We start from the raw sequence: 57671 nt of genomic DNA on the forward strand, positions 1-57671 counted from the left end.
ACGGAACGCAATATATAAGGCCGTCTGAAACTTGATATTTTTGCTTTCAGACGGCGTCAGGTTTAAGAGGATTGTTTTTTCGTATGGGCGCCGAACTCGGCCAGCGTCATGTTCAAGGTTTCCAAGCAGGGCTGCATGATGTGGTCAACCGTTTGATTGACCTTGTCTTTATTAAGCGTTTGCGGACGGTAGACAAAGAGTTTAAACAGCTCCGCCAAGTCGATGGACTCCGCCCCCATTTTCAAGACCCAGCCCTGACGGCCGAAATAGACATAGCCGTGTCGCGCCAGTTTTTCCAAAAGCTCGCCCAATTCATCGTAGCCCATATTGATATGCCGTCTGAACTCCTGCACCGGCAATGCCTTACCGTTTTGTTGGGCAGAATCGAGCAGCAGCAGGATTTTCAATACATCGTCAAAGCGGCCGCGCGCATCCAGACTGCGGCGGAACGCTTCGCCGCGCCAATAGGACAGGGACGAGGTCAAAACCGCGCCGCCCAATACCAGCGTCCACAACAGGTTGAGCCACAACAGGAAAAACGGTACCGCGGCAAATGCGCCGTAAATCGATTTGTAGCCGTCAAAGTTGCCCATGTACCAAGCGAACAAAAAGCGTGCCGTTTCCAAACAAAACGCCGTTACGGCCGCGCCGACCAAAGCATGGCTGGCAGGTACGAAACGGTTGGGCACAAAGCGGTATAAGCCCCACAGCAGTATCGTAATAAATGAAACCGTGGTTATGACCCTCAGCCATTCCGAGCCGCCCACTACTTGCACCTGACCGATTACGACCGACAAGCCCACGCCCAAAGACAAAGGTCCAAACGTCAGCAACGCCCAATACACCAAAAACTGCATCATCCAAGGCCGTTGCGAATTGACGCGCCAAATCCGGTTGAACGCATTGTCTATCGTCCGAATCAGCATCAGCGAGGTTACGACCAACATTACACTACCGATCGCCGTCAGCTTGGTGGCCTTATCGCGGAACGCATTGATGTAGTCAAACACCATGTCCGCGCCCTGCGGTACGATGGTGCGGTTGATGAACGAGACAAACGCCCCCGACCATTGGTCGAAAACAGGGAAGGCCGACGCGATGACGATCATCACCGTCAACACGGGCACCAAAGCCAAAAGTGTCGTAAACGTCATGCTTGCCGCTACCTGCGGCACACGCTCCTCATCAAAACGGCGCACGACAAACCAAGCGAACGCCACGCCTTTACTCTTTAAAAAACCTTGCCACCATTGCGAAAACGGCATAACCTTTTCCCACTTTTAAATTGAAATTTTTTCTTTTCAGACGGCCCGAGTATTTAAAAGGCCGTCTGAAACCTGACAGCATTGTAACGGAAACCCCAAATGAACCCAAATCCCCTGAAAATCCTCGTCCTCTTTTATTCCCAAAACGGCAGCACGCGCAACCTTGCCCGCCAAATCGCACGCGGCATCGAAAGCGTGGACGGTTGCGAAGCCGTATTGCGTACCGTGCCCAAAGTTTCCACCGTTTGCGAAGCTGTTGAAAAAGCCGTTCCAGACGAAGGCGCGCCCTATGCGACTGCCGACGACCTCAAAAATTGCGCCGGCCTCGCGCTCGGCAGCCCGACACGTTTCGGCAATATGGCCGCCGCGATGAAATACTTTATCGACGGCACCATTCCCCTTTGGCTCGGCGCAGAACTCGTCGGCAAACCTGCCACCGTATTCACCAGCACATCTTCTCTGCACGGCGGCCAAGAAACTACCCTGCTGACCATGATGCTGCCCCTGTTGCACCACGGCATGGTCATCAGCGGCATTCCCTATACCGAGTCCGCGCTCAGCAATACCCAAAGCGGCGGCACGCCTTACGGCGCAAGCCATGTTTCCGGCCACGACAGCAAGCCGACCTTGACCGCCGAAGAAAACGACATTGCCTTTGCACAAGGTAAACGTTTGGCAGAATTGGCACGAAAATTGGCAGACTGATTTTTTGTGATAAAAAGATTGAGGCCGTCTGAAAACCTGATGATTCAGTTTTCAGACGGCCTTTTTAGTTATTTATAACTAGCAAACAAATAAATATTTCTAATTAAACAAACTACTTAGAGAATAGGGATTAGAACATAGTTTCATCGGACTACATCTTTTTGATAGAATCTGCCACCAAATTAAAACATCAGCTAACTGGAGAAGCTATGTCACTACCCGTATTTCCCTATGGCAAATTAAGCTTTGCCGTCAGTCTGGCTTTGTGTTCGGCGTATTCTTTCGCAACCGAAGTAGAAAATAGCCAGCCGCAAGAACATGTCGATTTGCCGACAGTTACCGTCCAAGGTGTTGGAAAACAGACTACTTCCAACTACACCATTCCCGCATCTTCCGCCGCAACAGGCATCCGCCTGACCCAGCGCGAAACGCCGCAGTCCTTGTCTGTCGTTACCGAAAAACAAATGGACGACCAAGGTTTGGATACCTTGCAGGACGTGTTGAAACAAACGCCGGGCGTGTTCCACAGCAAAATGGGCAACAACGTCTCCGGCCACAGCCAATTTATTTCGCGCAGTCAGGCGATTGACAGCATTTCCGTGGACGGCGCGCCCAAATTCCTTTACGACGGTAAAGCCATCCGCCGCGGCACCAACAATCTGGACAGCGCATTGTACGAACAAGTCGTAGTAGTGCGCGGCGCAAGCGGTTTGTCCAACGGCGGTATGGGCGAGCCGGGCGGTACAGTTGCGTTGGAACGTAAAAAACCGACTGCCAAGCCAGCCATCAGCGTGGAAGCCGGTGTCGGTTTGTGGAACCACTACCGTTTCGTCCTTGATGCCAATCATCCTCTGAATGCCGACAATACCTTGCGCGGCCGCGCCATTTTGGTCAGCGACCACGGCGGCGATTACCTGCCGAACACTTCGCGCCACAATCACACTTTCTATGGCATTTTGTCTTACGAGCTCACGCCGCAAACCCAATGGCGCCTCGGTACGGAAATACACCGTTTCCGCAATACCGGCAGCTCGCGTTTCAGCTATCTGACAGCAGCAGGTAATCGCAAAGACGGATTCAAACCGTTTGAATCTTCGCCACGCAGCAATTCTTCCGCACGCTGGGCATACGGTAAAGACAACAGTGCCGAAGTATTTACTTCCCTCAGCCATGAGTTTGACAACGGCTGGAAACTGACAGGCGATTACAGCCATGTTTCGGGTAAAAACGACATCGTTTCAGGCATTGCCGGTACATTTGAAATCAATCCCGATTACTCTGCACTTTTCACTTCAGACCGCGACCGCAGCAAATACCGCGATCAGAATTTTGCGCTGGCCTTGGACGGCAATTATCCAGCGCTGGGCCGCTCGCACGAGTTCAATGTCGGCATCAGCTATCAGGACAACAAAGAAAATCTGTCTTTCTATGAAGAAGGCGAATCGATGATTCCTGACTTGCGCCTCTTTAACGGCAACATCGCTAAACCCGATATGCCGTATCTGCGCGATGGTTTTTCACGCATGAAAAACCTGTCGGTTTACGGCTCGACCCGTTTCAAACTGACCGACAAGCTCGCCTTTATCGGCGGCGGCCGTTTTGTGGATTGGCGTTACCGTTACAGCACCAGCCGTAACAAATTCGCACACAGCAGCCACAAACAAAACGTTTTCATTCCTTATTTGGGCGTAACCTACGACATAGGAGACAATCTGACCGCCTATGCGTCTTACACCACCATTTTCCGTCCGCAAGTGCGTTACCTGACCAAAGACGGCGCAGCGCTCAAACCGCAGCGCGGCAAAACCTACGAGACCGGTTTGAAAGCCTCATGGTTTGAAGGCCGTCTGAATGCTTCCGCCTCCGTCTTTATGAACAAACGCGACCATTTGGGCGTTGTCGCAGGCAAATTTGCGAATGGCGAGGAATACTACCGCGCAGCCGACAACACCACGACAAAAGGCGTGGAGCTCTCTGTCGGCGGTCGCCTGAGCGATAAATGGCTGTTGAATGCGTCTTATGCACGTTCCAAAATCAAAGACAGCGAAGGGGTTCAACTGCATCCGTCTTATCCGGTTCATCTGTTCAAACTCTTTACCGCGTATGACGTGACCGACCGTTTGAACCTGGGTGCCAACGTCAACTGGCAAAGCCGTAGCCACACGCTCGACGAATACCCTGCAGACATCAATCCAGCCGCCGCGGCCGCGTTGACCCAACGTCCATACGCAACGCTCGATTTGACCGGTCATTACAAAATCGGCAAATCCACCCGCATCAGTTTGGACTTTGAAAACGTGTTCAACAAACGCTACCGCACCATGCCGGATATTCACGTTTACGGCACGCCGCGTAGTGTGACTGCAACGGTTAAACACACGTTTTAATTGAAAAGAAAAGTAGTAGAGGCCGTCTGAAAACCTGAGTGATCGGGTTTTCAGACGGCCTGAATATTTTCTGATATATTGTTTTGATGTTAAACCTGACTAAAATTTGCTCGGTATCTCGAGCAAAGAAATCAAAATGACAGACACAAAAAAGACCGGCATATATCCGGTCTTTTAAATGATGTCGCACTTACGCTTGGTAACCTTTCGCTTCGGCAAGCAGGGCCAGCAATTCTTCAGTCGTATCCCAACCGATGCAGGCATCCGTAATACTTTGACCGTAAACTTCAGGCTTGTCTTGGCGGCCTTCAACCAAGTGGCTTTCCACCATTACGCCCATAATGTGTTTTTCACCGGCCCTCAGCTGCGCCGCAACATCGCGCGCCACGTCCATTTGTTTGCGGAAGTCTTTACGGCTGTTGGCATGGCTGCAGTCCACCATCAGGTTGCTGCTCACTCCGGCTTTTTGAAGCTGCGCTACCGCGTCTTTAACGTGTTCCGCGCTGTAATTAGGCTCTTTACCGCCACGCAAAATCGCATGGCAGTCAGGGTTGCCGCTGGTGTGGACAATCGCAGAATGACCGGCTTTGGTTACAGACAGGAAGTGGTGCGGATGATTGGCGGCGCCGATGGCGTCGATGGCGATTTTCAGATTGCCGTCCGTACCGTTTTTAAAACCAACAGGGCAGGAGAGGCCGCTGGCCAATTCGCGGTGTACCTGGCTTTCAGTCGTGCGCGCACCAATCGCGCCCCAAGAAATCAGGTCGGCGTAGTATTGCGGCGTAATCATGTCCAAGAATTCAGTCGAAGCAGGCATGCCCATTTCGTTCAAAGTCAGCAACAACTGACGCGCTTGGCGCAGGCCGTAGTTGATGTCAAACGTACCGTCCAAGTGCGGATCGTTAATCAGACCTTTCCAGCCAACGGTTGTACGCGGTTTTTCAAAATACACGCGCATTACAATCAGCAGCTCTTTCTCATATTTTTTGCGCAAGGGCAGCAATTTTTGCGCATATTCAACCGCCGCCTTAGTATCGTGAATCGAGCATGGGCCGATGATGACCAGTAAACGGTTGTCGCGGCCGTGAACCAAATCCGAAATCTCATGACGTGTTTTATAAACCAAATTGGCAACCTGAGGCGTAACAGGCAGCTCATACAAATGCGCGATTGGAGGGAGTAACTCTTTGACTTCTTTGATCTTAATATCGTCAGTAGGGTGGTGTTGGGACATGATGAACTCTCTTGTTTATTTTTGATACAGGTTACAGGTTTTAGCAGAATTAAACAAGGCTTGATTTTTTGTTTTAGCAATTTTATTCTAAAATTTCTTTATTTTAATTATTTTATAGAATTTAAAATCAGTTTATTTTTTTAAATTGATATTTAATGCTGTTATAAAATTTCGTTTATACAATGGAAAATTTGAGGGTTTATCAAAAATATGGGCCGTCTGAAAAGGTTCAGACGGCCTTGTGAGTTTAAAACAGTCAAAATAGAGATTGCATCACAGTGTGGGCAATATGGCTTTGGTTTCTACTTGTCAGAACGTTTTGCTCAATTCGACAAACATTTTGGTTTTGCCGTATTCGTAGAACTTGTCGTTGCTCCATGTTTTGTTGTGGGCAATGGTCAGGCGCGGGGTGATGCCTTTGAAATGGAGGGCGCGGTGCCATATGCTCAGGGAGGCGGAAGCTTCTTTGTCGCGGCGGTTTTGTTCGTTACTGAAGAAACCGGGGGCTTGGTAACGGCGTTGGGCGGCGCTGAGGCGTAGGATGGTGGAGAGGCCTTTGGGCCACTCTTGTCCCCATGTGGTGCGCAGGGCGTAGCGGTTGAAGCTGTCGCTTTTGTCGTCACGGTTGCGTTCGCGGTAGAGGTCGATACCGGCTATCCAGTATTGGCGCGCGTTGCGGTAGTAAATGATGGAATTGCTGAGCAGTTGGCTGGTGTTGTCGGAATGTTCGCGGCGGCTGTTTTTCAGACGGCCTGCTTCAAATGCGCTGAGGGTTTGCAGCTTGGGCTGCCACCAATGGTTGTAGTGGAGGCGTGCGCCGTTGGTGTAGGTGTAGGGGTCGTTGCCATAGAAGCGGCGTTCGTGGAACGGGGTAATGCCGATATCGCTGCGCTGGTCGGCATAGCCGATGCCTGCCGAGAAGCGTGTGGTGAGGTCGTTGTAGTTGGTGTGTTTGGGGTAGATTTTGCCGTAGTGGTCTGCGCCTGCAGTGGCATAGAAGCCGCGGGGCAGCGACCATTTTTTTTCTGCACCGATTTGGTAGTGGACGGCGGTAGCATCGATGGGTTCTGGGAATGTCCAGCCTCGGAAGCAGTCGTCGTCGGGATAGGCAAGGCGCACGGTGCGGCATTGTTCGTCGCTCAGGTGGTTGCCCAGACGGCGTTGTCTAGGGGCTTGGTTGATGTTTTGTTCGCGCGTGATGTTCAAGCCGGCGTCGAATTGCCATGAGTCGCGTTCACGCAGGGCTTTGCGGTAGGTTTCGATGCGTTCTTGCAAGGCGGGCGGGAGGGATTCGGTTTGCAGTTTGTCGAACTGGTCGGCCGCGGCTTCGTTTTGTTTGTCTTCAAACAAGGCGGTTGCAAGCTGCCAGCGGACGGCGGAGGCATCGGGCTGCTCGGCGATAAAGCGGCGGTAATGGCCGATGGCTTCGGCGGCTCGCCCTTCGGATTGGGCAAGCAAACCTTTGGCATAGCGCGCCATGGCGCGGTCGTGTTTTGGCCATTGTTCGTAAATGGGCAAAACGGCTTTGATGCCGGGGATGTTGTGGGCGACGACGGCGGAATACATGGCGCGTGCCAGTAGTTCTGTGTTGGCAAGCAGGGTGTCGGCATCGACGTTGATGATTTTTTCAGACGGCCTGTTTGTCTGTTCGGCAGGGATGTTGTGCGCTTCGGGTTGTTGAGGTTCGGCAGTGTTGACTTGAAGCTCGGGTTTTACGTTGGGCGGCACATCGGCGGCGTGAAGGGAAAGGGGCAGGATGGTAAGGAGGAGCAGACGTTTTTTCATGGCAATGTTGGGGATGTTATCGGTATAAGTGGGCAGATTGTACAATGTTTTGAGTTGGAAATTTTGTAAACCGACGGCCATTTTATCTGATAAAGACGACAAAAGGCCGTCTGAAACCCGATGGGATTTCAGACGGCCTTTGTTTGCGGTTTGGATTTAGTTTTTGTCCAAGTCCAAATCGGCTTTGTATTCGATGCGGCCTTGGCCTTTGTCTTCGATGGAAACGTCCAGCTCTTGTTTGCCGCGTTTGAATTTCAGATCGGCATCGTCGTGTTTGATTTCAGACTCGACCACATGGAAACCTTTGCTGCGCGCGTGGGCGATCACTTTTTTGTCCAGGGAAGGAATGGAATTGTGTCGGCCGGAAAGCTCGGCTTCGTATTCAAACTCGCCGTCACCTTGATGATCAGCTTTGATGGTGTGTGCGCCTGCCGGACGGTAGATTTCGGAAGGCAGCGGGGAGGCGAATGCCGTGGCGGAGAAAAGAGTCAAAATGCCGGTGGCCAGTAACGATTTTGCTTTGGTCATCGGTTTTCCTTTCTGAAAAGGGTTTGGAGAACGACATCATCTTATCGGCATGACTGAGGGGCGGCAAGCGGATAAACTCGATTTTACGCGCGGCTACATGATTTGTTTGGAGGGCGTTGATTCTTTGCTTTGGACCGGTGTTTGCTTGCAGAAAAATACTGAAAGTAAAGGCTTAGCCGAGAAGGAACAATTCGCCGCCGTGTGCCTTCAGCCATTGTTTGGCTTGATCGACATGCGGTGTGAACGAGTGGGTCAGTGCCCAAAATGCAGGGCTGTGGTCGGGGTGGCGCAGGTGGGCGAGTTCGTGCAGGCAGACGTAGTCGGCGACATATTCGGGCACGCCGATGAGCCGCCAGTTGAGGCGGATGCCGGTGGTGTGGCGGCAAACGCCCCAGAAGGTTTTGGCGTTGGACAGGGAAATGGCGCTCGGGGTCAGGCGGGTGCTTCGGATATGGCTTTCGAGGCGCGGCAGCAGATATTCGCGCGCACGCTCGTGCAGGAAGCGGCGCAAATGGGTGAGTTGGGCGGCGGTTTCTTTTTCGGGCAACAGGATTTCAGACGGCCTGATTTGGATGTGGTTTGCTGTGTGGACGGACAAGGCCGTCTGAACGCCTTGATACCAAATCCATTCTGGAAGCGTGTCGGTGGGTGTTTGCCGGGCTGGTGTTTTATTTAGGGTACGGCGCAGGATGGCCTCGTTGTCGGTCAGCCATTGGGTAAAGTTGCGCTGGGTCACAAACGGCGGGATATTGATGCTGACGGTATCGGCGGAAACGGGGCGCAAGATGAGGTTTTTCTTGGCACTGCGTTTGAGCTGGATATGAATGGTCAGGCCGTCTGAAAGGGTGTGTGTATGGAGGCGGGGCATGGTGTTTGAGGGAGAGGGGCGGGCATGGCGGCCCACCCGATGGAATAATTTATTTGGTTTGTGGCGCGAACGGACCTTGTCCGGTAATCATGGGCTGTTGGCTTTCTATCCATTGCTCGCATTGAGCCATGAGTTCGGCTTCGTTGCCGCTGCCGTAGGCAATGGGTTTGCCGATGATGACGCTGACGGTGCCGGGGTATTTGAGGAAGGAGTTGCGCGGCCAAAACTCGCCGCTGTTGAGCGCGACGGGGACGATGTCCATCTCAAACATTTTTGCCATACGCGCGCCGCCGAGCTTGTAGCGGCCTTTTTCGCCGGGCGGCAGGCGTGTGCCTTCAGGGAAAATGGTAATCCAGTAGCCTTCGTTTTTGCGCGCAAGGCCTTGTTCTATCAGCTGCCTGTTGGCTTCGCGGCTGTTGCTGCGGTCGATGCCTATGGTTTTAACCAGTTTCAAGCCCCAGCCGAAGAAAGGGATTTTGAAGAGTTCGCGTTTGGCAACATAGACTTGAGGCGGAAAAATTTCTTGCAGGGCGAGGGTTTCCCAGCCGCTTTGGTGTTTGGCGCAAATGATGGCCGGTCGGTCGGGAATGTTTTCCGCGCCGCTTAAGGTGTAGTTCAAACCGATGATGCGTTTGAGCGACCAGTTGAGGATGCGTACCCAAACTTGTGCCATTTTGTGCGCGCCGCCTTGGAAGGGCAGGGCAAGCAGCATAAAGGGGAACAGCAAAATAATGCTGGAGGAAAGGATGAACCAGTAAATCAGGTTGCGGATAATCAGCATATCGGGAAATAGTCTGTCGTTGGAAGGCCGTCTGAACGCCGGTGTGATCAGGTTTCAGACGGCCTTGTCGTTTGTTTATAAGATGGCTTGCGCGGTTTCTTCGATTTGTGTGTTTTCGCGCATGATGTATTGCGAGAAAGCGAGCAGGTTGTCGAAGATTTGGGTGTGTTCGGGCAGGTCTTGTTCGTGTTGGGCCAGCGTTTTTTTGCCTTTGCCGGTCAGGACGAGCGCAGATTTGCCGCCAGCGGCATCAATGGCCTGCAGGTCGCGCAGGCTGTCGCCGACCAGCCAGGTTTCGGCGGCATCGGCCTTGAAGCGTTCGATGATGTCGAGAATCATGCCGGGTTTGGGTTTGCGGCATTCGCAGTTGTCGACGGCGGTATGCGGGCAAAACCATATGCCGTCGATGGTGCCGCCGGCTTGAACGGCAAGGCGGTGCATTTTCGCGTGCATTTCGGTCAGGTCTTGCACGGTAAAGTATTTGCGGCCGATGCCGGATTGGTTGGTGGCCACGGCAATGGTGTAGCCTGCCTGCGTTAAAAAGGCGATGGCATCCATGCTGCCTTCGATGGGAATCCATTCGTCAACGGATTTGACGAAATCGTCGCGGTCTTGATTGATGACGCCGTCGCGGTCGAGGATGATGAGTTTCATGGTTCGGGCCCTTATTTTTTTGCTTTCAAACTGCTTTGCCATTTTTCAAAGGCCGTCTGAAAAACGGGTGTCAGTTTGGCGAAGGTTTCCGGGGTGTTTTTGACGTGGTAGAAGCCGCCGAGCGAGGGTGTGTCGAGGGCGAGGACGTAGTCTTCCATAAATGCGCCGTAGCCGTCTTCTTCGTCGGTGTAGTAGAACTCGGTAAACCGTTGGCCGAGTTCGGTAAAGTCGTCCGCCGTCAATGCGCCGTCCATGTGTTTGAGCAGGAAGTGCCGTCCGCTGATTGTACCTGCGGTCATGGCGGCGAAGTCGGCCGCAGTTTCGGGGGCGGTTTGCCAGACGGGGTTGACGAGGCCTGCCTGCGCCGCCCACTGCCAATACATACCGATATGGGTGGCGGCGTTTTCGGGCGGGAGCTGGTCGGGGTAGTCTTCGTCGAGGTGGAAACGGATATTGTCGTACATGGACGGGGTTCGTTGGGGGAAAGGGGGTATTGTAGCGGAAAATAATGAATTAGGCCGTCTGAAAGAGGGTGTTTCAGACGGCCTTAAGGGAATTTAACCTTTAAATACGGGAACAAGCTCCATTTGGCTCAATATTTGGGCGGCAATGTTGATGATGCCGAAGAGGAAGACCCAAACCATCAGCCAGAATCCGCCGTAAACTTTGTAGTTTTTGCCGGCACCGAATTTATGGCGCGAGCGGTAGAGCAGCATGGCGGGGATGATGCCTGTCCAGATGGTTGCAGCCAGGCCGACGTAGCCGATGGCGGTAACGAAGCCGGTAGGGAAGAGCAGGCAGGAAATCAGGGGCGGCAGGAAGGTCAGCGCGGCGGTTTTGGTACGGCCGGAGATGCTGTCGTTCCATTTGAAGATGTCGGCGATGTAGTCGAACAGGCCGAGCGTTACGCCGAGGAAGGACGTTGCGATCGCCATGTAGGAGAACAGGGTCAACACTTTGTCCATATTGCCGGTTTGGGCGAACTTGGACAGCGTTTCGATCAGGACGGAAACTTGTCCTTCTGCGGCGATAACCGGTGCAAACTCGCTGCGCGGCAGGTTGCCTTGGATGGCGATTTGCCAGAGGACGTAAATCACTAAGGCAATCAGCGTACCCGACCACAGGGATTTGGCTACTTTGGGCGCGTCGCCTTTAAAGTATTTGAGCAGGCTGGAGACGTTGCCGTGGAAGCCGAATGACGCAAGGCAGACGGGCAGGGCGGTGGCGGCATACATCCAGTAGCTGGTGCCGGCCGGGGCTTGGGTGTCAAACAAAACAGGCATTTTGGCGTCGGCAATCAGGCCGCCGGTTGCCCAAATAAAGGTCAATACCATGCCGCCGATAAGGATGCTGGTGAAGCGGTCAACCAAGCGTGCGGATGCCCAAACGCAAAAGGCGAGGATGCCGAAGAAGACGAGTTGGCCGACGGAGAGCGAAATTTCGCCGCCTACCGCGCTGCCGATGCCTTTGGCGGTCAGGTCGCCGCCGACGAAGATGTAGGCGTAGGTGAGCAGGTATAAAACGAAAGCGACGGCAACGCCGTTGATGATGTTCCAAGCCGGGCCGAGCAGGTCTTTGACCATGGTGTCGAAGCTGGCGCCGTGCGGATAATGGGTGTTGACTTCCAAAATCATCAGGCCGCTGGAGAGCATGGAAAACCAGGTGTACAGCAACACGGCCAGCGAGCCGGCAAACCATACGCCGGACGTGGCGGTCGGGTTGGCAAGCATGCCTGCGCCGATAACCGTACCGGCGATAATCATCGCGCCGCCGAATAGGGAAGGGGTTTTGGTTGACATTGTTTGTCTTTCTTCTAGAAATGTGTGGTTGTCATTATGCCGTAAAGTGTAAGAAAAGGTAAAGCAAAGGCCGTCTGAAAACCCGATTGTCGTTTTCAGACGGCCTTTTGTGTGTATAAACGCAACTGATTAAATCAATTTTCGCAGTTTCAATTCGTTTTTCAAATAGGCGTAATAAACCGGCGCGACGATGATGCCGCCGATGCCGAAAATGCGTTCAAAGACGACCATCGCCACCAGCAATTCCCACGCGCTGGATTCGATTTCCGAGCCGATGATTTTGGCGTTGAGGAAATATTCGAGCTTGTGGATGACAACGAGGAACACCAGCGAGGCGAGTGCGACGTAAAGCGATGCGCCGAGGCTCAAAATAATGATGATGGTGTTGGAAATCAGGTTGCCCGCCACCGGAATCAGGCCGACGATAAAGGCGACGATCAGGACAGTCATTTTAAACGGCAGCTCAACACCGAACAGCGGTAAAACCAAGTAAAGGTACAGGCCGGTCAGGAAAGTGTCGATCAGCGAGATTTTGACTTGGGCGAGGAACACGCGTTCAAAGCTGGTTTCAAAAGTGACGATGCGTTGCACCAATTCGGCTTTAAACAATGGCATTTTACGGCGGTTTTTACGCATTTTCAGGCGGTGGAAGCTGAGCATGGCGCCGATGATGATGCCGATGAGGATGTACACGAAGGACGTGATGCTGTTTTTACTGATGCGGGTCAGCGCGGCGCGGTATTCGTCAATCAGCTTGATTGCCGAGGCTTTGATTTCGGCCATATTGTTGGGCAGCATATTGAGAATGGCCGCAGGCAGGTCTTGGCTGTTTTTGGTGTCTTCCAAAATCGCCGCCAGCTTTGCCAGCATAAAACCGACATGGCCGCCGTGTATCAGGTGGTAAATGCCCAAAGACATCATCGTGATGATGCTGAACACGATGGCCAGCGTCAGCGTAGTGGAAATCAGGTTGATATTGTGCGCGTTGAGCGATTTATGCAGCCGCGTGTTACGCGGCAAAACACGGCGGCGGAGTTTGAGGATGACGCCGTTGGTGCGCGTAATAAAGATATAGGTCAGGATAACCGACAGCAGCAGCGGCAGCAGATGGTAGTGCAAGACAATCAGCAAAGCCAAACCCATCAGGATATAGGAAGCGTTGCGGAAAGTCGGGTTGTCGGTGTGGGAAGCGAGTAAGGACATGTGAAGCCGATAAGGTAAAAAAACAAAAAACAGGTCAGGCCGTCTGAAAAACCATGTTCAGACGGCCTAATTTAATGACGGCGGTTAATCGTGCAATGAGGCCGCGTGTAGCGTGTTTTCCAACAAAGTGGCAATCGTCATCGGGCCGACACCGCCGGGAACGGGCGTAATCATGGAAGCACGTTCTTTGGCAACGTTAAACTCCACGTCGCCGCACAGGCTGCCGTCGTCCAGGCGGTTGATGCCCACATCGATAACGACGGCGCCGGGTTTGACCCATTCGCCTTTAACAAAATTCGGAATGCCCACGCCGACCACCAAAATATCGGCGGCGGCAACTTCATCGGCAAGGTTTTGCGTGGCGCTGTGGCAGATGGTTACCGTCGCGCGGGACAGCAGTAATTCCAACGCCTGCGGACGGCCGACAATATTGGACGCGCCGACAATCACGGCTTTTTTGCCTTTCGGGTCGATGCCGTAGGCTTCCAACAAAGTCATCACGCCTTTGGGCGTGCACGGGCGCATCAGCGGCATTTTGACGACCAGGCGGCCGACGTTGTAAGGGTGGAAGCCGTCCACATCTTTATGTGGCACGATACGTTCCAAAACCGCCTGGCTGTCGATGTGGGCCGGCAGCGGCAGTTGCACCAAAATACCGTCGACGGCAGGGTCGCCGTTCAATTCGTCCACCAGTTTCAACAAATCGTCTTGCGTGGTTTCAGACGGCAGCTCGTAAGAGCGCGATTCAATGCCGCTTTTTTGGCAGGCCAGTTTTTTATTGCGTACATAAACCGCGCTGGCAGGGTCGTCGCCGACCAATACCACCGCCAAACAAGGCGTGTGCAAACCTTTTTCCTGACGCGCCTTTACCGCCTGCGCGACCGCCTCGATGCGTTGCTGGGAGATTTTTTTTCCGTCTATAAGTTGAGCAGTCATGATTTTCCTTCTAAATAGGGACAAATATTGCGTTCAAATTATCGCATTTTTCAGACGGCCTGACACAAAAGAGTGGACCTGATGACGAAACATAAAAATAAAAAATGATTAAAAATAATAAGATAAATAAAAAATAGAAAAATAAAGCAAAGTAAGTGTTGACCGGGATGAAAAGGGTCTGTATAGTTCGGGTCTTCAGTCGGGGCGTAGCGCAGCCCGGTTAGCGCATCTGCTTTGGGAGCAGAGGGTCGTGAGTTCGAATCCCACCGCCCCGACCACAAAATTCTAAGCACGAATCGGCATGAGCGCCCGTAGCTCAACCGGATAGAGCACCGACCTTCTAAGTCGGGGGTTACAGGTTCGATTCCTGTCGGGCGTGCCAATTTTTACGGTGGCTGTAGCTCAGTTGGTAGAGCCCTGGATTGTGATTCCAGTTGTCGTGGGTTCGAGCCCCATCAGCCACCCCAGATGAAAGCCTGCATATTGTATGCAGGCTTTTTTCCGTTTATGCCCTGAATTTTACTTCAAGTTTATTGGGTTTCAAAAACAGTATTCATCAAACCGTTCCATCATGGCAGCGGCAAAAACGGCGTCTGCGGTGTCTGTCAAATGCCGATGAATACGCAGTCAGGCCCGAATATCGTACCGTTCGGTATCTTTTTATGGTGTTTCGCCGTTATCCTTTATAATACCCCGATTATTTTCTGTTTTATTCCCAAAGGAACCGCATCATGTCCGAATGGTCAGCTCCAGAATTCGAATCCAAAATTTGTCCGCCCGAAAAGCTGGCGGAGCGTTTGGCGGCATTGCCCCGTCCGCTGGTGTTTACCAACGGCTGTTTCGATATTCTCCACCGAGGCCATGTAACGTATCTGGCGCAGGCGCGATCGGCAGGTGCGGCTTTGGTATTGGCGTTGAATACCGATGCTTCGGTGCGCCGTCAGGGCAAAGGGGACGACCGCCCGATTAATCCTTTGGAAAACCGCGCGGCAGTGGCAGCGGCATTGGCGAGCGTGGATTTGGTTACATGGTTTGATGACGATACGCCGGCCGCGTTGATTGAAATGGTCAAACCCGATGTATTGATTAAAGGCGGCGATTGGCCTGTGGATAAGATTGTCGGTGCGGCCGAGACGTTTGCGCGCGGCGGCAAAGTATTTTCGATTCCGTTTTTACACCAGACTTCGACCACCAAAACGTTGGCGAAAATCCGTGAAGCCGGAGGAGGCGCATGACGGATTTGAACAGCCGCCATTGGGCCTTGCTCGCCGCGCTTTCAGACGGCCTGCCGCAACACGTTTCTCAGCTGGCGCGTGCGGCCGGGATGAAGCCGCAACAATTAAACGGATTCTGGCAGCAGATGCCGGGCCATATCCGCGGTTTGCTGCGCCAGCATGACGGGCAATGGCGCTTGGTGCGCCCATTGGCTGTGTTTGCCGAAGAATCTCTGCAACAAATGGCCGGGAAACATGGTTTTCGCGCGCAGTTGAAACACGAATGCTCGTCCAGCAACGATGAAATCATGGCGTTGGCGCGCCGGTCGGCAGGTTTGGCGCACAAGGCCTTGTGTGTGGCGCATTTTCAAACCAAAGGGCGCGGACGGCAGGGGCGAAGCTGGGTCAACCGACAGGGCGAATGCTTGATGTTCAGCCTGGGCTGGGCGTTTGACAAGCCGCAGTATGAACTTGGTTCGCTGGCGTTGGTGGTGGCATTGGCTTGCCGCCGCGCGCTTGCCGATATCGGTTTGGACGTGAACATCAAGTGGCCGAACGATTTGGTCGTGGCCAACGATAAATTGGCCGGCGTGTTGATTGAAACGACGCGGGTAGAGAATAAAACCGTCGCCGTCATCGGCATCGGCATTAATTTTGTATTGCCGAAAGAAGTGGAAAACGCTACTTCCGTGCAGGCTTTGTTTCAGACGGCCTCTAAGCAGGGCGTAAGCGTCGAAGCCTTATTGAATGCGGTATTGGCGCAACTTGATGCGCTGTTGAACGAATACGCGCAAAATGGATTTGCATCATGTGTCGGCGAATACGATGCCGCCAACCGCGACACAGGCAGGCCGGTCTTGCTGCTTCAAGAAGGGCGCGTTGTCCACGAAGGCGTGGTCAAAGGCGTGGACGCGCAAGGCGCGTTGCGTTTGCTGACGGGCGAGGGTGAGAAAACCATTGTCAGCGGCGAAATCAGCTTGCGCCCGGATAACCGCCCAGCACAACCCGCCACCGCCAAGCCGGAACGCTTTTTGCTGCTGGACGGCGGCAACAGCCAGTTGAAATGGGCATGGGTGGAGAACGGCACATTTACCGAAGTCAGCCGCGCGCCGTATCGTGATTTGGCCAAGCTGGGCGAAGAATGGCTGCGATTTGCCGATGAAGATGTGAAGATTGTCGGTTGCGCCGTGTGCGGTTCGGTCAAAAAAGCGATGGTGGAAGAACAATTGACCCGTCCGGTCGAATGGCTGTCTTCCATGCCGCAGGCTTTGGGCATCCGCAACCATTACCGCCGCCCTGAAGAACATGGTTCCGACCGCTGGTTTAATGCGCTGGGCAGCCGCCGCTTTACGCAAAACGCTTGCATCGTCGTCAGCTGCGGCACCGCCGTAACCACCGACGCGCTGACGGAAGACAATCATTATCTCGGCGGCACCATCATGCCCGGTTTCCACTTGATGAAAGAGGCGATGGCACTCAAAACCGCCAACCTCAACCGTCCCATCGGCAAGGTATATCCGTTCCCAACCACAACGCCGAACGCCATTGCCAGCGGCATGATGGATGCCGTTTGCGGCGCGTTGATGATGATGCATGGCCGTCTGAAAGACAAAACGGGCGGGGGCAAACCGGTCGATATCATTATCACCGGCGGCGGCGCGGCCAGAGTCGTGCAGGCCTTGCCCGAGGCATTTGTTCATGATAATCAAGTGAAAATCGTCGATAATCTCGTGATTCACGGGCTCTTGCATTGGATTGCCCATCGCAACGGACAATAAAAAGGAAAACGCATCATGAAATGGCTGTTTGCGGTCTTGGTCGCACTCAACATCATTGTTTTTGGCAGCATGGTTGCCTATCGGACACAACATAAAACCGCCAAACCCGAATCGGCCTTGGAAGGCGGCACGCACGAATTATTGCGCCCGTCTTCTTTGGACGCACCCAAAGCCGAGCCTCAGCAGGCATCGCAGCCCGATTGGGTGGCGGATGAATCAGACGGCCTGATCATGGCAGAACCCGAATCCGAAGAAGCGGAAGCTTTGCGTAAAAAGCAAGAAGCGCAGCAGTTGAAAGAGAAAAAAGAAAAAATGCGCCGCGAGAAAGAGGCGCAAGAACGCCGCGCAGCCGAAGAAGAGATGGACGCGGCCGGCGTGGAACGCTTGTGTACCAGCAGCGCCACCGTGGTGATGGATGAAGACGATTACCACCGCATCAAAGGCCTGTTGGGCAAATGGCCTCATGCGGCCAGCCGCAGTATCGAAAAACGCAACGGCGCATCCGGTGGCGAAACTTCTTCCAAAACCTTCCGCGTGGTCTTGCCTGCAGACGGCGACACTTCTGCCCAGCTTGACGCCTTAGGCAGCCGCGGCTTTAGCGGCAGCATTCACAACGGCGAAATCAGTATTGACGTAACACGCAGCCGCTCTTCCGCCCAAGTTTTGATTTCACGCTTGTCCAGCGCAGGTTTCGGCGGCGCGCGTATTGTCGAACAGGAAGACAGAAGCGCACCCGATACCGGTTTGAGCGTAGCGCGCATGACCGTGGTCTTTATGGCGGTTGACGAGCGCGATGCCCAAGACATCAGAAACATTGTCGGCCGTTATGGCAAATTGAACATGAAAACCTGCCGATAATCAGGTCTATTCAGTTTCAGACGGCCTGATCAGCAGTCGGCCAAGCCTGATAAACCGAACGCCACAAAACACGAAACCCACTGTATCGGCAGTGGGTTTCATGTTTTTCGGTTTTGAGTATCTGATATAAAGGGGAACAGGTATGTTTCGTATATGCGCACTCCGAGTATCAAGAGATAATGGGGAAGAGGGGGATAAAATCTGTCGTTTAATGGCTCGGATTAGGACGTCTTCCGAGTGGGTTTGATTATACGCTAATAATAACTATTATCAATAGTAAAACTAAAAAAATAAGGAATTTTTTTGCAGTAGATTGTTTTGTATGGGAATTAAGTTTTGGTGTTGGTTTTGCTGTGATTGAAAAAGGCCATCTGAATAAAGACGGCCTTTTGACTATTAGAATTTAGGCATTGAGCAGCCTTCTGTTGTGGTAACTTTACATTGGGAAGTTCCAGAAGCCTGACACTTCCTTAAGGCTGCTGGTTCAGAGAGGCTGGGAGCTTCCATTCCATAAAATAGTCTACCATCTTTTCCTTGAGCAACGGCAATACAGCCGTTTCGAATCCAAGCCCCAATTTTACACGGCTTATTCTGCCCTCCTCGTTCACAGGTCTTAATAGCTTCTCTTTTTGCAGCAGCAAGTGAATCCATCTCAAGTGCTCCACCTGATATACCTGTTTTAGGATTGATTGCCCAAGCCCCATATTTTGAAGGAACATCGATATTGACAACCCTTGGTTGGCTCTGAGCCGAACTATTATTAGAAGATTGAGGTCTGCCAACGTTATATAAAATTTGTCTGCCCGAGCTGTCAATAATTCGACAGGTACCAGTCGCTGGTTGGTATTCACCGCCACAGCCGTTAGCATAAACATTAAGGCTTGCCAGTCCTAATAATACAAAAAGCATTTTTTTTCATTTTAAGTCCAATTTATTTATGATTTAAATCTTTATCAGCCTGCCGCTGCATCAATCATACGATGATTTGTTATCTTCTTTACGCGGCTGATGTTGAAATAGGGCAAGGCAAACATTTCAACCCTATATTCCTATATTTCAGACGGCCTTTTGATTTGTTTCAATCACTCATAAACCCAAGCAATCAACATATCCAAAGCCATATAAAATACCGTATAATCAAGGCCAAATTAACTTTGCCTGCTTGTCGGGCCGTCTGAAAAATTATGCAACAAACCTACGCCGCCGTACAGCGAGATTTGCTCGAAGCCAACCACCTTTCCCCCGATTTGCTCGCCCAAAGCCTGAGCATTATCGGCGCCAACCATGTCGATTATGCCGACATCTATTGTCAGCGTACTGCCTATGAAAGCTGGCATTTGGAAGAAGGCATCGTCAAATCGGGCAGCTTCCAAATCGATCAGGGTGTGGGCGTGCGTGCCGTTTCGGGCGATAAAACTGCTTTTGCCTACGCCGACAGCCTGTGTATCGATTCGATCAACCGCTCTGCCAAAGCCGTGCGCGTGATTGGTGCGGCCGGCGGCGAGGCCAGCGTCAAAGTGCCGACACCTGCCTACGGTAAGCCTGTCCACGTGGCGATTGATCCTATTGCCAGCCTCGAATCCGCTGCCAAAGTTGCGCTGTTGAACAAAGTCGAAACGCTGGCCAAAGCTGCCGATCCGCGCATCGTGCAAGTGATGGCCGGTTTGACCTGCGAATACGACATGGTGTACATCGCCCGTTTGGACGGTAAACACGCTGCCGACATCCGCCCGATGGTGCGCATGAACGTTACCGTCATTGCCAAGCAGGGCGAGCGTCGCGAGCAGGGCAGCGCGGGCGGTGGCGGGCGTTATGATTTGGCGTATTTCGATGAAAACTTGGTACATCGGTTTGTCGATTCCGCCGTCAAACAAGCCCTGACCAATCTCGAATCCCGTCCTGCGCCCGCAGGCGAGATGACCGTCGTTTTGGGCAACGGTTGGCCGGGCGTGTTACTGCATGAAGCGGTCGGACACGGCTTGGAAGGCGATTTCAACCGTAAAGAAACCAGCGTTTTTTCCGGCCGAATCGGCGAGCGCGTGGCCGCCAAAGGCGTTACCGTTGTGGATCAAGGCGATATTGCCGACAGACGCGGTTCGCTCAATATCGACGACGAAGGCAATGAAACCCGCCGTACGGTATTGATTGAAGACGGTATTTTGGTCGGCTATATGCAGGACGAAACCAATGCCCGCCTGATGGGTACGCAATCGACCGGCAACGGCCGCCGCGAAAGCTACGCCTCCGCCCCTATGCCGCGTATGACCAATACTTTTATGGAAAACGGCGGCTATGAGCCGGAAGAAATCATCGCGTCCATCGACAAGGGCATTTACGCGGTCAACTTCGGCGGCGGACAGGTGGACATTACCAGCGGCAAATTTGTTTTCAGCGCATCCGAAGCGTGGTGGGTCGAAGGCGGCAAACTGCAATATCCTGTCAAAGGTGCGACCATCATCGGCAACGGCCCCGAAGTGTTGAAACATGTTTCCATGATAGGCAACGACTCCGCGCTCGACAGCGGCATCGGCGTCTGCGGCAAAGAAGGGCAGAGCGTTCCTGTCGGCGTCGGACAACCGACCCTGAGGATTGATGCCGGACTGACCGTCGGTGGTAGCGAAATTTAAACGGCAGGCCGTCTGAAAGGTTTCAGACGGCCTTTTACATTAGGATAAAACCATGCAGGAACAGAATCGGAAATCAAGTTTTCCTATAGTGATGTTGCTGGTGTCGGTTGCCCTGTGGATAGCGTCTTTGTCCAATGTTGCATTTTATTTGGGCAATCATGAAAGCATGAAGGGTGTAACCGTTTTGATTTTGGGGTCGATATTTGCTTCTTTGGATATCAGGTATTGTGCGGCCTATGCGAATTATGTTTGGTTGGCGGCCATTGTTTTGCTGGCGTTACGGAAGAAGGTCGTGCCTGTCCATGCGGCACTTTGGGGCTTGGCGCTGGTGGCTTTCAGTGTGAAAGCCGTACACGTCGATGAAGCCGGGAATACATCGGATATCGTGCGTTATGGTGCAGGATTTTATTTGTGGTATGCCGCATTTGCGGTTGCCACCATCGGCACGTTTGCCGGAAAGAATAAGGAAAGAAAAGCCACAACGCTGGCAGATGGGACGAAAAATGACGCTTGATGAATGGTTGCGCCAATCGGCACTGCCCAAAAACGAAGCGCGGATGTTGTTGCAATATGCGCTGGGTTATACGCGCGCGCAGTTGGTGACGCGCGGTACGGACGATTTGGCAGACTCCTCCCTGCAAACCTTGGAGGCTTTGGCTCAACGCCGTCTGAAAGGCGAGCCGATGGCCTATCTGTTGGGCGAACGCGAGTTTTACGGAAGACGCTTTGCCATCAATCCCCATGTGCTGATTCCACGTCCTGAAACCGAGCATTTGGTGGAAGCCGTGCTCAAACGTTTGCCGCCGCAAGGCCGTGTGTGGGACTTGGGAACGGGCAGCGGCGCCATTGCTGTGACCGTCGCGCTTGAACGCGTTGATGCCGATGTTCGCGCATCCGACATCAGCGTCGGTGCTTTGGATACCGCCCGTCAAAATGCGGCAGAATTGGGCGCAAAAGTCGAATTTGCACAGGGTTCGTGGTTTGATACCGACAGGCCGTCTGAAGGCCGATACGATGTGATTGTTTCCAATCCGCCGTATATCGAGGATGGCGATGAACATTTGTCGCAGGGCGATTTGAGGTTTGAACCGCAAAACGCGCTGACCGACTTTTCAGACGGCCTCAGCCATATCCGCCACATTACCCAAGAAGCCCCCAAATACCTGAAAGCCAACGGCTGGCTGCTGTTTGAACACGGCTATGACCAAGGCGAAGCGGTGCGGAATATTATGCTGGAGAACGGTTTTGCCGAAGTGGCAACAGAGCAGGATTTGGCAGGATTGGACAGGGTCACGCTGGGGCGTTTGCCTGCTTAGCGGGCATGGTTAGTCGGAATATAAAAAAGGGCGTGTTGATCACGCCCTTTTGGTTTTTTGGTTTAGCTGTTCAGACGGCCTGGTTTAACGCCAAGCAGCGACAAACTCCGCCCAGTGTTGTTTTTCTTCGGCTTGTACGGCCAGATAGTGTTTGATGCGTTTGATTTCGACTTCGTATTCGTCGGCATCGAGCGCGCCGCTCATCATGCGAAAGCGCATGTACATCAGGTAGGTATTGGCGGCATCGGTTTCGCAATAGTCGCGGATGTCTTTCAGACGGCCTGCGTGATAAGCGTCCCAAACCTTGCTGCCGTCCATGCCCAGTTTGCCGGGAAAGCCGCAGAGTTTGGCCATATCGTCCAAAGGCACGCTGGCACGCGGTTGGTAGAGGGCGAGCAAATCCATCAGGTCGCAATGGCGGGTGTGGTAGCGGCTGATGTAGTTGTTCCACTTAAAGTCGTGGCTGTCGCCAAAATCGCCGTCGCCCATGTCCCAATATCGGGCGGCGCTGATGCCGTGTATCAGGGCGCGGTAGTGGAGGACGGGTAGGTCGAAACCGCCGCCGTTCCAGCTGACGAGTTGCGGCGTATAGTTTTCGATGACCTCGAAGAACTTGGCAATCATGACTTCTTCGCTGTCTTCGGGATCGCCGATGGTGCTGACGCGGATTTTGTCCTGACCCCAGCGCATACAGCAGGAGATGGCGACGACTTGGTGCAGATGGTGTTGCATAAAGTCGCTGCCGGTTTTGGCGCGGCGTTGCTGTTGGGCAAACAGGATAACTTCGTTGTCGGGCAAATCGGCAGGCAAATCGTAAAGCAGGCGGATGCCGTTTACGTCGGGAATGGTTTCGATGTCGAAGGCGAGTATCGGGGTCATGGTGTGATCGGGTTGGATAAGGAATGATGCCATTGTGGCATGACGGCGCAGATAAAAAAAGAGGCAATCCCCCACAGGATTGCCCCAATACCTCAAATCAGAGATTTACGCTTCACAAACAATACAGGCTTTCACCTGCGGCTTTACAGATGCAGCTCAACTCTGCACCGGTAAACTTTCATTTCGGGTATTGCACCGAAATCCTCTAAAAATACTGCAATTGCTTGCAATATCAGAAAACTGCTTACAAAAACATTTAAAACCGGCTGAGGCCGTCTGAATGCTTTGTAATTTGATGTAGTGAAATTTACGCGAAATTTTACAGTTTGCCAAGTATTTTTTTCTGAAGGTTTGGTTAGGGGTGAATTGCAGTTATTGTCATATTTTTGCAATTAAATTTCATAATTAATTTGAAATTAGATGTTTATTTTGTATTTCTTGCTTTAAATTTAATTTAATTTCATATTTTGAATGATTAAAATTTGTTTTATTTTAAAGGTTATTTTATAACATTTTGTTTTTAAATGAAATTAAATTTAACATATAAATGAAAAGGGTATTGAATAGAGCATTTTTTATTTGAGAAAAAATATAAGGTTGTTTGAAAGTTTCAATTGCCTTGAAAAAAGTTGTTTTTAAAGCATTTAAAGTGGAATTTGATTTGATTGTTTGAAATTGAAGCCGAGCTTGAGTTTGATACAATTAAAATGAAAAAGCGGCAAAAGAAAGGTTTTGCCGCTTTTTCATGCTTAAATTGTAATTTTATGTAGTCAGTAAAAGCTGCTTTCGCCTTCGGGACGGGTTTTGAAGCGTTTATGCAACCAGAAATATTGTTCGGGATGCTCGCGTACCCGCTCTTCGATGAAGTCGTTCATGCGCTGGGTGTCGGCTTCGACATTTTCGGTCGGGAAATTGTCCCAAGCCGGATAGAAGCGCAGGGTTACGGTATTGTCGGCTTCGCGCGTGGGGATGGCGGGAATGATTTTGGCTTTGGTCATGCCGGCGATACGGCTGAGGCCGGTAATCGTGGCCGTCTGAATGCCGAAGAAATTGACGAAAATGGAATCGTTGCGGCCGAAGTCTTGGTCGGGCAGATAAAGAAAGGGCGCATCGCTTTTGCGCAGGTGTTTGATGATGGCGCGCAGGCCTTCTGTGCGGCCGATCAGGAAAACATTGTTGTAGCGATGGCGGCCTTTCAGGATTTGCTCGTCCAGGGCTTTGTTTTTTTGGTGCGAATACATGCTGGTCAGCGGCACATCCTGATTGAGCGTGTAAACCGCCATTTCAAATGCGGTAAAGTGCGGATAGAGGATGATGACTTTTTCGCCGGCGGCGAGGGCTTCGTCGAGATGGTGTTTGTCTTGATAGCGTACCAACGAGCGCAGTTTGTCCGCAGGCGCGTACCAGTAGAGGCCGTATTCGAGCATCAGCTTGGCCATGTGTTGGAAATGGCGTTTGAGCAGGGTGGTGCGCTGGCTGTCGTTCAGCTCGGGAAAGCATTTTTTGAGGTTGACCTCACCGACTTTGCGGCGCGGTTTGACTGCGTAATAGGCGAGAATACCGATTGCGTCGGCAATTTTGTGCAACACGCAAAAAGGCAGCAGGCGGATGAGGTAGAGAAAAAGGAAGGCGGCTTTCATGAAGGCTCGCTGTATGTGGGCAAAGGGTTATTATAACCGAAAGGCCGTCTGAAAACGGGCTGGAACATCAGACGGCCTGAATGTCGGCTTACCATTGGAAACGGCCGCGCTTGACCTGCAGGCCGTCGGGATTGAGTTGCGAAGCCAATCCGTGATTGCGCAGGGCGTGGGTGAGGGCGACGGCGAGTCCGTCGGCGGCATCGGCTTGCGGCGTGCCTGAAAGTGCAAGCATTTGAACCACCATATGCTGCACCTGCTCTTTAGCGGCCTTGCCCTTTCCGACCACGGCCTGCTTGACCTGAAGCGCGGTGTATTCAAATACGGGCAAATCGTGCATGACCAAAGCGGCAATCGCCGCACCGCGCGCCTGACCGAGCATTAACGTCGCGGCCGGATTGACGTTGACGAAGACTTGCTCGATGGCCGCTTGATGCGGCTGATAGTGGCGGATGATTTCGTCGATATGGCGGACAATCACGGCGATGCGTTCGGAAAGCGACGCGCCGGTCGGCGTTTTGATACAGCCGGAAGCAACATAATGATGCTCGCGGCCGTGGACATCGATAACGCCGAAGCCGGTCACGCGGCTGCCGGGGTCGATGCCGAGAATGCGTGTGGGTTGAGAGTGGGACATAGTGCGTGTTTAAAGTAATCGGTGTTTCAGGGCAGGCAGGCGCGTGCGCACGCTTTGCAGGCGCGCGGTATCCAAATCGACACAAATCACGCCTTCGCCTTCCGGCAACGTCGCCAACACATCGCCCCAAGGGTCGATAATCATACTGTGGCCGAATGTGCGGCGGCCGCTTTCATGCAGTCCGCCTTGTGCCGACGCGATGACGTAGCATTGGTTTTCCACTGCACGGGCGCGCAGCAGCAATTCCCAATGCGCCTTGCCGGTCGTGTAGGTAAACGCGGCCGGCAACAGCAAAACATCAAACGGCTGCTGGGCGCGGAAAAACTCAGGAAAGCGCAAATCGTAGCAGACACCGGCCGCCAGCGGAACATCGTCCACGCTTAGCTTCGGCACATCGCTGCCCGCCAGTATCGTATCGGCTTCGGCGTAGCGTTCGCCCAAACCGGAAAAGCCGAAAAGGTGCATTTTGTGGTAAAGCCCGATTCGGTTGCCGTCGCGGTCATACACCAGCATCGTGTTCATCACCTTGCCCGCGTTTGGGCTTTGCAGCGGAACCGTACCGCCAAACAACACCACACCGCATTCCCTTGCCGTTTCGCTTAAGGCCGTCTGAAAACGGAAGTAGCAGGTTTCGCCAACGCCTCCATCATTCAAAGGCTCGGCAAATGCCAGCTTGTCCGTATCGTTTTTACCCATCAGCGGCCAATATTCGGGCAGCAACACCCAATCCGCCCCTTGTTCGGCAGCCTCGTGGACAAGGCGTTTCATCGTGGCAATATTGGTTTCGGGGTCGGTGGACGACACCATTTGCACAGCGGCGGCGCGTAAAGAGCGCATCATCAAAACTCCTGTCAGATTTTGCAAGAATTGTAACTTGTTTACGCACAAGGCCGATACAATCGCCTCACAATTCCTCTCCAAAAAAAGGATAAACCATGAACTTGAAACTTCTCCTTACAGCCGCACTTTCCACCGCCGCACTCGCCGCACATGCCGACGTACAGCTTTACGGCAGCATCAAAAGCGGCATCGAAACTTCGCAAACCCGTTTCGGCGGTCAAACACGCAGCAGCACCGCCGTTGCCGACCAAGGCAGCCACATCGGCCTGCGCGGCTCGCATCCGATAGGCGGCGGAACGAATTTTATTTGGGAAGTCGAACAAGACACGCTGGTCGGCAAAAGCGGCTCCATCCGCCAAGACTGGCGCGAACGTCGAGACAATTTTGGCCGTTGAAGGAAAGATTGAATAATAAAGGCCGTCTGAACAATCAGGATAACTGGTTTTCAGACGGCCTTTGTTCTTATAATAGCGGTTTATTGTTTTTACACACTCAGCAACGGAGTTTTCATGCAGTTTTCAGCATTCGGCGAAAAATTCACGCAACACAGTGGCATTTTGCAATTGATGGACGATTTGGGCGACGCGCTCAAAAGCGACAAACCCGTCAATATGCTTGGCGGCGGCAATCCGGCGAAGATTGCGGAAGTCAATGCGGTGTTCGCCGATGTGTTTTCCAAACTGGCGGCGGAACACGCGGTTGAGAATATCGGCAATTATTCCAATCCGCAGGGCGATGCGGCGCTGATTGTGGCTTTGACTGAGTTTCTTAACCGCGAATACGGCTGGAATCTGACGGCGGACAATATTGCGCTGACCAATGGTTCGCAAAACGCGTTTTTCTATTTGTTCAACCTGTTCGGCGGCAAATTCAATCTTTCAGACGGCCAAACGGTTGAAAAAGCCATTTTGTTGCCGCTTGCGCCTGAATATATCGGTTATGCCGACGTGCATATCGAAGGGCAGCATTTTATTTCGGTGAAGCCGAAAATCGAAAATGTCGAACACGAAGGCGAAGCGGGCTTTTTTAAATACCGTGTGGACTTTGACGCGCTGGAGAGCCTGCCTGAATTGAAAGCGGGCAAAATCGGTGCGATTTGCTGTTCGCGCCCGACCAATCCGACCGGCAATGTGCTGACCGACGACGAAATGGCACGTTTGGACGCTTTGGCGCAGGAACACGGGATTCCGCTGATTATCGACAACGCTTATGGAATGCCGTTCCCGAATATTATTTACAGCGATGTAACGCTCAACTGGCACGAAAACATCATCCTCTGCTTCAGCCTTTCTAAAATCGGCCTGCCCGGCGTGCGTACCGGCATTATTGTCGCTGCGCCGGAAGTGGTCAAAGCCGTCAGCAGTTTGAATGCGATTGTGAACCTGTCGCCAACCCGTTTCGGCGCGGCGATTGCGGCGCCGCTGTTAAACGACGGCCGTCTGAAACAGTTGGCCGACCAAGTGATTCAGCCGTTTTACCGTCGCCAGGCGCAAACGGCGGTTTCCCTGCTCAAACGCGAGCTGGGTGCGTATCCGTTGAAAATCCACAAGCCTGAAGGTGCGATTTTCTTGTGGCTCTGGTTTGAAAACCTGCCTGTTTCGTCGCAAACCTTGTACGAAATGCTCAAGGCCGAAGGCACGCTGATTATTCCGGGCGAGCATTTCTTTGTCGGCATTGATAGGCAAGATTATCCGCACGCTCACGAGTGCATTCGCATGAGCATTGCGCAGGACGCGGAAACGTTGGAAAAAGGCATTGCCGCGATCGGTCGCGTGGTGCGCGGTGTGTACGATAAAAAATAAACGCTTTGAATAGACAAAGGCCGTCTGAAACCTGAGCAATCGGGTTTCAGACGGCCTTTTTGTCGAATTTAGATATGGTGGATAACCAGTTTTTTACCTTCGTAATCGAGGACGTTGACGTCCATATCGAATAGGGTTTTGATGTTTTCGGCGGTGAAAATATCGTTGGGCTTGCCCTGCATGGCGACTTGGCCGTTTTTCATGGCGACGACGTAATCGGCGTAGGCTGCTGCCTGGTTGATGTCGTGCAGGACGACGACGGTAGTGCGTTTGTGTTCGTCGGTCAGCCGGCGCAGGATTTGCATGAGGGAGCGGGCATGATACATGTCGAGGTTGTTCAGCGGTTCGTCCAGCAAAACGTAGTCGGTGCGCTGACAGAATACCATGGCAATCATGGCGCGTTGGCGTTGGCCGCCGGAAAGCTCGGTCAGGTAGCGGTCGGCAAAGTCTTGCAGGTGGAACTCGGCGAGTGCTTCTTCGACGATGGTTTTATCCGTTTCAGACGGCATGCCTTGGTGGTAGGGATAGCGGCCGAACATGAGCAGGTCGCGCACGGTAATGCGGCTCATGATGCTGTTTTCTTGGGTGAGGATGGAGAGCGTGCGGGCAAGTTCGGCGGTGGGGGTGGTTTTGATGTCTTTGCCTGCGTAGCTGATGTCGCCGTGTACCAAGGGCTGTAGGCGCGCCATAAAGGAGAGGAGGGTGGACTTGCCTGCGCCGTTCGGGCCGATTAGTGCGGTAATGCCGCCTTCGGGGATGTCGAGGCTGACGTCGTTGAGGATGGGGTTGCTGCCGATGGTGTGGCTGACGTTGCGGATGGTAATCATAGGCGGATTCGAGTATGGAAAACTTGGGGTTTCAGACGGCCTTTCAGCGTGAGGCCGTCTGAATTTTATTTCTGTATGGAGTGGTTAGATTTCGCTGACGGTCACAAATTCGGGATTATCGGCTTGATCGATCAGGAAGGCGCGGACGCGTTCTTGCCAAAGCTCGCCGAATTGTTTGAGTTCGTCGGCACTTGCGCTGCCGCTGACGGCTTTGGGCATGATGTCGCGCATTTGCGGTGCGAAGGGTTGGAGCGCGGCGTTGAGGCTGACGGCAACGGTTTTGCCGGTATCGCGGCGGCGGAGCGCGAGTGTGCCGTTGATTTCGCCTGCACCAAAGGACAATAAATGGCGGCGGGCAAAGCGTCCGGCAGGGCCTACGCCGCCAAAGCCGGTTTCGGGTGCTGCGCCGGTAAGGAGTTGGACGACGGAAGCGGTAACGCCGGTTGTGCCTTCGTCACGCTCGCCCTGCATAAAGGCTTCGATGTCGCCGCGTTGCGGCAGCTCTTCGCCGTAAAGGGCTTTCAGGCCTTTGATGACCATCAGGTAGGCACCGGCGACAGTCGGGCAGGAGTGGCCGCACAGGCGTACGGCATCGGCGTAGTGGTAAGTGAGGATGCCGTTTTCGGCTGCACCGAGGAAGTCGGCCAATGCGTCTTGGACGGTGATGGTCGGGGCTTGGTTGAAGAATGATGGGAAATGTTCTTGTGTCATGAGGGTTGTCCTTTGCGGGTTTGCCCGGGCCGTCTGAAATATTCAGACGGCCTTGGGCATGGATGTTATTTTAAGAGTATTTGTTTGTCCTGTATAAATTTTTCGGCCAGTTTTGTCGCACCGTGGGTGTTGAGGTGGTTGGTGTCGAAATATATCGGCAGGCCGTCTATGGTTTTATCTGCCGGAATCGGCTCCATGATGTTGACCCAATGCACGGCAGGCCGCTGTTTGACAATGTTTTCTATGGTTTTGTCGGCTTCGGCGGAGCGGGCGATTTCGGCTTTTTTATGCTCGGAAACGTATTGCATGTCGAGGCCGAGGCGCTGTTTTAGGTAGTAATGGCGCAGGGGCAGTTGCGCGTTCATCGGCGTGTCGGCAAAGACGTAAACCTGCTTGCCCTGTTGAATCAGGGTGTCGAGCATTTTGCCGAAATAATCCGTAAAACCGGGCTTTTCGGTATGCAGGAACCAACGTTGCGAGATAAAGACCACCGGATAGTTTTCGACCTTTTGTGCGATAAAGCGGTTGTAAGGGTTGCAACGGTCGGCACGGCGGTCGCTTTGCGGCAACATAAAGCCGAAGGCAACGCCGCAGCTGTTGGACGAGATAACGTCGGCGGCAAAGCCTTCCTGTTTGCCCACCATATCGATAAAGGGCGTCAGGTGGGCGGCGTGGGAGTCGCCCATCAGCAGGACTTTGCTGCTTTGGTTTTCCGCGCCGACGGCGCAGTCGGTTTTGGTCAAGGTATCCGCGCAGATTTTACTTTCGTCAACCGTATATAGGTTTGCCTCGTATGCGGCCGGTTTGGCCGTCAGCAGGTAGCCGGCGGCAGGAATCAGCAGGGCGAAATAGGCGGCGATTACCCCGATGAATTTTGGGGTGGTGAAATTCTTCATCCGTCGCGCCGGTGTTTCGACGAAGTAATAGGACAAAACGGACAAGCCCGACATCAGCACCACGGCCAATACAATCGCGGACATCGGTAAAGCGTTGTCCATGTAAACATAGCGCATAACGGCCAAGACCACCCAATGCCACAAATACAGCGAATAGGAAATCAAACCGATAAACACAACAGGCTTGAGGCTCAACAGTTTGGCGGTATTGAAGCCGTTTTGAGTCTGCAGGGTTTTGCCCGAGTAAATCAAGCCGCCGACCGCCGTACAGCACAGCAGCCGTTCGATATTGCCTTCACCGGGCAACACGCCGTAAGGAAGCAGCAACATGGCGGCAATCACCGCCATCATCGCCCAGCCGACCAGGGGCGTGCTGAAACGGTCGTTGGTTTGGGAGGGCGGAATAAAGGCGAAAAGCGCGCCGATCAGCAGCTCGTATGCGCGCACATAAGGCAGGAAATAAGGATCCATGCCGAAGGTGGGCAAAAAGACGGACAATAGGCTCAATACAATCAGCAAAAGGATGAATTGGCGGATGTTGCGCCCTTTGCTGAATCGGAAAAAAGCAGTCAGCAAAACTGGAAAAACAAAGTAAAACTGCTCTTCCAGCGATAAAGACCAAATGTGCTGTAAAGGTTTTTCCGCCGCATCGGCATCGAAATAGCCGCCGCGCCGTGCAAAAAACAGGTTGGCCGAAAACAGCAACGCAAACACTGCGGATTTGACGTATTGGCGCAGGTCAAACGACAAGAAAAAGATTGCGGCGGCCAAGCTCGTACACAGCAATACGCAGGAAAAAACAGGCAAAATGCGCTTCGCGCGGCGTTTGTAGAATTCTAAAAACGAAAAACTGCCGTTTTGCATTTCGCGGCTGATGATGGTGGTGATCAGATAGCCGGACAAAACGAAAAACATATCCACGCCGAGAAAGCCGCCGGGCAGCCAAGCGGCGTCGATGTGGAAAATAATAACGGCCAAGACGGCCAAAGCTCGGATGCCGTCCAAGTCGGGACGGTATTTTAATGTCGTACTCATTTTTTGTAATTTTAGTAAATTTAGTGATGTTTACTATGAGTACATGTCAGAAATTTAGTTTCATTTCAATGGTTAAATATTTTTTAACACGGGTTTCAGACGGCCTGAAGCTGTTTGGGCACGTTTAATTTATTTCTTTTTCAACACCAAATATAAAAATACCAATCCGCCTGCAAATTCGACGACCACGCTCAATACGGCCTGCATACCGAGGAAGTGTTCGAAGATGGTTTGCCCGCCAACCAACAGGATGCCGCCGACACAAAAAGTCATGGGCAGGCGGACGGAATGTTTGACCGACGGGGAAAAGTGGTTGGCCAGCGCGGCAACCAGCAGGCCGAAAAAACTCACCGGGCCGACAACGGCGGTGGCGGTTGCAACCAGCGCGGCGATCCACAACAGCAGCCATAAGGTATTGCGCGTGTAGTTGATGCCCAAATTGACGGCCTGATTGCGTCCGAGCAGGTAAACATCGAGGCGGTGGCGTTCGCGCCAGATCACGGCGGCGCTGATGAGCAATACGACTGCGCCGATACCCAACAATTCCGAGTGGACGGTATTGAAAGTGGCAAACATATTCGCCTGCGCGGCGGTAAATTCTTCGGGATCAATCATGCGCGAAAGCAGCGACGACAGGCTGCGGAACAAAATCCCGAAAATCACGCCGATTAAAATCATGCGCGACAAATCGCGTCCGCCCTGTTTGATGAGCGTGTAGAACAGCAGCAGCGAACCGCCCATCATGACGACCAGTTCAAAGCCGAATTTGCCCGTCAACGGCAGGGAAGCATAGCCCACGCTGCCGAGCGTAAACACCAGCAAGGTCTGCAAAAACACATACAGCGAATCGAAACCCAAAATCGAAGGGGTCAGAATCGGATTATTGGTCAGCGTTTGGAAGAGTTGCGTGGACACGCCGACCGCATAGGCGACCATCAGCAGCGCGGCAAGTTTGGTCAGGCGCAGGTTTAAAACAAAGTCCCAATCGCCTTTGACGTTGAGCGTCATAAACAGGGCGCAGGAAACCAGCAACAGCGCAAAAGCCACCCACAACGGACGGCTGCTTCCTGCCATAAAATCGATATTTTTTTCAGACGGCATGAGCAGGTTTCCTTAATAAAAGCCACAAAAACAACACCGTACCCATGACTCCGAAAACAGTCGATACAGGGATTTCAAACGGAAACACAATCACGCGTCCGACAATGTCGCACAGCAACACCAAAGACGCGCCCAGCAAGGCCACCGCCGGTAGGCTTTGGCGCAGCTTGTCGCCCATCAGGCGGCTGATGATGTTCGGCACGACCAGGCCGATAAACGGAATATTGCCGACCGTTACGACCACCAAAGACGTAATCAGCGCCACAATAATCAGCCCCGACCACAGAATCGCCGTCCGGTTCAGCCCCAAGTTCACGCTTACTGTTTCGCCCAAACCCAAAATCGTCAGCTGGTCGGCAATCAAATAGGCAAACAAAGCCAAAACCCCCGTTGCCCACAACAGCTCATACCGCCCGAGCAAAACGCCGGAAAAATCGCCCTGCTGCCACACGCCCAGCATTTGCAGCATTTCGTTTTGATACGCGATAAAGGTGGCCACCGCCTCAATCACACCGCCGAAAATAATCCCGACCAAAGGCACCATCAGCTGCGCGGTCGGCGGCAGGCGGCGGATCAGCAACATAAAGACCAACATCCCGATCAGCGCGGCAACGGCGGCAACCGACATTTTTGCCAGCAACGGCGCAGCCGGCAACAGCAAGGACATCAACAGCAAACCCAAAGCCGCACTTTGGCTTGCGCCCACCATCGACGGTTCGACAAAACGGTTGCGCATCAAAATCTGCATAATCATGCCGGCCACAGCCATCGATGCGCCTGTCAGCACAATGGCAAACGTGCGCGGCAGGCGGCTGATGAACATGACCTGCTGGCTGTCGGATAGCGAAAACAGGGTGGACCATTTGAATTCGGCCACGCCGACCGACAGGCTGACGGCAAACAATATCAGCAGCGCCACACCGTTGACCGCATTTAAAAATGAAGGTTTGTGAAACATAAAATGGTTCGGAAAAAAATAAGGCCGTCTGAACGAAGAGTTAAGGTATTTGGCAAAAAAAGGCAGGTTTGCCCATCATAAAAACAGATGCAAACAGGCAAAACTTGTCCATTTGCACCATGTATTTTCAGACGGCCTAAATCCAATGACTTCAGATCAAGCAACTTGATCCTGTGCATCATCAAACCGTTCAGGCCGTCTGAAAGAAGCGGGCGGCTATGCCCGCGCCGAATTACTTGGCTGCATTAAACGCATCGCTTACCTGTTTGGAAGCGTTCAGCAATTCTTGTGCGCCGCCAGCTGCCAGATAGGTTTCCGGCACAAGGTACACAACTTGGCCTTTTTTCCAAGCGGTCGTTTCGGCAACCAGCGGATTGTTCAACACATCTTTTGCCGCCTGACCTTCTTCGCCGATGGCCGCGCCGCGGTCCAAAACAAACAGCCAATCAGGGTTTTTCTCTTTCAGGTATTCAAAGCTGATAGGCTGGCCGTGGCTGCCTTCTTTAATCGATTCATCAACAGCAGGAATGCCGATATCTTTATGCAACCAACCGCCCAAACGTGAGGAAGGGCCGAAAGCCGACATCTTACCGCCGTTGACCAATACCACCAAACCCTTGCCTTTGCCTTGCGCAGCAGTTTTCGCCGCTTCAAACGAAGCATCGATTTCCGCTTTCAGCTTGTCCGCTTCGGCCTGTTTGCCGAAGATTTGCGCCAGCGCGTCGATGCGCTCTTTTGAGCTTTCTTTCAGATTGGCGGTTTCGGCGGTCATTTCGATGGTCGGCGCAATGGCGTTCAACTTGTCAAACGCTTTGGCTGCGCGGCTGCCGATGATGATGAGCTGCGGTTTGTAAGCGTTTAAGGCTTCGTAGTCAGGCTCAAACAGCGTACCGGCAGGTTTCGTGGTTTTGAAATATTCGTCCAAATAAGGCAGCTGGTTTTTATCGATGGATAAACCGGTTTTCACGCCCAATTTGCTTAAAGTGTCGAGCATACCCAAATCGTAAACGGCGATACGCTCCGGATTTTGCGGCACTTTCGCATCGCCGCGCGCCGTTTTCACGGTCAGGCCTGCACCTTCGGTTTGGGCGGCAGAAGCGGAAGCAGTTTGCGCCTGATTGGAAGCAGAATCTTTCGGTGAACACGCACCCAAAGCGAGGGTGCAGCATACGGCTAAAGCGGTCAAACGTAACATAGAGTTTCTCCGTAGTCGGAAATAAAGTAAATCGAAATGATAACTTGTATCGGATTATAAAGCTAGATGCCGTCTGAAAACTTTTGTTTTCAGACGGCTTTTTCAAGCTGATTGCTTAGAAGCGGTAGTTTACACCCAAGCGGACATCGCGGCCGATACCCGGCAAGGTTTCACCGCGTTGGCTGTGCGGATAGTAGAACTTGTTAAACACGTTGTTGACGGCAAAGTTGACATTGAGCGTGTCTTTGCCCAGAGGTTTCCAGTTGGCGAATACATCGTTTACGCCGTAGCCTTTGCGTTTGACTTCACCCTTGTCGCGTACCAACACAGAGCCGGAGGCTTTTTGTAGGTAGCGACCACGCCAGCCGATTTCCAAATCTGGATTTTGGAAGCGGTAGGAGAGGGAGGTCGTCCAAGTACGGCCGGTCTGTACGGCAAATTCGGGGTTTGCGCTTAACAGGTTTTCAGGATGGGTGTCGTAGATGCGCGGTTTGCTGTGGCTTACGCCGACTTTCGCCATCAGGCCGCCTGTGCGGTAGGATGCGCCCAATTCATAGCCTTGGTTTTTGATGTAGCCTGCATTGACGATTTCGCGAACGCCTGCAATCGGGTTGCCAGCAGCATCATGGCGTTGCTGCGGACCTGCGACGGCATCTTTAATTTTTTGCCAGAAATAGCTACCGTTGGCGGCAAAGCTGCCGTTGTTGTAGTTGAAGCCGATTTCGGTATTGCGGGCGCGTTCGGCTTTGGTGCCGTCTGCAATCGATGTGATGGAATTTCCGCGACCATGTTGACGCATCGCATCGTAAAGACGCGGGCTGCGGGATGCGTAGTTGTGGCTGGCACTGAAACTCCAGTATTCATGCGGTTGCCAAATCACGCCGAAGCTCGGGTTGACTGTGCCGTCGGAAACGGATTTACCGTCATGGGTTTTGATGTCGAAATGGTCGTAGCGCAAGCCGCCTGTAAGGGTAAAGTCGCCGATGTCGTGGATGGCTTCAGCGTAAATGCCGGCATCGCTTTTCTTCGGATTGCTTAAGGCTGCGCTGAAGAATACCGGCGGTTTGATTTCTTGATGACGGTAGTTGACGCCGTATTTGATCAATGTGTTCTCGCCAATGCGGCTGTCCAGATTGAAATTCGCGCCTTTGGTTTCGATAACGGTCGTGTTCGGGCCGGGCAGATTGCCTGCGTAGCCGTTTTTGCTGTCATCGGCGGAATAGCGTTCGTTTTTCATGAGATAGGCGTTGGCGTCCAGTTTTTCGACAAAGCCCAAATTGTTCGCCGTCCATGCCAAATTGGTGTTGGAGAGGCTGGTTTCACGGTAGGTCGGGGCTTGGCGTGCTAAGCTCAAACGAGGGTTGTCGGTGGCGGTAAATTCTTCACGGACGGTGCGGATGCCTCGGTGCTGATCATTCATGTGGCTTAACACTAAGCGGTGATCGCCGAAGTTTGCGCCGATTTTGGCAAGATAGCTGCGCTTGTCCAGCGCGCTGAATGGTACGGTTTTACCGCCGTTGCTGTTTGTATAGCCTTTGCCGGGTTCGTAATTTTTTTCATCGTTGCGGCTGTAAGAGAACAAACCGTCGAAGTTGCCGGCTTTTCCGAACACGCTTGCGCCGTAGCTTACGCCGTCATTAGAGGCATAGCCGCTGTTGAGGCGTACACCCCAGTTTTTGTCCAAACCTTTTAGCAAGTCTTGGGCATCGACGGTTTTGGTAATAATCGCACCGTTGGTCGCGCCGATACCGGCAGATGCGGAGCCTGCGCCTTTCTGTACGGAGACGATTTTGACCAACGCAGGGTCGATGATGAAACGGCCTTGGTGATACAGTATTTGGCTGTCGGAATAGGCATTGTCCACCTTAATATCCACCGAGTTTTGACCCATGCCGCGCAGTGTCAGGAATTGAGATGAGCCGTTGCCGCCGCCGAAGTCGATGGCTGGTTCTTCTTTTAATAATTCGCGCAAATCGGTTGCCGTGCTTTCGTCTTTTTGACGAAGAGTGACGATATTGGTTTTGATCTTGCTGCCTTGACGGTCACCTTTAACGGTAACGGTATCAAGCACAACATTGTCTTTGGCTTCATTTTCTGCGTGTGCAAAACCGGCCGCCAGTGTCAGTGACAGCAGGCTCAGTCGAAACAGGGGCGTATTCATTGAGAAATGTCCTTAATAAAATGACAGTAATAAAAAATAAAAGCAAATAAAGAGAAATTATCTTTAAAATATGCAATTAAGAATAATCATCATTTATAATAATGCATTAAAAAGAAATAGTTGTAAAGAGTTGTGTTGCATTTGTAAAGGAATTGTGTTGTTTTTAAACGAATTTTGCAGTTTGTGTATCAGGCCGTCTGAAAAATAAGTGATCGGGCATTTTTGCGTATGAAAATATTTGGAAAGGCTGCATAGAATTTTTTACTTTTTCCCTTGAATTTGTCGCAAACAACCCAAATCTACCCGCCATTACGGCAGGCTTTCTACTAAGTGTGCCGCTATTTTCAAGCAAACCGTGTCTGTCATGTCCGACAGACAATTGTTTTCAATCTATTTATTTATCGGAGCATTAAGACATGACCATCCGCCCTTTACACGACCGCGTAGTCGTCAAACGCTTAGAAGCTGAAGAAAAAACTGCCTCCGGCATCGTTTTGCCGGGTGCGGCTGCTGAAAAACCCGACATGGGCGAAGTGATCGCCGTGGGTGCGGGCAAAATCGGTAAAGACGGCGCGCGCCGTCCGCTGGATGTCAAAGTCGGCGACAAAGTGATTTTCGGCAAATACAGCGGCCAAACTGTAAAAGCCGACGGCGAAGAGCTGTTGGTAATGCGTGAAGAAGACATCTTCGGTATCGTTGAATAATTGTTGAATTAAGTTTCAGAACCAAAGGCCGTCTGAATCAAACATGAAGTTTTCAGACGGCCTCAAACAGATTTTTAATATTGATTTGGAGAATTTAAATGGCAGCAAAAGACGTACAATTCGGCAATGAAGTTCGCCAAAAAATGGTAAACGGCGTCAATGTATTGGCAAACGCCGTACGTGTAACTTTGGGCCCTAAAGGCCGCAACGTGGTACTAGACCGCGCTTTCGGCGGCCCGCACATCACTAAAGACGGTGTGTCTGTTGCAAAAGAAATCGAATTGAAAGACAAATTCGAAAACATGGGCGCGCAAATGGTGAAAGAAGTTGCTTCTAAAACCAACGATGTGGCCGGCGACGGTACCACTACTGCAACCGTATTGGCGCAATCCATCGTTGCCGAAGGCATGAAATACGTTACCGCAGGCATGAACCCGACCGACCTGAAACGCGGTATCGATAAAGCCGTTGCCGCTTTGGTTGACGAGCTGAAAAACATCGCCAAACCTTGCGATACTTCTAAAGAAATCGCCCAAGTCGGCTCTATTTCTGCCAATTCTGACGAACAAGTCGGCGCGATTATCGCCGAAGCGATGGAAAAAGTCGGCAAAGAAGGCGTGATTACCGTTGAAGACGGCAAGTCTTTGGAAAACGAGCTGGACGTAGTTGAAGGTATGCAGTTCGACCGCGGCTACCTGTCTCCTTACTTCATTAACGATGCTGAAAAACAAATCGCTGCTTTGGACAATCCGTTTGTATTGTTGTTCGACAAAAAAATCAGCAACATCCGCGACTTGTTGCCTGTTTTGGAACAAGTGGCCAAAGCCAGCCGTCCGCTGTTGATTATCGCTGAAGACGTAGAAGGCGAAGCCTTGGCGACTTTGGTGGTGAACAACATCCGCGGCATCCTGAAAACCGTTGCCGTGAAAGCCCCTGGCTTCGGCGACCGCCGCAAAGCCATGTTGCAAGACATCGCCATCCTGACCGGCGGCGTGGTGATTTCCGAAGAGGTCGGCCTGTCTCTGGAAAAAGCGACTTTGGACGACTTGGGTCAAGCCAAACGCATCGAAATCGGTAAAGAAAACACCACCATCATCGACGGCTTCGGCGACGCTGCCCAAATCGAAGCGCGTGTTGCCGAAATCCGCCAACAAATTGAAACCGCAACCAGCGAATACGACAAAGAAAAACTGCAAGAGCGCGTGGCTAAATTGGCAGGCGGCGTGGCAGTCATCAAAGTCGGTGCCGCTACCGAAGTGGAAATGAAAGAGAAAAAAGACCGCGTGGAAGACGCGTTGCACGCTACCCGCGCAGCCGTTGAAGAAGGCGTGGTTGCCGGCGGCGGCGTAGCCCTGTTGCGTGCTAAGCAAGCAATTCAACGAGTACGGATTGATTCTGTGTTAGGAGGCCAAGTTCCTGCACATTTGCAAGCAGCAATGAAAAATACTAAATCTAGTATGGAAGGGTTTGCTGATGATAAAATTCTTGACCGTGAGATTTTAGTGGCAAATGCTGACCAAGAAGCAGGCGTACAAATCGTCTTGCGCGCCGTTGAGTCTCCTCTGCGCCAAATCGTTGCCAACGCAGGCGGCGAACCTAGCGTGGTTGTGAACAAAGTGTTGGAAGGCAAAGGCAACTACGGTTACAACGCAGGCTCCGGCGAATACGGCGACATGATCGAAATGGGCGTACTCGACCCTGCCAAAGTAACCCGTTCCGCGCTGCAACACGCCGCATCGATCGCCGGCCTGATGCTGACCACAGACTGCATGATCGCTGAAATCCCTGAAGAAAAACCTGCTACGCCTGATATGGGCGGCATGGGTGGTATGGGCGGCATGCTGTAAGGCCGTCTGAAACCTTCAGACAAAAAGCAAAACCGCACGGTAATCAGCCGTGCGGTTTTTTTATTTGCCAGTGGAAAGCGTGAGATGGTGAGGCGAATGCCATGATTTACGGAGAAATAAGGGTAGCTATTTCCATTGAAACAGAAGCAATCAAATAAACTTCATCATCAAAGAAGGCCGTCTGAAACTTTATTTTGCGTTTCAGACGGCCTGATTAATGATCTAAACCGTTACTTTTTGCTCGAACGGCTGTATCGGACAGCTTGAGACAAGATTTCTTCAATTTCTATCCACATAATGCCTCCTTACAGCAAACCAGGTTGACCTAAAGCCGGGTCGTTAGCTCGTGCCGCTTGGGCATCTTCGACAGTCAGTCCAAGGGCTTTGGCTACGCCTTCACCGTATGCCGGATCGCAACGGTAGCAGTTGCGGATATGGCGGTATTTGATGAAGTCAGGCGCGTCGCCCATGGCTGCGGCGGTGTTGTCGAACAAAGCCTGTTTCTGCGCGTCGTTCATCAGGTTGAACAAGGCGCGCGGTTGACTGAAATAGTCGTCATCGTCTTGGCGGTAGTCCCAGTGCGCCGCGTCGCCGCTGATTTTCAAAGGCGGTTCGGCGAAGTCGGGCTGTTGTTGCCATTGGCCGAAGCTGTTGGGTTCGTAGTGCGGCAGGCTGCCGTAGTTGCCGTCGGCGCGGCCTTGTCCATCGCGCTGGTTGCTGTGGACGGGGCAACGCGGGCGGTTGACGGGAATTTGGCGGAAGTTTACGCCCAAACGGTAGCGCTGCGCATCAGCGTAATTGAACAAACGGGCTTGCAGCATTTTGTCGGGGCTGGCGCCGATGCCGGGAACCAGGTTGCTCGGGGCGAAGGCGGATTGTTCCACATCGGCGAAGAAGTTTTCGGGATTGCGGTTCAACTCGAATTCGCCCACTTCGATCAGCGGATAGTCTTTTTTCGGCCAAACTTTGGTCAAATCGAAAGGATGATACGGCACTTTTTCCGCATCGGCTTCAGGCATGACTTGGATGTACATCGTCCATTTCGGAAACTCGCCGCGTTCGATGGCTTCGTACAGGTCGCGCTGGTGGCTTTCGCGGTCGTCGGCAATGATTTTTGCGGCCTCTTCGTTGGTCAGGTTTTTAATGCCTTGCTGGCTGCGGAAATGGAATTTCACCCAAAAACGTTCGCCCGCTTCGTTCCAGAAGCTGTAAGTATGCGAACCGAAGCCGTGCATATGGCGGTAGCTGGCGGGGATGCCGCGGTCGCTCATGACGATAGTAACTTGGTGTAGGGCTTCGGGCAGCAGCGTCCAGAAGTCCCAGTTGTTTGTGGCGGAGCGCATATTGGTGCGCGGGTCGCGTTTGACGGCTTTGTTCAGGTCTGGGAATTTACGCGGGTCGCGCAGGAAGAACACGGGCGTGTTGTTGCCGACCATATCCCAGTTGCCTTCTTCGGTATAAAACTTCAACGCAAAGCCGCGGATGTCGCGTTCTGCATCGGCTGCGCCGCGTTCGCCTGCTACGGTGGTGAAACGGGCAAACATCTCGGTTTTCTTACCGACGTCGCTGAAGATTTTGGCGCGGGTGTATTTTGTGATGTCGTGTGTCACGGTAAACGTACCGAACGCGCCTGAACCTTTGGCGTGCATACGGCGTTCAGGGATAACTTCGCGCACGAAGTCGGCAAGTTTTTCATTCAGCCACAAATCCTGCGCCAGCAGCGGGCCGCGTGGGCCGGCGGTCAGGCTGTTTTGATTGTCGGCAACGGGCGCGCCGTTGTTCATGGTCAGATGGGTGACTGGGCATTTAGAGATAGACATAGTGATTTCCTTTGTGAAGTTGTTATAGGTTGATGAAATGGTTTCCAAGACGGAATGCTTCTATACAAAATATAATAAATTTTCAATATCAATATTTAAATATAGTTTGCGTTAAGCTATGAATCAAACTATACAGAAAGGTTTTAGCTATTGGAACTATGAAACCGATTTAGAATTAATATTATTAATTAATAATCTAATATTGTTTGTTTTTATAAATGATGGTGTTATAAAAAAGGCCGTCTGAAACTTTATTTTGCGTTTCAGACGGCCTGATTTTTAGTCAAAACAAGGGATTATTTAGCTTGTTTGGCTTTGCGTTCTTCCAGCCAGTGTTCCAAGTAGTGGATGCTGACGCCACCTTTTTGGAAACCCGGATCGCTGAACAAGTCGCGGTGCAGCGGCGTATTGGTTTTGATGCCGGTAATCGCCAGCTCATCGAGGGCAACGCGCATTTTGGCCATGGCTTGGTCGCGGTCTTTACCAACGACACAGACTTTGCCGATCAGGCTGTCGTAGTAAGGAGGGATGCGGTAGCCTTGGTAAATATGGCTGTCAACGCGGACACCGAAGCCGCCGGGCAGGTGGCAGCTTTCAATCAGACCCGGACTTGGAATGAAGTTGTACGGGTCTTCGGCGTTGATACGGCACTCAAACGCATGGCCTTCGACTTGAATGTCTTCCTGTTTGTATTGCAAAGGCAGGCCGGATGCGATGCGCAATTGCTCTTGGACGATGTCCACGCCGGTGATGAGCTCGGTAACCGGATGCTCAACCTGAACGCGTGTGTTCATCTCGATAAAGAAGAATTCGCCGTCTTCGTACAGGAATTCAAACGTACCTGCGCCGCGATAACCGATGCGTTTGCAAGCGTCGGCACAGGCTTTGCCAATTTTGGCGCGTTCTTCTTCAGTGATGAACGGGGCCGGTGCTTCTTCGATGACTTTTTGGTGGCGGCGCTGCATGGAGCAGTCGCGCTCGGCGAGGTAGATAGCGTTGCCGTGTTCATCGGCAATCACTTGGATTTCGACGTGGCGCGGACGTTGCAGGTAGCGTTCCATGTAAACCATCGGGTTGCCGAATGCCGCGCCTGCTTCGGCTTTGGTCATTTCGACAGACTGGAGGAGGTCTTCTTTTTTCTCGACGACGCGCATACCGCGACCGCCGCCGCCGCCAGAGGCTTTGATAATGACGGGATAACCGACTTTATCGGCGATTTTGAGGATTTCTTCGCCGTCGTCCGGCAATGCGCCGTCAGAGCCGGGAACGCAAGGTACGCCGGCTTCAATCATGGCGTGTTTGGCGGATACTTTGTCGCCCATCAGGCGGATGGTATCGGCTTTAGGGCCGATGAAGACAAAGCCGGATTGTTCGACTTGTTCGGCAAAATTGGCGTTTTCGGCGAGGAAGCCGTAGCCGGGGTGGATGCCGTCGGCTTCGGTTACTTCGGCAGCTGCGATGAGGGCCGGGATGTTGAGGTAGCTTTGTGCGGATGCGGCAGGGCCGATGCACACGGATTCGTCGGCGAGTTTGACGTGCAGGCTGTCTTTGTCGGCTTCGGAATGGACGGCGACGGTGGCGATGCCCATTTCACGGCAGGCACGCAGGACGCGCAGGGCGATTTCGCCCCGATTGGCGATCAATACTTTTTTCAGCATGATAATCTTTCCGGATGGTTCAGACGGCCTCGGCGGCCGCCTAATGCGTTGCGGATTTTTTGGTCGGTTTTATATTGGCTCAAGGCGTAAACCGACCACATGGCTGCCGGTATCCAGCCGATCAGCGTACATTGCAGAATCAGACAGATGATGCCTGCAAACGGACGGCCGATGGTGAAAACTGCAACCATGGCAAGAAAATAGCCAAAATCAGACGCATGGTTTGTCCTTGATGAACAGAAAAGGAATTTCAGACGGCCTTAAAGCTAAAGGCCGTCTGAAAAAGCGGATTATTCAATGATGAAGAGCGGCTCGCCGTATTCGACCGGAGTACCGTTTTCAACCAGAATTTCTTTAACGACACCGGATTTCTCGGCTTCGATTTCGTTCATCAGCTTCATGGCTTCGATGATGCACAAAGTATCGCCGGCTTTGACTTGTTGGCCGACTTCGACGAAAGCGGCGGCGTTCGGGCCGGGGGCGCGGTAGAACGTACCGACCATAGGCGATTTTTGCGCGTTGGACAAATCGCGAGCGGCAGGGGCGGCGGCCGGAGCGGCTGCAGCCGGAGCAGCGGCAGGCGCGGCAACCGGAGCGGCTGCGGCAGGTACCGGAGCAGCATAAACGGGAGCTGCGGCGGCAGTGGTGCGCGTAATGCGGACTTTTTCTTCGCCTTCGGTAACTTCAATTTCTGCAATGCCTGATTCTTCGACCAAATCAATCAGTTTTTTTAATTTACGCAAATCCATTGCTTTTCCTTTTTTGCGCGGCATATAAAGTGCATATTAGGTATGCGCCGCAGTGGTTTTAGATGATTTCCTGAGACGTCGGAAGGCAGGTTTGCCATCCGGCGTTTAAATAATGTCGGAACAGGGCGGAGCCTGAGAAATGAATCCGGTTATTTTCCCGAACTTGTCGGTAAATGTCCAGTAAAAGATAGAAAAAAGGCGTTTTTCGGCGAAAAAAGAAAGGAACGCTGATTTTCGTTAAAAAGTGATTTCCTCAAGAGCGTTTATTCTAATTTATTGGTTTTTCGACAAAACATGCCGTCTGAAAACCCACTTTGCGCGTATAATGGCGCCTGTTTTTTTAAATTATGCACGACAATGGATATTTCCGATTTTGATTTTGAATTGCCCGAAAAACTGATTGCCCAGCATCCGCCGGAAGTGCGCGGCAGCAGCAGGCTTCTGGTTGCCTTGCCCACATTGCCGATTGAAGACAAACATTTCGGCGATTTACCCGATTATGTCGCACCGGGCGATGTGCTGGTGTTTAACAATACTAAAGTGATGAAGGCGCGCCTGTTCGGCCAAAAAGCCAGCGGCGGCAAAATCGAAGCCCTGATTGAACGGGTATTGGACGCGCATACCGCATTGGCGCATATCCGCTCGTCCAAATCGCCGAAACCGGGTACAGAATTGATTTTTGAAGGCGATATCCGCGCCGTCATGCTGGAGCGTGCGGAAGAATTGTTTTGCCTGAAATTTGAAGGCGCGCAAACCGTTTACGAACTTTTAGAGCAAAACGGCCATCTGCCCTTGCCGCCTTATATCGAACGCGCGGCCGATGATGAAGACGACAGCCGCTATCAGACCGTGTACGCCAAATATCAAGGCGCAGTGGCCGCACCGACGGCAGGCTTGCACTTTACCGATGAATTATTGGGCCGTCTGAAAGCCAAAGGCGTAGAAACCGCAGAAGTAACCCTGCACGTCGGTGCCGGTACATTCCAACCCGTGCGCGTCGATAAAATTGAAGAACACAAAATGCACAGCGAGTGGTTTGACGTACCGACCGAGACCGTTGCCGCCGTTGAAGCCGCCAAAGCGCGCGGCAACAAAGTGTGGGCAGTGGGCACAACCTCCATGCGCGCCTTGGAATCCGCCGCACGCGAAACAGGCCGTTTGAAAGCCGGTCGCGGCGATACCGATATTTTCATTACGCCGGGCTACCGCTTCAATGTTGCCGACCGATTGATTACCAATTTCCACCTGCCCAAATCAACCTTGCTGATGCTCGTCAGCGCGTTTTCGGGCATGGAGCATATCCGCAGCGTTTACCGCCATGCCGTGGAACAGGAATACCGCTTTTTCAGCTATGGCGATGCGATGATTTTGGGGAAAACGGAATAAAGCGGAAGCAGATTGGAGCGTTTCAAACGGGGTATTTGGATTGTCTCGAATCCGAATCAGTTGGAACGCTCTACTAGAATACGCGGCTTAAGTAAGTTGCCTAAGGGTCAAATTAATGGATGAGAAAAAAATAGATTTTTTGCTGTATAGCGTACCGGAAAATGTGGACTATACGACGATTCCTGAAGAGCTTGACTTGGAGGATGTGCCGCAAGAGAGGATAGATGGATTAATCGAATTGCTATCCAATGAAAATGAGGTATTGCAATTTGATTCAGCGCGCCTGCTTGCTCACTGGGGTATTGATGAAGGCTTTGATACTTTGGTTTTGATGTTTGAGAAAGGGGAGGCAGAGGGAATGATTGATCATCGTTTACATGGTTATGATGATACAGATCGGCATATCTTGTCTGCTTTTATCAGTTACTGGGCATCTAAAGCAGATCAGAGTCAGCAAAAAGGTGATGATGCACGTCAGAAAATCTTTCCTCCTGTGGCTAGAATTATTCGTAAAGCATCATCGGCAGATTTTTCTATCAGTGAGTTGTTTTGGCTGGTCACGAAAATGCAGTTTATAGAGTATGTGCCACTCATTAAGGAGTATCTACAGCATATTATTGACTATCCAAGTAAACGGTATTGGGAAATCCATGATACTGTAAAATCATTATTAGAAATAGAACCGCAATTTATTCATGATTTACTTGAAAGTAAAAACAAAAAGTTATCGGACTTTGGATTATAAAAAGAATATTGTGAATAAAATACAAAAAAACAAAAAGGCCGTCTGAAAATCGTTTTTCAGACGGCCTTTTATCTTTCCATGCTTAGGCGTCAATGTTTTGTGCCAGCAGGGCGTTGTTTTCGATGAAGGCGCGGCGCGGTTCGACTTCGTCGCCCATCAGGGTGACGAACACTTCGTCGGCGGCAATGGCGTCTTCGATGCGGACTTTCAGGAGGCGGCGGACGGTGGGATCCATCGTGGTTTCCCAAAGTTGTTCCGGGTTCATCTCGCCCAAGCCTTTGTATCGTTGGATGGACATGCCTTTTTGGGCAACGCTCATCAAGATGTCCAAAGCGGCTTCAAAGCTGTCGATGTCGTATTCGTTGTCGCCTTTGTAGAGCTTCGCTCCTTTACCGACCATGCCTTTGAGTGCGGCGGCGGTTTGGGTAAGGGTTTGATAAGCTTTGCTGTTGAGGAATTTAGGCTCGAGGTAGCTCACCATCACATTGCCGTGCAGCTTGCGTGTGATTTTGATGAACTGGTGTCCTTCGTGGCCTTCGATGCGTTCGAGTGCGACTTCTTTTTCGTCCAAGAGGCCGCTCAATTCGGCAACGGCGCGGTCTGCGCTTTCTGCTGTACTGAGGTCGACCGGCGAAGCGTGCAGCATGGCGTGCAGGACGAGTTCGTCAATGATGCGGCTTTCTTGCTCGATGACGGTTTTGGCCAACAGGAATTGTTTGGCGGTATCGGCAAGCTCTTCGCCTTCGATGGTGCGGCCGTCTGAAACGATTTTGGCTTTTTCCAAGGCTAGACCGAGCAGCCATTGGTCTTTTTCCAATTCGTCTTTGAGATAGCGCTCTTGTTTGCCGTATTTGGCTTTGTACAAAGGCGGCTGGGCGATGTAGATGTAGCCGCGTTCGACCAGCTCGGGCATTTGGCGGTAGAAGAAGGTCAGGAGCAGGGTGCGGATGTGCGCGCCGTCCACATCGGCATCGGTCATGATGATGATGCGGTGGTAGCGCAGTTTTTCGGCATTGAATTCTTCTTTGCCGATGCCTGCGCCTAGAGCGGTAATCAGCGTGGCGACTTCTTGGCTGGCCAGCATTTTTTCAAAACGTGCTTTTTCGACGTTCAAAATCTTACCTTTGAGCGGCAAAATCGCTTGGAATTTGCGGTCGCGGCCCTGCATGGCGGAGCCGCCTGCGGAGTCGCCCTCGACGAGATAGAGTTCGGACAGGGCAGGGTCTTTTTCTTGGCAGTCGGCCAGTTTGCCCGGCAGGCCCAAACCGTCCATCACGCCTTTGCGGCGGGTAATTTCGCGTGCTTTTCGTGCGGCTTCGCGTGCGCGGGCGGCATCGACGATTTTGCTGGTGATGATTTTGGCTTCGGTTGGGTTTTCTTCAAGGAAGTCGGTCAGGGCTTGGTTGATGACTTCGTTGACGACGGGGCCGATTTCGCTGGAAACCAGTTTGTCTTTGGTTTGCGATGAGAATTTCGGATCGGGCAGTTTGACGGACAAAACGCAGGTTAGGCCTTCGCGCATATCGTCGCCGGCGGTTTCCACTTTGGCTTTTTTGGCCACTTCGTTGGCTTCGATATAGTTGTTGATGGTACGGGTCATCACTTGGCGCAGTGCGGTCAGGTGCGTACCGCCGTCGCGTTGCGGAATGTTATTGGTGAAACATTGCACGCTTTCTTGGTAGCTGTCGTTCCACTGCATCGCGCATTCGACGCTCATGCCGTCTTTTTCGCCGAACGCGTAGAAGATTTTTTCGTGCAACGGCGTTTTTTTGCGGTTCATGTATTGCACGAAGCCGGCCACGCCGCCGGAGAGGGCGAAGCTTTCGTGTTTGCCGTCGCGTTCGTCGGTCAGCTCGATGTCCACGCCGTTGTTCAGGAAGGAAAGCTCGCGGATGCGTTTGGCAAGGATGTCGAAGCTGTATTCGACATTGCCGAAGGTTTCCGCGCTGGCGAGGAAGCGCACGGTTGTGCCTTTTTTGTCGGAATCGCCGACAACCTTCAACGGCTCTTCGGTTTCGCCGCGTACGAAGCGGACGAAGTGTTCTTTGCCGTCGCGGTAGATGGTCAGCGTTACCCAGTCGGACAGTGCGTTGACGACGGATACGCCCACGCCGTGCAGGCCGCCGGAGATTTTGTAGCTGTTGTTGTCGAATTTGCCGCCTGCGTGCAAGACGGTCATGATGACTTCGGCGGCGGAGCGGCCTTCTTTCGGGTGGATGCCGGTCGGCATGCCGCGGCCGTTGTCGGCCACGCTGACGGAATTGTCGGCATGGATGGTCACGGTGATTTTGTCGCAATGTCCGGCGAGCGCTTCGTCAATGGCGTTGTCGAGCACCTCGAACACCATGTGGTGCAGGCCGCTGCCGTCCTGCGTGTCGCCGATATACATACCGGGGCGTTTGCGTACCGCTTCCAAGCCTTCCAGCACTTGTATGCTGTCGGCGCCGTATTCTTCGTGTTTTTGGTCAGTCATGGTCTTTTCTTGCTGAATTTCAAGGAATTTTTCCGTGCGCGCAATGAAATGTCAAATGGGCGCGGCGGATGTGTTCCGAAAGGTCAAAATAATAGGCAATTATACCTGATTTTGCTGGAATATTCAGCGTTTTAAGTGCAAAAAGGCCGTCTGAAAGCTTAAATTTCAGACGGCCTTTGTATCGGAAAACAACTTTAGCGTTTGACGCCGCTCAATCGCGCCCAGCCTTCTTCGATTTCGGCAGGCTCGATGTCGAACCATTGGCTGTAAATGCCGCTGAGTTCTTCGACTTGTTCGTCCAAAAGGCCGGACAAGACAATGCGGCCGCCTTGTTTGGTGCGTGCGGCAAGCATTTCGCCGAGCATACGCAGCGGGTTGGCCAGAATGTTGGCGACAACGACATCAAATTGGCCTTGCGGCAGGCCGTCCGGCAGGTAGAACTGAGCGTCGACGTTGTTTTGCGCGGCATTGTCTTTGCTGGCGCGGATGGCTTGTTCGTCAATGTCTACGCCGATGGCGGAACCTGCGCCGAGTTTGAGGGCGGCAATGGCCAAAATGCCGGAGCCACAGCCGTAGTCCAATACGCTTTCTCCGCCTTTGAGCTGCGTGTCGAGCCATTTGAGGCAGAGGCGGGTGGTCGGATGGCTGCCGGTGCCGAAGGCAAGGCCCGGGTCGAGTTGCAGGTTGACGGCGTTGCCATTGGGCGCTTCGTGCCAAGACGGGGTAATCCACAGGCGGTCGGAAATTTGAATCGGGTCAAATTGCGCTTGGGTCAGGCGTACCCAGTCTTGATCTTCAAGGATTTCGCCGGTGGATTTCAAATCGTTCAAACCGCATTCCTGCGCGGCGGCTTCGATAATGGAAGCGGTATCGTCGCTTTCGCCGAAAAGGGCGATGACTTTGCTTTGTTGCCAGATTTGCTCGGTCGGCATGCCCGGCTCGCCGAAAATGGCCTGCTCGTTTTCTGTACCGGCGTAGGCATCTTCAATGGCGGCAGACAATGCGCCGTGTTCCATCAGCGCGTCAGCAAGGCGTTCGGCGACGGCATCGTTGACGTTGATGGTGATTTGTTGATAGGACATGGTGGGGCTTTCTTTTTAATAAGGCCGTCTGAAAATCGACGTTGTGCTTTCAGACGGCCTTGTCAGGGATGAAACCTGATAATGCGGGTTTATCGGTTTTTCAAACCCAGTACGTCTTGCATATCGTACAGGCCTTTTTTGCCGTTTGCCCAAACTGCGGCGCGTACGGCACCGGCGGCAAAGGTCATGCGGCTGCTGGCTTTGTGGGTGATTTCCACGCGCTCGCCGTCGGTGGCGAAGAGGGCGGTATGGTCGCCGACGATGTCGCCTGCGCGGACGGTGGCAAAACCGATGGTGGACAGATCGCGCGGGCCGGTGTGGCCTTCGCGGCCGTAAACGGCGCATTCTTTGAGGTCGCGGCCGAGTGCGTTGGCAATGACTTCACCCATGCGCAACGCGGTGCCGCTTGGGGCATCGACTTTGTGGCGGTGGTGGCCTTCGATGATTTCGATGTCGTAGCCTTCGTTCAATACGCGGGCGACGGTGTCGAGGATGTGGAAGGTCAGGTTGACGCCGACGCTGAAGTTGGCGGCGAAGACAACGCCTGTTTTTTCGCCTGCGGCTTGGATGGCGGCTTTGCCTGCGTCGTCGAAACCGGTCGTACCGATGATGATGTTGACGCCTTTTTCCACGCATTTTTGCAGGTGTTTCAGGGTTGGCTCGGGGCGGGTAAAGTCGATGAGGACATCGCTTTGAGCCAGTACGGCGTCCACGTCGTCTGAAATGGCGACGCCGGTTTTGAGGCCGGAGGCGAAGCCTGCATCCAAACCCAATACTTCCGAACCGGAATGCTCGAGTGCGCCGGAGAGGACGGTGTCGGGATGGTTGTTGACTGCTTCAACCAAAACGCGACCCATGCGGCCGTTGACGCCGGCGATGGCGATTTTCAATGCGCTCATGGGGCTTCCTTATTGCGGCTTGGTTTCGGTGGTCGGAACGATGTTTTGTCCGGCTTGAACCGCTTCGATGGATTTTTGAATGGCATCGCCTTCGGCGCGTGCGAGGACGTCGTTTTCAAAGTACAGGGTCAGGTTGCTTTGTTCTTTGATGATGCCGTTGCGGCTGGTGTTGAAAGTGTAATCCCAGCGGTCGGCATGGAAGGCGTCGCGCAGGAGCGGCGTACCGAGCAGCAGTTGGACTTGGTCGCGGGTCATACCTTGGCGCAGGGAAACCACGGCGCGGGGATTGAGCTCGTTACCTTGAATGATTTTGAGTTTGTAGGATGGAAAGTTGGATACGCGCTCGGCACTGCATGAGGCCAGACCTAAAATAGCGGCGATGGCAAGGCATAAGGCTTTATTCACGGGCTTACCTTTCTGTGTCATTTCGGGAAAGATGTTTATCATCGCTTGAATATTTTTAAAAAGCAAACGATAATCATCTTCTTAATTTTTCTTTTCGCCGATTTTCAATTGCAAGACCGGCGGCAGATTGCCGTCCTTTAACGGCCCAATAGTGGGCAAACGGGCGGAAAGTGCGTATTATAACGGTTATTACCTTACAGGGATATTGAATATTATGGAAAAATTCAGCAACATTGCGCAATTGAAAGACAGTGGTTTGAAAGTTACGGGTCCACGTTTGAAAATTTTGGACTTGTTTGAAACTCATGCCGAGGAGCATTTGAGTGCGGAAGATGTGTACCGCATCCTGTTGGAAGAGGGCGTGGAAATCGGCGTGGCGACGATTTACCGTGTGCTGACCCAGTTTGAACAGGCCGGTATTTTGCAACGCCACCATTTTGAAACCGGCAAAGCGGTTTACGAATTGGACAAAGGCGATCACCACGACCACATCGTTTGCGTGAAATGTGGCGAAGTAACCGAATTCCACAATCCGGAAATCGAAGCGCTGCAAGACAAAATCGCCGAAGAAAACGGCTACCGCATCGTCGATCACGCGCTGTATATGTACGGCGTATGCGGCGAATGCCAAACCAAAACTAAACGTTAATCAGTTTGTATGTTGATTTTTCAGACGGCCTTGGGCATTTTCAGCCTGAGGCCGTCTGAAACTTTATGGGCTTTACGATGAAGATTCCTTTTCTTGCGCCACGGGATTATCGTTTCCCCGACCCGTCTTACGCTTTAGCCGAATGCGACGGCTTGGTCGGCGTTAGCGGCGATTTGGATACGGGGCGGCTGCTGTCGGCGTATGGACAGGGGATTTTTCCGTGGTTTAGCCGCGACGGTTGGTTTTTTTGGTATGCGGTTGCGCCGCGAGCCGTGATTGTGCCGGAAAGCCTGCATATCGGTCGTTCGCTCGCCAAAACTTTGCGCAACAAGCCGTATCGGGTAACGGTCAACCGCTGTTTTGAAAAAGTGATTGCACATTGCGCCGATGTGCCGCGTCCGGAACAGGACGGAACGTGGATAGAACCTGCGTTTCAGACGGCCTATTTGAAGCTGCACCATCAGGGGCATGCGCATTCGTTTGAATGTTGGCTGCCGGACGAGCAAGGCGAAATGCAGTTGGCTGGCGGGTTTTACGGCGTGCAAATCGGCTGCGTGTTTTATGGCGAGTCGATGTTTGCCTTGCGTCCCGATGCGTCCAAGATTGCGTTTGCCTGCGCCGTCCCATTTTTGGCGGATTTGGGCGTTGCGCTGATAGACTGTCAGCAGGATACGGAACATATGCGCCGTTTCGGTTCGCGATTGATGGATTTTGCTGACTTTCAGACGGCCTTGAAAGAATGGAACGCGAAACCGTTAAAGCGGAATATTGAATGCGGCGTGGTGGCTGAAAATCTTCTACAAAAGATTGGCGGTAATTGATTTATCGGCACGGCGTGTCGGCAGAATCGACAGCTTGCATATCGTAGCTGGAAAATCAGTTAGAAAATAAATGCTATTCCATTCACGTGAACAGGCCGTCTGAAAATCTTGGCTTAGCCGAAATCCGGCCGTGTAACGCGCGGCGCTCATCATGTTAATAGCTGACGAAATCGCTTTTACATGGCAAAATAACGAGTTAAAAATTTGTAATAGGGTGGCCTGAATAGGTTTCAGACGGCCCTGATCTCTTGAAGGAATCAACATGTCTTTGCAAAACATCATTGAAACGGCTTTTGAAAACCGTGCCGAAATCAATCCGAATACCGTTACCCCGGAAGTGCGTGAAGCGGTTTTGGAAACCATTCATCAACTCGACTCCGGCAAACTGCGCGTTGCCGAGCGTTTGGGCGTGGGCGAATGGAAAGTTAACGAATGGGCGAAAAAAGCCGTATTGCTGTCTTTCCGCATTCAGGACAATGAAATCCTCAACGACGGCGTGAACAAATACTTTGACAAAGTGCCGACTAAATTTGCCGACTGGTCGGAAGACGAATTCCGCACTGCCGGTTTCCGCGCAGTTCCGGGTGCGGTTGCCCGCCGCGGCAGCTTTGTGGCGAAAAATGTCGTGTTGATGCCTTCTTATGTCAACATCGGCGCATACGTTGACGAAGGTGCGATGGTCGATACTTGGGCGACTGTCGGCTCTTGCGCGCAAATCGGTAAAAACGTGCACTTGAGCGGCGGCGTCGGCATCGGCGGTGTACTCGAGCCTCTGCAAGCCAGCCCGACCATTATTGAAGACAACTGCTTCATCGGTGCGCGTTCTGAAATCGTTGAAGGCGTGATTGTCGAAGAAGGCAGCGTGATTTCCATGGGCGTGTTCATCGGCCAATCCACCAAAATCTTTGACCGTACGACCGGCGAAATCTATCAAGGCCGCGTACCGGCAGGTTCGGTTGTCGTATCCGGCAGCATGCCTTCCAAAGACGGCAGCCACAGCCTCTATTGCGCGGTTATCGTCAAACGCGTGGATGCGCAAACCCGTGCAAAAACTAGCGTGAATGAATTGTTGCGCGGTATTTAATCGGATAACGATGACGCCGGCTGAGGGTGGCAATGCTTACTTTACAGTCGGGTTTGAACACAAAACAGGTAGAATATTCTGCCTGTTTTTTTATGGCTTAAAGGCCGTCTGAAACGATTTCAGACAGCCTTTTGTTTTTGATGATGGGTTGTTTTAAGGTCAATTGAGGCAAGGGAAGGGTATTCCCTGTCTGCGACTACGCTTCCGGCCAGTCGGCGCAATAGTATTGCCAATAGATTTCTTCAAAAGGAATCTTGCCGTAATCGCACAACCACGGTTTGGCGCGTGTGGTGTAATGGATGACGGGCGGGGCGGTATCCGGCAGAGGGAACATTTCATCAAGGTCGTATGTTTGGAAAAATCTTCTGGCGCCGGTTTGGTAATTCCAAGATTCTTCCAATTGCAGCCAGTTTTCTTGAAATACGGTGTTTAGAAAGCATTGGTCACCATAGGGGACGGCTTTATCAATGGTGGCGGCGGTTTGCAGCAGTTGCTCCGCGATATTGTGTTTGCGCCATTGACCCAAATCGGCCAGCAGCATGCCGGAATTGAAATAGGGTGTGGTGTGCAGGCCGGTCGGATGGTTCCAATCGGTACGGGCAAGATAGGAATCTTGTACGGCGGCGACGGGATAGCCGCGCATATCGAGGTTGAACAAATCGTGCAGGGATTGGGTAACCACCATATCGCTGTCGAGATAAAGGGCGCGGTCGACGGGCAGGTGCTGCATCATCAGGCGGAAAAATGCGGCATCCGAAATATGGGACAGGCGGCGATATTGGCTGAAGTCCATTTCGATTTTAACGTCATTCAGACGGTTGCCGCTGGCAGCAAGTTTTTGGTTGGTATAGTTAATCCATTCTTTCCTGAAAGTGTTATGCATAAGGTAGAAATTGACACCTGTATTGTGCGTACAGACGGATTTCATCAGGGTATGAACCTGCTCGGCATAGCCGGTATCGGCGGCAAGGACGATGGTGATGTTGCTCATTGGTTAAATTCCCTTTGTTTGCAATGTCTTAAGTTTTATCAGTCATTTTCTTGGTCTTGTGCGGTCGGTAAGGTGGCGTGGTCTTCGTTTTCCGACATAGCTTTTTCTACTAAATCGCGTTGCAGTTGTTTGCCGGCTTTGATGCCCAATTTGCGTAGTTTTTCGGTGCTGCTGATGAGATTGCCCCTGCCGGAAACCAAGCGGCCATAGGCCGTCTGAAACTGGGATTGAGCCTGAACAAGTGCTTTATTGATGCCGTCCATGCTTTCGACAAAGCCGACAAATTTGTCATAAAGTTTGCTGCCTGCTTCGGCAATTGCCAGCGCGTTTTGGTTTTGTTGCTCATTGCGCCAGATGTTGGCAACGGTGCGCAGGGTGGCGAGCAGGGTGCTGGGACCGGTCAGCATGATGCGTTTGTCGAAACACTCTTGGAAGAGGTTTGGATCGTGTTGCAGGGCGAGGAGGTAGGCCGGTTCGACAGGGACGAACATAAAGACGAAGTCCAGCGTTTTGACGCCTTCAAGGTCGGTGTAATCTTTTGCTGCCAAGCTTTTGATGTGGGCGCGGATACTGGCGACGTGGTTGGCAAGCTCGCGTTCTGCTTCTGCGCCGGTGCTTTGCGTATAGCGGACGTAGGCGGTCAGCGATACTTTAGAGTCGATGACGATTTGTTTGTTGTCGGGCAGATTGATGAGGACGTCGGGCTGAAGGCGGCGTTGGGTGCCGTCTGCTTCGTGGCGGACGCTGGAGGCTTGAACGATGTATTCGCGGCCTTTTTGCAGGCCGGAATTTTCCAATACGCTTTCCAAAATCATCTCGCCCCAGTTGCCTTGGGTTTTGTTTTGCGTGCCGGTCAGCGCGGTGGTCAGCGCTTTGGCATCGTGGTGGAGCTGGGTGTTGAGAGATTGCAGGCGTTTGAGCTCGTTTTCGATGGTCAGGCGTTCTTTGGCTTCTTTTTCGTAGGTTTGCTGAACCAGCTCACTGAAGCCGTGTATGCGTTCGTTGAGCGGATTGAGCAGTTGCTGGAGATGGTCGTGGTTTTGTTCGGTAAAGCGGCGGCTTTTCTCTTCTAAAATAGTGTTGGCGAGGTTTTGGAACTGGTCGCTCAGGTTTTGACGCGCATCTGCCAGCAGGGCCAATTTTTCTTCGGCGGCCTGACGGTCTTTTTCCGATTGGGTGTTGAGGCGCTCGTTTTGGACTTGAAGTGCGTGGTTTTGCTCCAAAAGGGCGGCGTATTCTTGTTTCAGACGGCCTTTTTCGGCTTCCTGTTGCTGTAAAAGGCTGTTTTTGTCATCGATATTGGCTTTTTCTTGGGTCAGTTGTGTGGAGAGGCGCTCGTTTTGGACTTGCAGCGCATGGTTTTGCTCTAACAGCGTGTCGTAGTCTTGTTTCAGACGGCCTTTTTCGGCTTCTTGTTGTCGCAAAAGCGTATTTTTATCCGCACTCAAGGCCTGCTCTTGAACCAGCTGAGTGTTTAGGCGTTCGTTGTTGATTTGCAGGTTTTGCGCGCTTTGCTGCCATTTTGCACATTCGTGTTTTAAAGCCTCGGCTTCGGCCTCGCAATCTTGCAGATAGGCAATCTGTTTTTCGGCTGCGGCAAAGCGGTTGCCCGTCTCCTGCAATTCGTCTTGCAATTCCTGCACGGTATGGCGGCTTTGCGCCAAATCCGCCGCAGTCTGGGCCTGCACCTGCTCGGCAAACTCATGCAGGCGGCGGGCTTCGGCCAATTCTTGCAAAACAATAAAGTGTCGGCTTTGGGCTTGGTAGCGTGTTATCAGCCAAGCAAACAGCGCGCCGATAAAAAATGCGGCCGCGCCGGTCAGGATTAGGGTGTTGTTCATGCTGGAAATAGTCAATACGCGGAATGTTTCACTATATCATATATTTGCAACGCATTTTATGGTCGGATATGTGCGGGTAACGTGGGTTTTCTTTTAAAAGAAGCTATCAAGGGTATTGTTTTTGGCTAAATAGTTATTTTTGTAACAATAAATATAAATTTATAAGATATTGAATTTTAAAATTTATTTTATTTAGAGTGCAATTTTGCAACAAAAAAAGTGGGATTTTATGGGGGGAATGAAACACGTTTGTAGTGCGTATGTAATCAAGACATCGGTGTCATTTGGTAAGACATCGGTGTCATTTTCAAAAAATAATGAAAATTAACAAAAAATATCTGTATGTTTGATTTTTACGCTATATATTTACGATTAAGCTGTATTAGTTTACATTTAAAACGGTATGATTCGCCCTGTCGGTAGCGCAGATGCCGATGAAAAAATGTGTATGTTGTTAAATAACATTTTGTTTCTATGAAAAAGGACTACTTAAAATGGGAAATTTAATAACGCTTGCTGCCGCTTCTTTAATCGGTATGTCCGGAATATCGGCTTCTGCCATCGGCATCTCCCGTAATATCGAAACGGCCATACACAAATAATTCAATTATAAACGAATCAATTACAATACCTTAGAAAACGCAACTTAGGCCGTTTTTCGGCCGACAGACAAGAAAGTGAGACAAACAATGAAAACTTTAATCAAACTGGCTGCAGCCTCTTTAATCGGCATGTCCGGCCTGACCGTCGGTGCAACCAATATCGCCCACAATATGGCTGATGCCGACAAATAAAAACACACAACGCTTCCTCAAATAAATACACAGAAAAGAGTTAAAATGAAAACATTAATCAAATTGGCTGCGGCTTCTTTGATCGGTATGTCCGGTTTGACAGTTGGCGCAACCAAAATCGCAAAAAATATGGCAGAAGCTGCCAATAAATAAACGCAAGTGAAATTAAGCTTGTTTTGGTGATAAAAAAGGCCGTCTGAACATTCAGACGGCCTTTGTATTTGATGGCAAACCGTTTTATTTGCCGATACAGAAGCGCGAGAAAATCACGCCCAGCAAATCGTCGGCGGTAAATTCGCCGGTGATTTCGCTGCAGGCGTTTTGGGCGAGGCGCAGGTGTTCGGCGAAAAGCTCGATTTGGTTGTTGTTGCAGAGGGCGGCGTTTTCCAGCTCGGCTTCGGTTTCGTGCAGGGCGTTGAGATGGCGGCTGCGGGCGAGGAACAGGCTTTCGCTTTCGCCCTGCCAGCCGACTTCTTGCAACAGCGCGTGTTTGAGCAAATCGAGACCGGCGCCGGTTTTGGCGGACAGGCTGATGACGGTGTCCACGCCGGTTTGCGCGAGGCCGTCTGAACGGACGGCGACGGGTTCGCCGGTCAGGTCGGCTTTGTTGTGGATTTCGATTTTTTTCAAACCTTCGGGCAGGCTGTTCAAAATGGCTTGGGTTTTGGCGTTTACGCCTTCGCGCGGGTCAATCAGAATCAGGGCGACATCGGCTTCGGAGACGGCCTTGCGGCTGCGTTCGATGCCGATTTGTTCGACCACGTCGTCGGTTTCGCGCAGGCCGGCGGTGTCGATGATGTGGATGGGCACGCCGTCGAGGGTGATTTGTTCGCGCACGGTGTCGCGGGTGGTGCCGGCGATGTCGGTTACGATGGCGATGTCGTCGCCCGCCAAGGCGTTGAGCAGGCTGGATTTGCCGACGTTGGGCGCGCCGACGAGGACGACGTTCATGCCTTCGCGCAAAATCGCGCCTTGTTCCGCGCTGGCGAGCACGGTTTTCAGACGTCCTTGCAGGGCTTGGAGCTTGCCGCGCGCGTCGGCGGCTTCGAGAAAATCGATGTCTTCTTCGGGAAAGTCCAGCGTGGCTTCGACCAGCATCCGCAAAG

General features: G+C 52.2%; 50 protein-coding genes, 3 tRNA genes and 1 pseudogene (1 of these 54 running past the window's edge). 20 read left to right on the forward strand and 34 right to left on the reverse strand.

All coding sequences use genetic code 11. The features are described from left to right. Positions 1 to 62: 62 nt before the first annotated feature. The gene (locus HMPREF2551_RS00205) at positions 63 to 1265 is read right to left on the reverse strand and encodes a YihY family inner membrane protein (RefSeq protein WP_070836713.1); all 1203 of its coding nucleotides are present in this window, start codon (positions 1263 to 1265) and stop codon (positions 63 to 65) included. Between the two features lie 99 nt (positions 1266 to 1364). Between HMPREF2551_RS00205 and wrbA the strand changes: the two genes are divergently transcribed. Together wrbA and HMPREF2551_RS00215 are read left to right on the forward strand one after the other, a co-directional pair. Next, positions 1365 to 1970 carry an NAD(P)H:quinone oxidoreductase gene (gene wrbA, locus HMPREF2551_RS00210; RefSeq protein ID WP_070836714.1) on the forward strand — a complete coding sequence of 202 codons (606 nt, stop codon included), beginning with the start codon at positions 1365 to 1367 and terminating at the stop codon, positions 1968 to 1970. 209 nt (positions 1971 to 2179) lie between these two features. Beyond that, positions 2180 to 4357 (forward strand): TonB-dependent siderophore receptor, encoded by a 2178-nt coding sequence (locus HMPREF2551_RS00215; protein ID WP_070836715.1) that lies wholly within the window; start codon positions 2180 to 2182, stop codon positions 4355 to 4357. Between the two features lie 190 nt (positions 4358 to 4547). Here HMPREF2551_RS00215 and aroG read toward each other — a convergent pair whose 3' ends face one another. From aroG to folD, 10 genes are all read right to left on the reverse strand, one after another. Continuing rightward, complete coding sequence (gene aroG / locus HMPREF2551_RS00220; RefSeq protein WP_070836716.1) at positions 4548 to 5591, reverse strand: 3-deoxy-7-phosphoheptulonate synthase AroG; 1044 nt, start codon at positions 5589 to 5591, stop codon at positions 4548 to 4550. Between the two features lie 309 nt (positions 5592 to 5900). Next, a complete protein-coding gene (locus tag HMPREF2551_RS00225) occupies positions 5901 to 7457 on the reverse strand; it encodes a surface lipoprotein assembly modifier (RefSeq protein ID WP_070836717.1) in 1557 nt (518 codons plus the stop codon). A 75-nt stretch (positions 7458 to 7532) separates the two neighbouring features. Next, on the reverse strand, positions 7533 to 7904 hold the full coding sequence (locus HMPREF2551_RS00230; protein WP_070836718.1) for a hypothetical protein: 372 nt from the start codon (positions 7902 to 7904) through the stop codon (positions 7533 to 7535). A gap of 172 nt (positions 7905 to 8076) precedes the next feature. Further along, positions 8077 to 8772: a M48 family metallopeptidase gene (locus HMPREF2551_RS00235; protein WP_070836719.1), complete on the reverse strand. Its 696-nt coding sequence runs from the start codon at positions 8770 to 8772 to the stop codon at positions 8077 to 8079. A gap of 49 nt (positions 8773 to 8821) precedes the next feature. Further along, entirely contained in the window at positions 8822 to 9553 is a 732-nt protein-coding gene (locus tag HMPREF2551_RS00240; protein ID WP_070836720.1) for a lysophospholipid acyltransferase family protein, read from the reverse strand. A 75-nt stretch (positions 9554 to 9628) separates the two neighbouring features. Then, the gene (gene gmhB, locus HMPREF2551_RS00245; protein ID WP_003749152.1) at positions 9629 to 10207 is read right to left on the reverse strand and encodes a D-glycero-beta-D-manno-heptose 1,7-bisphosphate 7-phosphatase; all 579 of its coding nucleotides are present in this window, start codon (positions 10205 to 10207) and stop codon (positions 9629 to 9631) included. An 11-nt stretch (positions 10208 to 10218) separates the two neighbouring features. Continuing rightward, a complete protein-coding gene (locus HMPREF2551_RS00250; protein ID WP_070836721.1) occupies positions 10219 to 10671 on the reverse strand; it encodes a DUF7832 domain-containing protein in 453 nt (150 codons plus the stop codon). Between the two features lie 93 nt (positions 10672 to 10764). Further along, a complete protein-coding gene (locus HMPREF2551_RS00255; protein WP_070836722.1) occupies positions 10765 to 12006 on the reverse strand; it encodes an aromatic amino acid transporter in 1242 nt (413 codons plus the stop codon). Between the two features lie 129 nt (positions 12007 to 12135). Further along, positions 12136 to 13209 (reverse strand): AI-2E family transporter, encoded by a 1074-nt coding sequence (locus HMPREF2551_RS00260; RefSeq protein ID WP_070836723.1) that lies wholly within the window; start codon positions 13207 to 13209, stop codon positions 12136 to 12138. Between the two features lie 84 nt (positions 13210 to 13293). Next, complete coding sequence (gene folD, locus HMPREF2551_RS00265; protein WP_070836724.1) at positions 13294 to 14145, reverse strand: bifunctional methylenetetrahydrofolate dehydrogenase/methenyltetrahydrofolate cyclohydrolase FolD; 852 nt, start codon at positions 14143 to 14145, stop codon at positions 13294 to 13296. A 200-nt stretch (positions 14146 to 14345) separates the two neighbouring features. Here folD and HMPREF2551_RS00270 point away from each other — a divergent pair. The 6 genes from HMPREF2551_RS00270 to HMPREF2551_RS00295 all read left to right on the forward strand — a co-directional run bounded on the left by HMPREF2551_RS00270 (position 14346) and on the right by HMPREF2551_RS00295 (position 17995). After that, a tRNA-Pro gene (locus HMPREF2551_RS00270) sits at positions 14346 to 14423 on the forward strand. Between the two features lie 27 nt (positions 14424 to 14450). Beyond that, a tRNA-Arg gene (locus HMPREF2551_RS00275) sits at positions 14451 to 14527 on the forward strand. A gap of 9 nt (positions 14528 to 14536) precedes the next feature. Next, a tRNA-His gene (locus tag HMPREF2551_RS00280) sits at positions 14537 to 14612 on the forward strand. A gap of 261 nt (positions 14613 to 14873) precedes the next feature. Then, entirely contained in the window at positions 14874 to 15380 is a 507-nt protein-coding gene (locus tag HMPREF2551_RS00285) for an adenylyltransferase/cytidyltransferase family protein (RefSeq protein WP_107723979.1), read from the forward strand. After that, complete coding sequence (locus tag HMPREF2551_RS00290) at positions 15377 to 17137, forward strand: bifunctional biotin--[acetyl-CoA-carboxylase] ligase/type III pantothenate kinase (RefSeq protein WP_070836725.1); 1761 nt, start codon at positions 15377 to 15379, stop codon at positions 17135 to 17137. Before HMPREF2551_RS00285 ends, HMPREF2551_RS00290 begins: the two co-directional genes overlap by 4 nt. 15 nt (positions 17138 to 17152) lie before the next feature. Then, entirely contained in the window at positions 17153 to 17995 is an 843-nt protein-coding gene (locus HMPREF2551_RS00295) for a hypothetical protein (protein ID WP_004520957.1), read from the forward strand. 396 nt (positions 17996 to 18391) lie between these two features. Here the strand turns inward: HMPREF2551_RS00295 and HMPREF2551_RS00300 are convergent, their stop codons facing one another. After that, complete coding sequence (locus HMPREF2551_RS00300; protein ID WP_083323087.1) at positions 18392 to 18904, reverse strand: DUF4189 domain-containing protein; 513 nt, start codon at positions 18902 to 18904, stop codon at positions 18392 to 18394. A 275-nt stretch (positions 18905 to 19179) separates the two neighbouring features. On the opposite strand from HMPREF2551_RS00300, the gene tldD reads away from it, so the two are divergent. The 3 genes from tldD to prmC are packed head-to-tail and all read left to right on the forward strand — an operon-like array spanning position 19180 to position 21938. Next, a complete protein-coding gene (tldD, locus tag HMPREF2551_RS00305; RefSeq protein WP_070836727.1) occupies positions 19180 to 20622 on the forward strand; it encodes a metalloprotease TldD in 1443 nt (480 codons plus the stop codon). Between the two features lie 52 nt (positions 20623 to 20674). Continuing rightward, a complete protein-coding gene (locus HMPREF2551_RS00310; RefSeq protein ID WP_070836728.1) occupies positions 20675 to 21136 on the forward strand; it encodes a hypothetical protein in 462 nt (153 codons plus the stop codon). Continuing rightward, complete coding sequence (gene prmC / locus HMPREF2551_RS00315) at positions 21126 to 21938, forward strand: peptide chain release factor N(5)-glutamine methyltransferase (RefSeq protein WP_070836729.1); 813 nt, start codon at positions 21126 to 21128, stop codon at positions 21936 to 21938. The genes HMPREF2551_RS00310 and prmC overlap by 11 nt, the downstream gene beginning before the upstream one ends. Before the next feature lie 84 nt (positions 21939 to 22022). Here prmC and HMPREF2551_RS00320 read toward each other — a convergent pair whose 3' ends face one another. From HMPREF2551_RS00320 to HMPREF2551_RS00335, 4 genes are all read right to left on the reverse strand, one after another. Then, a complete protein-coding gene (locus HMPREF2551_RS00320; RefSeq protein ID WP_070836730.1) occupies positions 22023 to 22817 on the reverse strand; it encodes a 3'-5' exonuclease in 795 nt (264 codons plus the stop codon). A 770-nt stretch (positions 22818 to 23587) separates the two neighbouring features. After that, complete coding sequence (locus HMPREF2551_RS00325; protein ID WP_283122396.1) at positions 23588 to 24472, reverse strand: lipid A biosynthesis lauroyl acyltransferase; 885 nt, start codon at positions 24470 to 24472, stop codon at positions 23588 to 23590. 73 nt (positions 24473 to 24545) lie between these two features. Then, the gene (ruvC, locus tag HMPREF2551_RS00330) at positions 24546 to 25091 is read right to left on the reverse strand and encodes a crossover junction endodeoxyribonuclease RuvC (RefSeq protein ID WP_036492619.1); all 546 of its coding nucleotides are present in this window, start codon (positions 25089 to 25091) and stop codon (positions 24546 to 24548) included. Between the two features lie 9 nt (positions 25092 to 25100). Next, positions 25101 to 25931: a carbon-nitrogen hydrolase family protein gene (locus HMPREF2551_RS00335; protein WP_070836732.1), complete on the reverse strand. Its 831-nt coding sequence runs from the start codon at positions 25929 to 25931 to the stop codon at positions 25101 to 25103. A gap of 95 nt (positions 25932 to 26026) precedes the next feature. Here HMPREF2551_RS00335 and HMPREF2551_RS00340 point away from each other — a divergent pair, with 95 nt between their 5' ends. After that, positions 26027 to 26326, forward strand: coding sequence for a porin (locus HMPREF2551_RS00340; RefSeq protein ID WP_070836733.1), 300 nt, complete (start codon positions 26027 to 26029; stop codon positions 26324 to 26326). Between the two features lie 114 nt (positions 26327 to 26440). Then, positions 26441 to 27733 carry a valine--pyruvate transaminase gene (locus tag HMPREF2551_RS00345; protein ID WP_070836734.1) on the forward strand — a complete coding sequence of 431 codons (1293 nt, stop codon included), beginning with the start codon at positions 26441 to 26443 and terminating at the stop codon, positions 27731 to 27733. 68 nt (positions 27734 to 27801) lie between these two features. Here the strand turns inward: HMPREF2551_RS00345 and HMPREF2551_RS00350 are convergent, their stop codons facing one another. The 7 genes from HMPREF2551_RS00350 to HMPREF2551_RS00380 all read right to left on the reverse strand — a co-directional run bounded on the left by HMPREF2551_RS00350 (position 27802) and on the right by HMPREF2551_RS00380 (position 36617). After that, complete coding sequence (locus HMPREF2551_RS00350; protein WP_070836735.1) at positions 27802 to 28560, reverse strand: iron ABC transporter ATP-binding protein; 759 nt, start codon at positions 28558 to 28560, stop codon at positions 27802 to 27804. An 84-nt stretch (positions 28561 to 28644) separates the two neighbouring features. Next, a complete protein-coding gene (locus tag HMPREF2551_RS00355) occupies positions 28645 to 29271 on the reverse strand; it encodes an FmdE family protein (RefSeq protein ID WP_070836736.1) in 627 nt (208 codons plus the stop codon). Positions 29272 to 29336: 65 nt separating this feature from the next. Beyond that, positions 29337 to 31202, reverse strand: coding sequence for an acyltransferase family protein (locus tag HMPREF2551_RS00360; protein ID WP_070836737.1), 1866 nt, complete (start codon positions 31200 to 31202; stop codon positions 29337 to 29339). Between the two features lie 129 nt (positions 31203 to 31331). Further along, entirely contained in the window at positions 31332 to 32303 is a 972-nt protein-coding gene (locus tag HMPREF2551_RS00365) for an iron chelate uptake ABC transporter family permease subunit (RefSeq protein ID WP_070836738.1), read from the reverse strand. Beyond that, on the reverse strand, positions 32293 to 33261 hold the full coding sequence (locus HMPREF2551_RS00370; protein WP_070836739.1) for an ABC transporter permease: 969 nt from the start codon (positions 33259 to 33261) through the stop codon (positions 32293 to 32295). Before HMPREF2551_RS00370 ends, HMPREF2551_RS00365 begins: the two co-directional genes overlap by 11 nt. 232 nt (positions 33262 to 33493) lie before the next feature. Continuing rightward, positions 33494 to 34456, reverse strand: a complete 963-nt coding sequence (locus HMPREF2551_RS00375; RefSeq protein WP_070836740.1) for a siderophore ABC transporter substrate-binding protein — start codon at positions 34454 to 34456, stop codon at positions 33494 to 33496. A 115-nt stretch (positions 34457 to 34571) separates the two neighbouring features. After that, the gene (locus tag HMPREF2551_RS00380; protein ID WP_070836741.1) at positions 34572 to 36617 is read right to left on the reverse strand and encodes a TonB-dependent siderophore receptor; all 2046 of its coding nucleotides are present in this window, start codon (positions 36615 to 36617) and stop codon (positions 34572 to 34574) included. Between the two features lie 416 nt (positions 36618 to 37033). Here HMPREF2551_RS00380 and groES point away from each other — a divergent pair, with 416 nt between their 5' ends. Further along, complete coding sequence (gene groES / locus HMPREF2551_RS00385) at positions 37034 to 37321, forward strand: co-chaperone GroES (RefSeq protein ID WP_003744509.1); 288 nt, start codon at positions 37034 to 37036, stop codon at positions 37319 to 37321. Positions 37322 to 37419: 98 nt separating this feature from the next. Beyond that, a complete protein-coding gene (gene groL, locus HMPREF2551_RS00390) occupies positions 37420 to 39168 on the forward strand; it encodes a chaperonin GroEL (RefSeq protein WP_070836742.1) in 1749 nt (582 codons plus the stop codon). A 305-nt stretch (positions 39169 to 39473) separates the two neighbouring features. Here the strand turns inward: groL and katA are convergent, their stop codons facing one another. The 4 genes and pseudogenes from katA to accB all read right to left on the reverse strand — a co-directional run bounded on the left by katA (position 39474) and on the right by accB (position 43395). Then, positions 39474 to 40988 carry a catalase KatA gene (katA, locus tag HMPREF2551_RS00395; protein ID WP_070836743.1) on the reverse strand — a complete coding sequence of 505 codons (1515 nt, stop codon included), beginning with the start codon at positions 40986 to 40988 and terminating at the stop codon, positions 39474 to 39476. Positions 40989 to 41284: 296 nt separating this feature from the next. Further along, a complete protein-coding gene (gene accC, locus HMPREF2551_RS00400; RefSeq protein ID WP_070836744.1) occupies positions 41285 to 42646 on the reverse strand; it encodes an acetyl-CoA carboxylase biotin carboxylase subunit in 1362 nt (453 codons plus the stop codon). Further along, positions 42640 to 42866 (reverse strand): annotated as a pseudogene (locus HMPREF2551_RS00405) (YqaE/Pmp3 family membrane protein). Before HMPREF2551_RS00405 ends, accC begins: the two are co-directional and overlap by 7 nt. A 70-nt stretch (positions 42867 to 42936) precedes the next feature. Then, positions 42937 to 43395, reverse strand: coding sequence for an acetyl-CoA carboxylase biotin carboxyl carrier protein (gene accB, locus HMPREF2551_RS00410; protein ID WP_070836745.1), 459 nt, complete (start codon positions 43393 to 43395; stop codon positions 42937 to 42939). Between the two features lie 357 nt (positions 43396 to 43752). Here accB and queA point away from each other — a divergent pair, with 357 nt between their 5' ends. After that, positions 43753 to 44781, forward strand: a complete 1029-nt coding sequence (queA, locus tag HMPREF2551_RS00415) for a tRNA preQ1(34) S-adenosylmethionine ribosyltransferase-isomerase QueA (RefSeq protein WP_070836746.1) — start codon at positions 43753 to 43755, stop codon at positions 44779 to 44781. 115 nt (positions 44782 to 44896) lie between these two features. Next, on the forward strand, positions 44897 to 45526 hold the full coding sequence (locus HMPREF2551_RS00420) for a hypothetical protein (protein ID WP_049347850.1): 630 nt from the start codon (positions 44897 to 44899) through the stop codon (positions 45524 to 45526). An 82-nt stretch (positions 45527 to 45608) separates the two neighbouring features. Here HMPREF2551_RS00420 and gyrB read toward each other — a convergent pair whose 3' ends face one another. The 4 genes from gyrB to HMPREF2551_RS00440 all read right to left on the reverse strand — a co-directional run bounded on the left by gyrB (position 45609) and on the right by HMPREF2551_RS00440 (position 50385). After that, positions 45609 to 47999 (reverse strand): DNA topoisomerase (ATP-hydrolyzing) subunit B, encoded by a 2391-nt coding sequence (gyrB, locus tag HMPREF2551_RS00425; RefSeq protein ID WP_070836747.1) that lies wholly within the window; start codon positions 47997 to 47999, stop codon positions 45609 to 45611. A gap of 194 nt (positions 48000 to 48193) precedes the next feature. Then, positions 48194 to 49081, reverse strand: coding sequence for a 50S ribosomal protein L11 methyltransferase (prmA, locus tag HMPREF2551_RS00430; protein ID WP_070836748.1), 888 nt, complete (start codon positions 49079 to 49081; stop codon positions 48194 to 48196). A gap of 89 nt (positions 49082 to 49170) precedes the next feature. Beyond that, the gene (gene dapB, locus HMPREF2551_RS00435) at positions 49171 to 49980 is read right to left on the reverse strand and encodes a 4-hydroxy-tetrahydrodipicolinate reductase (RefSeq protein ID WP_070836749.1); all 810 of its coding nucleotides are present in this window, start codon (positions 49978 to 49980) and stop codon (positions 49171 to 49173) included. Positions 49981 to 49989: 9 nt separating this feature from the next. Then, a complete protein-coding gene (locus tag HMPREF2551_RS00440; RefSeq protein WP_049333683.1) occupies positions 49990 to 50385 on the reverse strand; it encodes an outer membrane protein assembly factor BamE in 396 nt (131 codons plus the stop codon). A gap of 151 nt (positions 50386 to 50536) precedes the next feature. On the opposite strand from HMPREF2551_RS00440, the gene fur reads away from it, so the two are divergent. From fur to dapD, 3 genes are all read left to right on the forward strand, one after another. Then, positions 50537 to 51034: a ferric iron uptake transcriptional regulator gene (fur, locus tag HMPREF2551_RS00445; RefSeq protein WP_003682812.1), complete on the forward strand. Its 498-nt coding sequence runs from the start codon at positions 50537 to 50539 to the stop codon at positions 51032 to 51034. Between the two features lie 77 nt (positions 51035 to 51111). After that, positions 51112 to 51855, forward strand: coding sequence for a leucyl/phenylalanyl-tRNA--protein transferase (gene aat / locus HMPREF2551_RS00450; RefSeq protein ID WP_070836913.1), 744 nt, complete (start codon positions 51112 to 51114; stop codon positions 51853 to 51855). Positions 51856 to 52117: 262 nt separating this feature from the next. Next, complete coding sequence (dapD, locus tag HMPREF2551_RS00455; RefSeq protein WP_070836750.1) at positions 52118 to 52939, forward strand: 2,3,4,5-tetrahydropyridine-2,6-dicarboxylate N-succinyltransferase; 822 nt, start codon at positions 52118 to 52120, stop codon at positions 52937 to 52939. Positions 52940 to 53135: 196 nt separating this feature from the next. Here the strand turns inward: dapD and HMPREF2551_RS00460 are convergent, their stop codons facing one another. The 3 genes from HMPREF2551_RS00460 to mnmE all read right to left on the reverse strand — a co-directional run. Then, positions 53136 to 53930 carry a glycosyltransferase family 8 protein gene (locus tag HMPREF2551_RS00460; RefSeq protein WP_070836751.1) on the reverse strand — a complete coding sequence of 265 codons (795 nt, stop codon included), beginning with the start codon at positions 53928 to 53930 and terminating at the stop codon, positions 53136 to 53138. 38 nt (positions 53931 to 53968) lie between these two features. Then, a complete protein-coding gene (gene rmuC / locus HMPREF2551_RS00465; protein WP_070836752.1) occupies positions 53969 to 55771 on the reverse strand; it encodes a DNA recombination protein RmuC in 1803 nt (600 codons plus the stop codon). Between the two features lie 1031 nt (positions 55772 to 56802). Further along, positions 56803 to 57671, reverse strand: partial view of a tRNA uridine-5-carboxymethylaminomethyl(34) synthesis GTPase MnmE gene (gene mnmE / locus HMPREF2551_RS00470; RefSeq protein WP_070836753.1) — the 3' portion only. Its footprint extends 496 nt past the window's final position; 869 of the gene's 1365 nt are visible here — the last part of the coding sequence; its start codon lies beyond the right edge, outside the window; the stop codon is at positions 56803 to 56805.

The organism is Neisseria sp. HMSC066H01 (genome assembly GCF_001837375.1).
GTDB lineage: Bacteria > Pseudomonadota > Gammaproteobacteria > Burkholderiales > Neisseriaceae > Neisseria.

Coding starts and splice junctions, on each gene's coding strand:
- HMPREF2551_RS00360 (WP_070836737.1), bottom strand. CDS start 31,202: ATGAGTACGACATTAAAATACCGTCCCGACTTGGACGGCATCCGAGCT.
- HMPREF2551_RS00240 (WP_070836720.1), bottom strand. CDS start 9,553: ATGCTGATTATCCGCAACCTGATTTACTGGTTCATCCTTTCCTCCAGC.
- aat (WP_070836913.1), top strand. CDS start 51,112: ATGAAGATTCCTTTTCTTGCGCCACGGGATTATCGTTTCCCCGACCCG.
- HMPREF2551_RS00295 (WP_004520957.1), top strand. CDS start 17,153: ATGAAATGGCTGTTTGCGGTCTTGGTCGCACTCAACATCATTGTTTTT.
- wrbA (WP_070836714.1), top strand. CDS start 1,365: ATGAACCCAAATCCCCTGAAAATCCTCGTCCTCTTTTATTCCCAAAAC.
- HMPREF2551_RS00355 (WP_070836736.1), bottom strand. CDS start 29,271: ATGACACAAGAACATTTCCCATCATTCTTCAACCAAGCCCCGACCATC.
- HMPREF2551_RS00345 (WP_070836734.1), top strand. CDS start 26,441: ATGCAGTTTTCAGCATTCGGCGAAAAATTCACGCAACACAGTGGCATT.
- HMPREF2551_RS00230 (WP_070836718.1), bottom strand. CDS start 7,904: ATGACCAAAGCAAAATCGTTACTGGCCACCGGCATTTTGACTCTTTTC.
- HMPREF2551_RS00460 (WP_070836751.1), bottom strand. CDS start 53,930: ATGAGCAACATCACCATCGTCCTTGCCGCCGATACCGGCTATGCCGAG.
- HMPREF2551_RS00350 (WP_070836735.1), bottom strand. CDS start 28,560: ATGATTACCATCCGCAACGTCAGCCACACCATCGGCAGCAACCCCATC.
- HMPREF2551_RS00225 (WP_070836717.1), bottom strand. CDS start 7,457: ATGGCCGTCGGTTTACAAAATTTCCAACTCAAAACATTGTACAATCTG.
- HMPREF2551_RS00250 (WP_070836721.1), bottom strand. CDS start 10,671: ATGTACGACAATATCCGTTTCCACCTCGACGAAGACTACCCCGACCAG.
- HMPREF2551_RS00370 (WP_070836739.1), bottom strand. CDS start 33,261: ATGTTTCACAAACCTTCATTTTTAAATGCGGTCAACGGTGTGGCGCTG.
- dapB (WP_070836749.1), bottom strand. CDS start 49,980: ATGAGCGCATTGAAAATCGCCATCGCCGGCGTCAACGGCCGCATGGGT.
- katA (WP_070836743.1), bottom strand. CDS start 40,988: ATGTCTATCTCTAAATGCCCAGTCACCCATCTGACCATGAACAACGGC.
- HMPREF2551_RS00255 (WP_070836722.1), bottom strand. CDS start 12,006: ATGTCAACCAAAACCCCTTCCCTATTCGGCGGCGCGATGATTATCGCC.
- accB (WP_070836745.1), bottom strand. CDS start 43,395: ATGGATTTGCGTAAATTAAAAAAACTGATTGATTTGGTCGAAGAATCA.
- accC (WP_070836744.1), bottom strand. CDS start 42,646: ATGCTGAAAAAAGTATTGATCGCCAATCGGGGCGAAATCGCCCTGCGC.
- HMPREF2551_RS00310 (WP_070836728.1), top strand. CDS start 20,675: ATGCAGGAACAGAATCGGAAATCAAGTTTTCCTATAGTGATGTTGCTG.
- prmA (WP_070836748.1), bottom strand. CDS start 49,081: ATGTCCTATCAACAAATCACCATCAACGTCAACGATGCCGTCGCCGAA.
- HMPREF2551_RS00340 (WP_070836733.1), top strand. CDS start 26,027: ATGAACTTGAAACTTCTCCTTACAGCCGCACTTTCCACCGCCGCACTC.
- aroG (WP_070836716.1), bottom strand. CDS start 5,591: ATGTCCCAACACCACCCTACTGACGATATTAAGATCAAAGAAGTCAAA.
- HMPREF2551_RS00375 (WP_070836740.1), bottom strand. CDS start 34,456: ATGTTACGTTTGACCGCTTTAGCCGTATGCTGCACCCTCGCTTTGGGT.
- gyrB (WP_070836747.1), bottom strand. CDS start 47,999: ATGACTGACCAAAAACACGAAGAATACGGCGCCGACAGCATACAAGTG.
- folD (WP_070836724.1), bottom strand. CDS start 14,145: ATGACTGCTCAACTTATAGACGGAAAAAAAATCTCCCAGCAACGCATC.
- tldD (WP_070836727.1), top strand. CDS start 19,180: ATGCAACAAACCTACGCCGCCGTACAGCGAGATTTGCTCGAAGCCAAC.
- HMPREF2551_RS00260 (WP_070836723.1), bottom strand. CDS start 13,209: ATGTCCTTACTCGCTTCCCACACCGACAACCCGACTTTCCGCAACGCT.
- queA (WP_070836746.1), top strand. CDS start 43,753: ATGGATATTTCCGATTTTGATTTTGAATTGCCCGAAAAACTGATTGCC.
- HMPREF2551_RS00300 (WP_083323087.1), bottom strand. CDS start 18,904: ATGCTTTTTGTATTATTAGGACTGGCAAGCCTTAATGTTTATGCTAAC.
- gmhB (WP_003749152.1), bottom strand. CDS start 10,207: ATGAAACTCATCATCCTCGACCGCGACGGCGTCATCAATCAAGACCGC.
- prmC (WP_070836729.1), top strand. CDS start 21,126: ATGACGCTTGATGAATGGTTGCGCCAATCGGCACTGCCCAAAAACGAA.
- groL (WP_070836742.1), top strand. CDS start 37,420: ATGGCAGCAAAAGACGTACAATTCGGCAATGAAGTTCGCCAAAAAATG.
- HMPREF2551_RS00320 (WP_070836730.1), bottom strand. CDS start 22,817: ATGACCCCGATACTCGCCTTCGACATCGAAACCATTCCCGACGTAAAC.
- HMPREF2551_RS00290 (WP_070836725.1), top strand. CDS start 15,377: ATGACGGATTTGAACAGCCGCCATTGGGCCTTGCTCGCCGCGCTTTCA.
- ruvC (WP_036492619.1), bottom strand. CDS start 25,091: ATGTCCCACTCTCAACCCACACGCATTCTCGGCATCGACCCCGGCAGC.
- dapD (WP_070836750.1), top strand. CDS start 52,118: ATGTCTTTGCAAAACATCATTGAAACGGCTTTTGAAAACCGTGCCGAA.
- HMPREF2551_RS00335 (WP_070836732.1), bottom strand. CDS start 25,931: ATGATGCGCTCTTTACGCGCCGCCGCTGTGCAAATGGTGTCGTCCACC.
- groES (WP_003744509.1), top strand. CDS start 37,034: ATGACCATCCGCCCTTTACACGACCGCGTAGTCGTCAAACGCTTAGAA.
- HMPREF2551_RS00235 (WP_070836719.1), bottom strand. CDS start 8,772: ATGCCCCGCCTCCATACACACACCCTTTCAGACGGCCTGACCATTCAT.
- HMPREF2551_RS00380 (WP_070836741.1), bottom strand. CDS start 36,617: ATGAATACGCCCCTGTTTCGACTGAGCCTGCTGTCACTGACACTGGCG.
- HMPREF2551_RS00205 (WP_070836713.1), bottom strand. CDS start 1,265: ATGCCGTTTTCGCAATGGTGGCAAGGTTTTTTAAAGAGTAAAGGCGTG.
- HMPREF2551_RS00215 (WP_070836715.1), top strand. CDS start 2,180: ATGTCACTACCCGTATTTCCCTATGGCAAATTAAGCTTTGCCGTCAGT.
- rmuC (WP_070836752.1), bottom strand. CDS start 55,771: ATGAACAACACCCTAATCCTGACCGGCGCGGCCGCATTTTTTATCGGC.
- HMPREF2551_RS00420 (WP_049347850.1), top strand. CDS start 44,897: ATGGATGAGAAAAAAATAGATTTTTTGCTGTATAGCGTACCGGAAAAT.
- HMPREF2551_RS00365 (WP_070836738.1), bottom strand. CDS start 32,303: ATGCCGTCTGAAAAAAATATCGATTTTATGGCAGGAAGCAGCCGTCCG.